The 57,671-nt window shown below is 48.7% G+C and carries 51 protein-coding genes and 3 pseudogenes (2 of these 54 running past the window's edge); 38 read left to right on the top strand and 16 right to left on the bottom strand.

Annotated elements, in window-relative coordinates:
- From MKZ24_RS21365 to MKZ24_RS21340, 6 genes are all read left to right on the top strand, one after another.
- Window positions 1-246: the 3' end of a hypothetical protein gene (locus tag MKZ24_RS21365; RefSeq protein ID WP_340786192.1), read on the top strand. The gene continues 834 nt to the left of window position 1, outside the view; 246 of the gene's 1,080 nt are visible here — the last part of the coding sequence; its start codon lies off the left edge, out of view; its stop codon occupies window positions 244-246.
- A gap of 492 nt (window positions 247-738) precedes the next feature.
- A complete protein-coding gene (locus MKZ24_RS21360) occupies window positions 739-1,083 on the top strand; it encodes a YojF family protein (protein ID WP_340786189.1) in 345 nt (114 codons plus the stop codon).
- A 38-nt stretch (window positions 1,084-1,121) separates the two neighbouring features.
- Window positions 1,122-1,829, top strand: a complete 708-nt coding sequence (bshB2, locus tag MKZ24_RS21355) for a bacillithiol biosynthesis deacetylase BshB2 (RefSeq protein WP_340790200.1) — start codon at window positions 1,122-1,124, stop codon at window positions 1,827-1,829.
- Window positions 1,830-1,938: 109 nt separating this feature from the next.
- Entirely contained in the window at window positions 1,939-2,481 is a 543-nt protein-coding gene (locus MKZ24_RS21350) for a GNAT family N-acetyltransferase (RefSeq protein WP_340786184.1), read from the top strand.
- A gap of 51 nt (window positions 2,482-2,532) precedes the next feature.
- Entirely contained in the window at window positions 2,533-2,841 is a 309-nt protein-coding gene (locus tag MKZ24_RS21345) for a hypothetical protein (protein ID WP_340786182.1), read from the top strand.
- A gap of 99 nt (window positions 2,842-2,940) precedes the next feature.
- A complete protein-coding gene (locus MKZ24_RS21340; RefSeq protein WP_340786179.1) occupies window positions 2,941-4,272 on the top strand; it encodes a serine hydrolase domain-containing protein in 1,332 nt (443 codons plus the stop codon).
- Window positions 4,273-4,353: 81 nt separating this feature from the next.
- Here the strand turns inward: MKZ24_RS21340 and MKZ24_RS21335 are convergent, their stop codons facing one another.
- Window positions 4,354-5,733, bottom strand: a complete 1,380-nt coding sequence (locus tag MKZ24_RS21335) for an MFS transporter (RefSeq protein ID WP_340786177.1) — start codon at window positions 5,731-5,733, stop codon at window positions 4,354-4,356.
- Window positions 5,734-5,846: 113 nt separating this feature from the next.
- On the opposite strand from MKZ24_RS21335, the gene MKZ24_RS21330 reads away from it, so the two are divergent.
- The 5 genes from MKZ24_RS21330 (at window position 5,847) to MKZ24_RS21310 (ending at window position 10,135) form a co-directional block, all read left to right on the top strand.
- Window positions 5,847-6,728 carry a LysR family transcriptional regulator gene (locus tag MKZ24_RS21330; RefSeq protein WP_340786174.1) on the top strand — a complete coding sequence of 294 codons (882 nt, stop codon included), beginning with the start codon at window positions 5,847-5,849 and terminating at the stop codon, window positions 6,726-6,728.
- A 15-nt stretch (window positions 6,729-6,743) separates the two neighbouring features.
- Complete coding sequence (gene bshB2, locus MKZ24_RS21325; protein WP_340786171.1) at window positions 6,744-7,415, top strand: bacillithiol biosynthesis deacetylase BshB2; 672 nt, start codon at window positions 6,744-6,746, stop codon at window positions 7,413-7,415.
- Window positions 7,416-7,468: 53 nt separating this feature from the next.
- The gene (locus MKZ24_RS21320) at window positions 7,469-7,942 is read left to right on the top strand and encodes a MarR family transcriptional regulator (RefSeq protein ID WP_039291759.1); all 474 of its coding nucleotides are present in this window, start codon (window positions 7,469-7,471) and stop codon (window positions 7,940-7,942) included.
- A 207-nt stretch (window positions 7,943-8,149) separates the two neighbouring features.
- Window positions 8,150-9,385, top strand: coding sequence for an MFS transporter (locus tag MKZ24_RS21315; protein WP_340786165.1), 1,236 nt, complete (start codon window positions 8,150-8,152; stop codon window positions 9,383-9,385).
- A 141-nt stretch (window positions 9,386-9,526) separates the two neighbouring features.
- Entirely contained in the window at window positions 9,527-10,135 is a 609-nt protein-coding gene (locus MKZ24_RS21310) for a sugar O-acetyltransferase (protein ID WP_340786163.1), read from the top strand.
- Here MKZ24_RS21310 and MKZ24_RS21305 read toward each other — a convergent pair.
- Together MKZ24_RS21305 and MKZ24_RS21300 are read right to left on the bottom strand one after the other, a co-directional pair.
- Window positions 10,132-10,218 (bottom strand): annotated as a pseudogene (locus tag MKZ24_RS21305) (LUD domain-containing protein); the annotation flags it as partial. The gene MKZ24_RS21310 and the pseudogene MKZ24_RS21305 overlap by 4 nt on opposite strands.
- Window positions 10,219-10,288: 70 nt before the next feature.
- Window positions 10,289-10,711 carry a GNAT family N-acetyltransferase gene (locus MKZ24_RS21300; protein WP_340786160.1) on the bottom strand — a complete coding sequence of 141 codons (423 nt, stop codon included), beginning with the start codon at window positions 10,709-10,711 and terminating at the stop codon, window positions 10,289-10,291.
- Window positions 10,712-10,925: 214 nt separating this feature from the next.
- On the opposite strand from MKZ24_RS21300, the gene MKZ24_RS21295 reads away from it, so the two are divergent.
- From MKZ24_RS21295 to MKZ24_RS21280, 4 genes are all read left to right on the top strand, one after another.
- Window positions 10,926-11,669 (top strand): metal ABC transporter ATP-binding protein, encoded by a 744-nt coding sequence (locus tag MKZ24_RS21295; RefSeq protein ID WP_340790199.1) that lies wholly within the window; start codon window positions 10,926-10,928, stop codon window positions 11,667-11,669.
- A complete protein-coding gene (locus tag MKZ24_RS21290) occupies window positions 11,662-12,504 on the top strand; it encodes a metal ABC transporter permease (protein ID WP_171719534.1) in 843 nt (280 codons plus the stop codon). Before MKZ24_RS21295 ends, MKZ24_RS21290 begins: the two co-directional genes overlap by 8 nt.
- Window positions 12,501-13,424 carry a metal ABC transporter substrate-binding protein gene (locus MKZ24_RS21285; RefSeq protein ID WP_340786154.1) on the top strand — a complete coding sequence of 308 codons (924 nt, stop codon included), beginning with the start codon at window positions 12,501-12,503 and terminating at the stop codon, window positions 13,422-13,424. The genes MKZ24_RS21290 and MKZ24_RS21285 overlap by 4 nt, the downstream gene beginning before the upstream one ends.
- A gap of 150 nt (window positions 13,425-13,574) precedes the next feature.
- The gene (locus tag MKZ24_RS21280) at window positions 13,575-14,306 is read left to right on the top strand and encodes an SDR family NAD(P)-dependent oxidoreductase (RefSeq protein WP_445324170.1); all 732 of its coding nucleotides are present in this window, start codon (window positions 13,575-13,577) and stop codon (window positions 14,304-14,306) included.
- 371 nt (window positions 14,307-14,677) lie between these two features.
- On the opposite strand, the pseudogene MKZ24_RS21270 reads toward MKZ24_RS21280, so the two are convergent.
- Window positions 14,678-14,824: pseudogene (locus MKZ24_RS21270) on the bottom strand (NADP-dependent oxidoreductase); the annotation flags it as partial.
- A gap of 158 nt (window positions 14,825-14,982) precedes the next feature.
- Between MKZ24_RS21270 and MKZ24_RS21265 the strand changes: the two are divergent.
- On the top strand, window positions 14,983-15,408 hold the full coding sequence (locus tag MKZ24_RS21265; RefSeq protein ID WP_340786147.1) for a MaoC family dehydratase: 426 nt from the start codon (window positions 14,983-14,985) through the stop codon (window positions 15,406-15,408).
- A gap of 6 nt (window positions 15,409-15,414) precedes the next feature.
- Here MKZ24_RS21265 and MKZ24_RS21260 read toward each other — a convergent pair whose 3' ends face one another.
- Window positions 15,415-15,687 carry an alpha/beta fold hydrolase gene (locus MKZ24_RS21260; protein ID WP_340786144.1) on the bottom strand — a complete coding sequence of 91 codons (273 nt, stop codon included), beginning with the start codon at window positions 15,685-15,687 and terminating at the stop codon, window positions 15,415-15,417.
- 76 nt (window positions 15,688-15,763) lie between these two features.
- Window positions 15,764-16,420, bottom strand: coding sequence for an epoxide hydrolase family protein (locus tag MKZ24_RS21255; protein ID WP_340786141.1), 657 nt, complete (start codon window positions 16,418-16,420; stop codon window positions 15,764-15,766).
- Window positions 16,421-16,635: 215 nt separating this feature from the next.
- Between MKZ24_RS21255 and MKZ24_RS21250 the strand changes: the two genes are divergently transcribed.
- From MKZ24_RS21250 to MKZ24_RS21210, 9 genes are all read left to right on the top strand, one after another.
- Window positions 16,636-18,891, top strand: coding sequence for an excinuclease ABC subunit UvrA (locus MKZ24_RS21250; protein WP_340786138.1), 2,256 nt, complete (start codon window positions 16,636-16,638; stop codon window positions 18,889-18,891).
- 162 nt (window positions 18,892-19,053) lie between these two features.
- Complete coding sequence (locus MKZ24_RS21245; protein ID WP_340786134.1) at window positions 19,054-19,428, top strand: BlaI/MecI/CopY family transcriptional regulator; 375 nt, start codon at window positions 19,054-19,056, stop codon at window positions 19,426-19,428.
- A 9-nt stretch (window positions 19,429-19,437) separates the two neighbouring features.
- The gene (locus tag MKZ24_RS21240; RefSeq protein WP_340786131.1) at window positions 19,438-20,835 is read left to right on the top strand and encodes a M56 family metallopeptidase; all 1,398 of its coding nucleotides are present in this window, start codon (window positions 19,438-19,440) and stop codon (window positions 20,833-20,835) included.
- Window positions 20,836-20,989: 154 nt separating this feature from the next.
- A complete protein-coding gene (locus tag MKZ24_RS21235) occupies window positions 20,990-21,370 on the top strand; it encodes a class I SAM-dependent methyltransferase (RefSeq protein ID WP_340786129.1) in 381 nt (126 codons plus the stop codon).
- 237 nt (window positions 21,371-21,607) lie between these two features.
- Window positions 21,608-22,846: an FprA family A-type flavoprotein gene (locus tag MKZ24_RS21230; RefSeq protein ID WP_340786127.1), complete on the top strand. Its 1,239-nt coding sequence runs from the start codon at window positions 21,608-21,610 to the stop codon at window positions 22,844-22,846.
- A gap of 16 nt (window positions 22,847-22,862) precedes the next feature.
- Window positions 22,863-24,077 (top strand): NAD(P)/FAD-dependent oxidoreductase, encoded by a 1,215-nt coding sequence (locus tag MKZ24_RS21225; RefSeq protein WP_340786125.1) that lies wholly within the window; start codon window positions 22,863-22,865, stop codon window positions 24,075-24,077.
- Between the two features lie 27 nt (window positions 24,078-24,104).
- Window positions 24,105-24,287: a rubredoxin gene (gene rd / locus MKZ24_RS21220; protein ID WP_340786124.1), complete on the top strand. Its 183-nt coding sequence runs from the start codon at window positions 24,105-24,107 to the stop codon at window positions 24,285-24,287.
- 40 nt (window positions 24,288-24,327) lie between these two features.
- Window positions 24,328-25,038 (top strand): Crp/Fnr family transcriptional regulator, encoded by a 711-nt coding sequence (locus MKZ24_RS21215; protein ID WP_340786121.1) that lies wholly within the window; start codon window positions 24,328-24,330, stop codon window positions 25,036-25,038.
- 221 nt (window positions 25,039-25,259) lie between these two features.
- Entirely contained in the window at window positions 25,260-26,171 is a 912-nt protein-coding gene (locus MKZ24_RS21210; RefSeq protein WP_340786118.1) for a glycerophosphodiester phosphodiesterase family protein, read from the top strand.
- A gap of 130 nt (window positions 26,172-26,301) precedes the next feature.
- Here MKZ24_RS21210 and MKZ24_RS21205 read toward each other — a convergent pair whose 3' ends face one another.
- Window positions 26,302-27,480, bottom strand: coding sequence for a serine hydrolase domain-containing protein (locus MKZ24_RS21205; protein WP_340786116.1), 1,179 nt, complete (start codon window positions 27,478-27,480; stop codon window positions 26,302-26,304).
- 147 nt (window positions 27,481-27,627) lie between these two features.
- The gene (locus tag MKZ24_RS21200) at window positions 27,628-28,590 is read right to left on the bottom strand and encodes a helix-turn-helix transcriptional regulator (protein WP_340786113.1); all 963 of its coding nucleotides are present in this window, start codon (window positions 28,588-28,590) and stop codon (window positions 27,628-27,630) included.
- Between the two features lie 100 nt (window positions 28,591-28,690).
- On the opposite strand from MKZ24_RS21200, the gene MKZ24_RS21195 reads away from it, so the two are divergent.
- From MKZ24_RS21195 to MKZ24_RS21185, 3 genes are all read left to right on the top strand, one after another.
- Window positions 28,691-29,170, top strand: coding sequence for a GyrI-like domain-containing protein (locus MKZ24_RS21195; protein ID WP_340786111.1), 480 nt, complete (start codon window positions 28,691-28,693; stop codon window positions 29,168-29,170).
- A gap of 24 nt (window positions 29,171-29,194) precedes the next feature.
- A complete protein-coding gene (locus tag MKZ24_RS21190) occupies window positions 29,195-29,659 on the top strand; it encodes a phage tail protein (RefSeq protein WP_340786109.1) in 465 nt (154 codons plus the stop codon).
- 117 nt (window positions 29,660-29,776) lie between these two features.
- Complete coding sequence (locus tag MKZ24_RS21185) at window positions 29,777-30,268, top strand: pyridoxamine 5'-phosphate oxidase family protein (protein WP_340786106.1); 492 nt, start codon at window positions 29,777-29,779, stop codon at window positions 30,266-30,268.
- 128 nt (window positions 30,269-30,396) lie between these two features.
- On the opposite strand, the gene MKZ24_RS21180 is transcribed toward MKZ24_RS21185, so the two are convergent.
- Together MKZ24_RS21180 and MKZ24_RS21175 are read right to left on the bottom strand one after the other, a co-directional pair.
- A complete protein-coding gene (locus MKZ24_RS21180) occupies window positions 30,397-30,663 on the bottom strand; it encodes a hypothetical protein (RefSeq protein ID WP_340786104.1) in 267 nt (88 codons plus the stop codon).
- 219 nt (window positions 30,664-30,882) lie between these two features.
- A complete protein-coding gene (locus MKZ24_RS21175; RefSeq protein ID WP_336100400.1) occupies window positions 30,883-31,476 on the bottom strand; it encodes a TetR/AcrR family transcriptional regulator in 594 nt (197 codons plus the stop codon).
- Between the two features lie 218 nt (window positions 31,477-31,694).
- Here MKZ24_RS21175 and MKZ24_RS21170 point away from each other — a divergent pair, with 218 nt between their 5' ends.
- On the top strand, window positions 31,695-32,804 hold the full coding sequence (locus MKZ24_RS21170; RefSeq protein WP_042236476.1) for an NADH:flavin oxidoreductase: 1,110 nt from the start codon (window positions 31,695-31,697) through the stop codon (window positions 32,802-32,804).
- A gap of 116 nt (window positions 32,805-32,920) precedes the next feature.
- Here MKZ24_RS21170 and MKZ24_RS21165 read toward each other — a convergent pair whose 3' ends face one another.
- Together MKZ24_RS21165 and MKZ24_RS21160 are read right to left on the bottom strand one after the other, a co-directional pair.
- A complete protein-coding gene (locus MKZ24_RS21165; RefSeq protein ID WP_340786093.1) occupies window positions 32,921-34,147 on the bottom strand; it encodes an MFS transporter in 1,227 nt (408 codons plus the stop codon).
- A 42-nt stretch (window positions 34,148-34,189) separates the two neighbouring features.
- Entirely contained in the window at window positions 34,190-34,984 is a 795-nt protein-coding gene (locus tag MKZ24_RS21160) for a TrmB family transcriptional regulator (protein WP_042236480.1), read from the bottom strand.
- Window positions 34,985-35,239: 255 nt separating this feature from the next.
- On the opposite strand from MKZ24_RS21160, the pseudogene MKZ24_RS21155 reads away from it, so the two are divergent.
- The 7 genes and pseudogenes from MKZ24_RS21155 to MKZ24_RS21125 all read left to right on the top strand — a co-directional run bounded on the left by MKZ24_RS21155 (window position 35,240) and on the right by MKZ24_RS21125 (window position 49,475).
- Window positions 35,240-36,044 (top strand): annotated as a pseudogene (locus tag MKZ24_RS21155) (AAA family ATPase).
- 404 nt (window positions 36,045-36,448) lie between these two features.
- Window positions 36,449-37,051 carry a lysozyme inhibitor LprI family protein gene (locus MKZ24_RS21150; protein WP_340786084.1) on the top strand — a complete coding sequence of 201 codons (603 nt, stop codon included), beginning with the start codon at window positions 36,449-36,451 and terminating at the stop codon, window positions 37,049-37,051.
- 376 nt (window positions 37,052-37,427) lie between these two features.
- Entirely contained in the window at window positions 37,428-43,823 is a 6,396-nt protein-coding gene (locus MKZ24_RS21145) for a rhamnogalacturonan lyase family protein (RefSeq protein ID WP_340786081.1), read from the top strand.
- Window positions 43,824-44,095: 272 nt separating this feature from the next.
- On the top strand, window positions 44,096-45,367 hold the full coding sequence (locus tag MKZ24_RS21140) for a BNR-4 repeat-containing protein (protein ID WP_340786078.1): 1,272 nt from the start codon (window positions 44,096-44,098) through the stop codon (window positions 45,365-45,367).
- 277 nt (window positions 45,368-45,644) lie between these two features.
- The gene (ppsA, locus tag MKZ24_RS21135; RefSeq protein ID WP_340786075.1) at window positions 45,645-48,266 is read left to right on the top strand and encodes a phosphoenolpyruvate synthase; all 2,622 of its coding nucleotides are present in this window, start codon (window positions 45,645-45,647) and stop codon (window positions 48,264-48,266) included.
- 19 nt (window positions 48,267-48,285) lie between these two features.
- Window positions 48,286-49,209 (top strand): alpha/beta hydrolase, encoded by a 924-nt coding sequence (locus MKZ24_RS21130; RefSeq protein WP_340786072.1) that lies wholly within the window; start codon window positions 48,286-48,288, stop codon window positions 49,207-49,209.
- Between the two features lie 62 nt (window positions 49,210-49,271).
- Entirely contained in the window at window positions 49,272-49,475 is a 204-nt protein-coding gene (locus MKZ24_RS21125; RefSeq protein ID WP_042236489.1) for a hypothetical protein, read from the top strand.
- Between the two features lie 182 nt (window positions 49,476-49,657).
- Here the strand turns inward: MKZ24_RS21125 and MKZ24_RS21120 are convergent, their stop codons facing one another.
- A complete protein-coding gene (locus tag MKZ24_RS21120) occupies window positions 49,658-50,956 on the bottom strand; it encodes an alpha-glucosidase/alpha-galactosidase (protein WP_042236490.1) in 1,299 nt (432 codons plus the stop codon).
- A gap of 182 nt (window positions 50,957-51,138) precedes the next feature.
- Between MKZ24_RS21120 and MKZ24_RS21115 the strand changes: the two genes are divergently transcribed.
- A complete protein-coding gene (locus tag MKZ24_RS21115; protein ID WP_340786065.1) occupies window positions 51,139-52,002 on the top strand; it encodes an AraC family transcriptional regulator in 864 nt (287 codons plus the stop codon).
- Window positions 52,003-52,106: 104 nt separating this feature from the next.
- Here the strand turns inward: MKZ24_RS21115 and MKZ24_RS21110 are convergent, their stop codons facing one another.
- Window positions 52,107-52,535 (bottom strand): hypothetical protein, encoded by a 429-nt coding sequence (locus MKZ24_RS21110; protein WP_042236492.1) that lies wholly within the window; start codon window positions 52,533-52,535, stop codon window positions 52,107-52,109.
- A gap of 225 nt (window positions 52,536-52,760) precedes the next feature.
- Here MKZ24_RS21110 and MKZ24_RS21105 point away from each other — a divergent pair, with 225 nt between their 5' ends.
- Complete coding sequence (locus MKZ24_RS21105; RefSeq protein ID WP_340786062.1) at window positions 52,761-56,681, top strand: collagen binding domain-containing protein; 3,921 nt, start codon at window positions 52,761-52,763, stop codon at window positions 56,679-56,681.
- Window positions 56,682-56,784: 103 nt separating this feature from the next.
- Here MKZ24_RS21105 and MKZ24_RS21100 read toward each other — a convergent pair whose 3' ends face one another.
- Together MKZ24_RS21100 and MKZ24_RS21095 are read right to left on the bottom strand one after the other, a co-directional pair.
- On the bottom strand, window positions 56,785-57,258 hold the full coding sequence (locus tag MKZ24_RS21100) for a hypothetical protein (RefSeq protein WP_340786059.1): 474 nt from the start codon (window positions 57,256-57,258) through the stop codon (window positions 56,785-56,787).
- A gap of 65 nt (window positions 57,259-57,323) precedes the next feature.
- On the bottom strand, window positions 57,324-57,671 hold the 3' portion of the coding sequence (locus tag MKZ24_RS21095; protein ID WP_042236498.1) for a hypothetical protein. The gene runs 414 nt beyond the window's last position; only the last 348 of its 762 coding nucleotides appear in the window; its start codon lies off the right edge, out of view; the stop codon is at window positions 57,324-57,326.

Raw genomic sequence — 57,671 nt, 5'->3', positions numbered from 1 at the left:
GTTAACCCTGTTGATTACCTTAAGGAGCTATTCTACTTTAAGAATCCTAGAACAGCTTATCCCAGCAGTGATGCCGTATGGGCTGCTATCCGCGATGAGCGGATCATTACCGACATGACGTTTGAACAGGTCTATCTGTCATGGGGAGAGCCCGACAGCTATAACGAAGATTTGGGATATATCGTATACGGCCATCAATATCTGTATTTCGTTAATAACAAGCTGAAATATTATTATGAACTGTAGATGATTGTGCCTAAGTCATTTGTAAATGGTACTTCACTGAAAAAGCCTCACCGTTGAGGCTTTTTCTTTTGGAATACAATACTAAGAATTCTGCAGGGACTGGTTAATTTTAAATTTCAACCTTTGTTCATACCCATGAATATAGTTGAGGCCTGAGTGAGTTAACTCACCTGAATTAGCATAACCGGCTTCGTGAATATGGGTCAGGGTAATATTGAAATCTCTTTCGTTCATCCCTATTTGATTGAAGCGGGGTTCCTTCTCTTCTTCAAGCAACTTCAGAATCTGATATACCGGGTCCGTACGTAGCAATTCATTCAGCTTCCTTCCTGTAAGCAATATGGCTTTAGCATATGCACAAGGAGGGATGTTGGTGACAGTGATTACAAGGACTATTTCGTTTCATGCTCAATAATTTTCTTGTATAATGAATTCACTGGCTCTGGACAAGCTATTGAAAATATTCATAATCGTACACTGTAGGAGGACAATATGCAGCTAATTCACCCCAAAGACATCCAAACTCAAATCGACCGTTTCACCGGTCAGGATCTTTATATACACCTGGAGCTCACAACAGGCGCTTACGCGAGTCACATTGACAGTTCGCGTCCGCCGGGATCGGCGTTCATCAGTAATGCACTTATCCGCTACACGCACGGTTCGATTTCGGGAACGGGTCCTTACCGGGTTGGCCTGAAGACAGAGCAGGGCTGGATTTATGCGGAAGGACTTACCCATGTGGATGAGAACGAAACCGAGCGGCTGATCCTGGCCGGACATGATAGTCAAGGCAAGCTGATTGTGGCGCTGCAGCTTAGCCGGAACCCTTTTTAATGCAAATGGAGGATCAAGCAACCGTGAATAGCAGACCTATGGACAATAAGAAGATCTTAGTTGTATTTCCCCATCCCGATGATGAGGCGTACTTTGTATCCGGAACCTTGGCTAGGTACATTGAAGAAGGTGCTGAGGTTACTTATGCTTGTCTGACACTCGGCGAGATGGGCCGCAACATGGGGGTTCCGTTAATCGCGAACCGGGTTACCCTGCCTGTGATCCGTAAGGAGGAGCTCGCTGCGTCCTGTCAGGCAATAGGTATTCAAGACTTAAGAATGCTCGGCTTCCATGATAAAATGATCGAGTTCGAAGACCCGAATCTGCTGGACAGTCAGATTATGAAGCTGATTCAGGAACTGGCTCCGTCGCTCGTCATTACCTTTTATCCGGGGTACAGCGTTCATCCTGATCATGATGCCACCGGAGCTGCTGTTATTCGCACCATTGCCCGGTTACCTCTGACAGAAAGGCCAGTTGTACATTGCTCCGCTTTCTCTAACAATCATGAGAAGATGATCGGTAAGGCAGATGTAAATATAGATGTGACCTCATTCCTCGCTGTGAAGATTAAGTCTATTCTATCGCATAGCTCCCAGTTCCAGGAGGACAAGCTTCTTGGCGGCCGTGAAATAACAGATGCTGTAATCCGCAGCAAGTTCGGCACCGAACGCTTCTGGACCTACCAGTTCGGGGATATCATTGCAGCAAAACCGAGAGGAGAAATGCTGTGTGCGCAGACATAAGTGCTAAGTACAGAGAACAATGCTCCGGTACCAAGCTGGACTATATTGCAGCTACTCTCGAAGATGCAATGAATTATGTGATGAATTTAGCTCGATAGGAGTGTTACAGATGACGGAACAACAAGTGTACGTCCGGTTCCCTGAGGATACAGATGCCGGTGAGCTTACAGCGATGTACAAGCGCAACCGGGAGTTTTTTGAGAAACATTCGCCTGATGTTCCTGATGAGTTCTATACAGAAGAATACCAGCGCGACAAGATTGCACAGTATAAGGAAGACAGGGCAGAGGACGAAAGATACGATTTCCTGGTATGTCATAAGGCAGATGACCGGATTATCGGCACCGTAGGGTTGTCTTTTGTTGTGCGGGGACCGCTGCAGAGCTGCATGATCGGGTACAGCCTGGATAAGGATTATAACGGAAAAGGCTACATGACGGAAGCTGTGAAGCAAGTAGTACACTATGCCTTCGAGGAGCTGAAGTTCCACCGGATCACAGGGGAAGCTTCCCCCGCAAATCCCGGATCAATCCGTGTCCTGGAGAATGCCGGGTTCCACAAGGAAGGAATTGCCCAGCGCAACGTGAAAATCAGGGGAGTATGGGAGGATCATCAGATTCTGGCGATTCTCAATCCGTCAGATCTTATCTAACAGAAGCAATGCAGTCATAGCATTCATATTCTTAATTTCGGAGGTTCATTAATGAGTCAGCGTTTGCGTATCACCCGTTCGATGCAGGAAGGTAATGCAGAGCAAGCCATTACTTTGGAAGAGTGCACACAGTATTTTGCAGACAAACCCGATTTCTCGTACTCACACGTCTTAACCGTAAAAGGACCCGAGAGCACGATGTCCATTGAAGGTGAATTTTTCATGTGGAGCTATGAGGGGATGGAATTCCCTTTCCGGTTGTACATGGGGGATTTGTACGTAGCCCTTTCAACAGAAGCCATCGTTCCTGTAATGCTTGAGGTTGCCACCGCCCTGCGGGCTGACGTGGTTGAAGGGTAGCTGAGGGAAAGTTCAGGTTAATCTGTTTATTACACATTAAGTAACACCTGGTGATGTTATATTTGTCCAATGAGTATGGCACATTTAGGGGGCAATGGAATGAATATCTATCGGACGATCGAAAGTGCGTTGCACGCGATGTTAAGCGATTTTGTTGAGAATGGACCGTTTACGGGATTAGCTATAGGCATTGTTAAAGATAACGAGGTTATCTTCACAGGTGAGTATGGAGCAGCCAATGTGGCGACAGGTGAGCCAGTGGATAGCAGCACTTTATTTCATCAAGCCTCCGTCTCCAAAACATTCGTAGTTACAGCGGTTATGCGACTGGTGGAACGTGGACAGGTAGAGCTGGATTCGCCCGTCAAGAACTATCTTCCTTATTTCAAAATGGAGGATGAACGTTATCTTCAGATTACTGTAGGGCAGCTGCTCAACCATACCTCCGGCATGCCGGATGAAGAGGATTATGCCTGGGACCGGCCTGAATACGATGAAGAGAGTCTCGAACGGTACGTGAAAAGCGTCAGCCGTCACAAGCTGCTGAGCGAACCCGGCACTCAATTTGCTTATAGTAATATCGCTTATGAGATTCTGGGGGATTTGATCGCCAAGGTCAGTGGGCTGAGCTTTGAGCAGTATATGTATGAGCATATTCTTGAACCGGCGGGGATGACATCCAGTTCATTTCTGAAGCAGGAGGTGGAAGCGGCTCTAGCTGCTCCTCATGTGCTGAGGAATTCAACAGGGTACGGCCCCGGCGTAAGTGAGGTGTTTCCATACAACAGGGCGCATGCTCCCAGTTCCACGCTGTATACCAACGCCCAAGATATGAGCCAATATATGCTGATGCAGCTGGGTCAGGGGAAGGCTAAGGACCGGTATAACGCTTTACAGCCCGGCAGCTATGATCAGATGTGGAATCCTACTATGGCTACAGGCTGGGACCCTGAACATGGGCATGTCGGGCTGGGCTGGTTCCTGGGTGAGTATAAGGGCTCCCGGATTCTCTCGCATTCCGGATGGGATACCGGCTTTCTGAGTGACCTGATTCTGTTCCCGGATGATCATATCGGCATCTCTATAATGACCAACTGTGACTATGTATGGCTGGGCAGCGTAACCTACCCAATCCTTGATCTGCTGCTGGGTTCAGATATTAGTCAGCTCAAGCAGTCGATGGCACATCGCGTTGCCAAGGTTGCTGTAACCAATGGAGTCGATAAGGCACTTGATGAATACCAGCGTATCAATAGTTTGGAGCAAGATAAATATTATTATGTTGATTTTGAATTTGTGCGCGTCTCCGATACTTTAAGCTGGAGGGGCCACCGTGAAGAAGCTATCCGCGTTCTTACCTGTGCCGCCGCAATCTTCCCTGATAGTGAATCTGTTTCAGGAAGACTAAAGGGGCTTATGGCAGAAGCCTAGACGTTTGCAGATACTTAATATGAACTTATCAAGGCTCCTCCGACAGTGACAAGGACTGCGGAGGAGCCTTTTTATAAGATTCTATAGTTGCTGCACTGAATCCATACGCCGCCAGCCCATGTACACCAGAGACAGAGCAACAACGGTGAGGATGATCCCCAATACCCGGAATCCTTCGAAGCTGAACTGATTACCCATCACGATGCCGATCAGCAACGAAGAGAGGATGGTCCCGAAGTATCTGGACGTACTGAATAATCCGGAGGATACGCCGATGATGTCTTTGGGAGAACTATTGAACAAGGCGGCTTGCATCGCGACATTGTTCAGTCCGTTACTGATTCCGAAGGCCGCCAGAGCCAGGCATATGCTGATCACCGGGGATGACGGATTCAACATCACGATCCATACTGACCCGACTGTCATAAGGATTGCGGATACTACCATGGCGGGCCTTGGACCGGACACATCGATCCATTTTCCTGCCAGCGGAGAGACAACCAGTGAGCATAAACCCAGACTTAACATAAGAATTCCCGTGTGGAACTCGCTGACATGACGAACCAGCTGCAGGTAGGACGGCAAGCCGAAAAAGACAGAATAAAACAGAAGATTAACCAGCATGAACTGGAGATTGACCCAAGTCAGCGCCGGATAGCTCGCGAAAGTCCGCAGCGGAATAAAGGGCGACTTGGCGCTGAGCTCATGCCGCACGAAGAATACAAGGAGAACGAGTCCGGCAAGTCCGGCTATACCATTGAATAAAGAGACATGTCCGGAGGATTTGGCAGACAGCAGTTGAGCTAGCAGGGCAACCAGACCTACAGAGAATAGCAGAATACCAGTTACATCCATACGGTTCATCCATTGGCGTACAGACAGCTTATTGGCAGCGGCCGCCAGCGGCTGGTCCTTCGGAATAGTCCTCCAGGCTAACACAAAGCTTGCCGTCACAAAGGGAACATTGATGAAGAAGATGGATGACCAGCCCCATAAGTGAATCAGTACCCCTCCGATAAAAGGTCCAATGGCTGCGGCTCCCGAGGTGAACATCGACAGAACAGACAGCGCGGTTGCTTGCTTCTCCGTAATATGCACCCGCACAATAGCCATTCCTACCGCAACCACCATACTCGTTCCAATGGATTGTACAATCCGGAATACGATCAGCCACCCGAAGCCCGGGGCCAAAGGAGCTAATATTGAAGCAACGAAGACGATAACCAGCCCGGTAAGAAAGATGGTCCTGCGTCCGAATAGATCACTGGCTTTGCCCATGACAGGTTGAGCAACCGCGCTGGCAATATAGAATGAGAAGATAATCCAGGAAACTACGGTGTAATCAAGCTGGAACTGATGCTGTAATCGTGGTATAGCCACAGAAACCATTGAAGAGTTGAGCGGGTTTAGCAGGATTCCCAGCCCGACGGATATCATTAACCACCAGCTGCGGGTATTCATTGTAATTTCCCCCTATCATTGCGTTAGGGATATCGTACTTGAAATGGGTTATTTACTCCAACGCATTTTATGTTATGATTTCATAGACTTGAGGGAATGAATGGAGGCGGGATATGGAACTTCTTCAATTGCAATATTTCATCGCAGTGGCCCGTTTAGAGCATATGACCGAGGCTGCACTTACGTTGCATGTGACTCAGTCCTCGCTCAGCAAGACCATTCAGCGCCTGGAAGAGGATCTTGGGGTTCCCTTGTTTGACCGGACCGGGAGGAAGCTGCGCTTAAATGAGTCCGGCAGCAGATTCCTTCAGCGTGCGGAGAAGGCCTTGTTTGAATTGGAGCAGGGGAGGCAGGAGCTTAGAGATCTGTCCAGCCTGGAGCCGGATACACTTGAATTAGCCGTCACCACCGCAAGCACATTGCCTAATATTCTCCGGGAATTCCGCAAAAAGCTGCCGGCTGTCCATTTTCACGTACAAATGCTGTCCATGCAGGAGATGATTACCCTTCTTCGAAGGGGAGAGGTCGATTTCTGCTTGTCTTCACCTCCGGTATGGGGAGAAGATATGGAGTGTCAAATCGTCTGCACCGACCCTATCTATGTTGCCGTTCCAGCGGGGCACCGTTTGGCAGGCCGCCAGAGCTTATCGCTAATAGAGCTCAAGGATGAATGGTTTGCCGGTGTCACAAGAGGCTACGGGATTCGTGATTTGGTGGACTCCGTATGCCAATCCGCAGGATTTACCCCACAGTATGTGTATGAAGGGGATGAACCGGCAAGGCTCGTCGCCCTGGTGGAAGCCGGAATCGGCTTAGCCTTCATACCCGGCACGGCCAAGAATGCCCAGGATAATATAGTGTTGATCCCTGTTGAGGATCAGGGACTGGTCAGGGAAATCGCCTTGTTATGGCTTAAAAGCCGCTACATTTCACAGGCTGGACGGATATTCCGTGACGTTGTTATTGAATATTTTAATGGAAACAATGAAGAATGAAGGAGGCTGTGACCCATGGATACGAATCAAAATGAGCATAAGCGCGTTCTAGTTGTATTTCCGCATCCCGATGATGAAGCCTTTGCTGCTGCAGGAACCCTGGCGAAGTACATAGACAGCGGTTCGAAGGTGACCTATGCCTGTCTGACCTTAGGAGAGATGGGACGGAACATGGGAATCCCGCCATTCGCGAATCGGGTGACTTTGCCGGAGATCCGCAAGGAAGAATTGATAGCCTCCTGCCGTGCGATTGGCATACAAGATTTAAGGATGCTTGGTTTCCACGATAAAATGATTGAATTCGAAGACCCGCAGCTGCTGGATAATACACTGCTGGCACTTCTCGAGGAATTGACCCCATCGCTCGTAATTACTTTCTATCCCGGTTATAGTGTCCATCCCGATCACGATGCCACCGGAGCCGCTGTCATCCGGGCGTTCAGCAGGCTCCCGGCTGCGCAGCGGCCAATAGTGCACTGCATTGCGTTCTCCAGCAACCATGAGCAGATGATCGGCCCGGCGGATGTGAACGTAGACGTAGCTGCATTCCTAGCGAAGAAAATGGCCTCGATTCAGTCCCACCGTTCGCAATATCAAGCGGCGGAGCTTGTGGGAAGCCGGGAGCTGACCGCGGAGGAGATTCAAATCCGCTTCGGACGGGAATCCTTTTGGACCTACCGGGTATAAGTGCTACAATAAAATTATAATGTTAATGCACTAAGGCGTCGGGAGGGCAGGCCATGAACAAAGAAGAACAGGTCCTGATGAATTTCAGGGATTTATTTAACAAGCTGAGCTGGCTGAATAAATCCAAGATGGAAGAGAGTCTTAAGGGGTACAAGCCCTCTGAGGTACATTGCATCGAATATATCGGGCAAAATGCGGATTCCAACGTGACCATACTTGCGGAGCATTTTTATATGACTAGAAGTGCCATAAGTAAAATAACCAAGAAGCTCATGGAAAAGGGCTATATCGAAAGCTACCAGAAGCCGGATAATAAGAAAGAAATCTATTTCAGGCTTACGAAGCAAGGGGAAGCGGTCAGCAAAGTCCATGAGGAGCTGCATCAGGAGTTCCGCGAGCGGGATAAAGCTGTATTCGAGCAGGTAACCGAGGAGCAATATGACAACATGCTTGGCTTCATTGAGAAGTATAGCAGGCATTTGGATACAGAAATCACAAAACTCGGTGCAGATTTGAAATCGGAATGAATTGAATACTGATAATGAAACCTCAGGCAGCCGGACTCTTTCGAGAACGGTTGTCTTTTTATTGCATAGAAAGCTGCGGGTGAAGCGGACTGAGGGGCGCCCCTGGAGATTTTGATATTGCATTTTTTGTTGACGAGGAAACAAAAATGCAGTAGGATGATTATGTTTCCTAGGAAACATAATCATGACGTTTGAAGGGAGAAGTACATGTTCAAATCCAGATCACACCCTATACAGAACACAGAACAAACCGTAGACAGACATGCTTTAATCTTCGGTCTCATCTCTGTATTTCTGTGCGGAATAGGCTTCAGCATCATCGCACCTGTCGTACCATTCTTAGTGCAGCCTTATACCAGCAGTCCGGGAGAACAAGCGATAATGGTTACACTGCTGACCTCCGTTTATGCTTTTTGCGTGTTTTTTGCGGCTCCGGTGCTTGGAGCACTAAGCGACAAATACGGCCGCCGTCCGTTGCTCTTACTATGCCTGTTAGGTTCTGCAATCGGGTACTTTATCTTTGGCTTAGGAGGAGCTCTATGGGTACTGTTCGCCGGACGGATCATAGAAGGTATAACAGGCGGGAGCATCAGCACGATTTTTGCCTATTTTGCAGACATTATTCCTCCGGAGCAGAGAACGAAGTACTTTGGCTGGGTGAGTGCGGTAGTAGGTGCAGGCACCATCATTGGCCCAAGTGTAGGCGGATTACTTGCCAAGTTTGGCTATGCTGTGCCGATGTATTTTGGAGCGGTTGTTACTTTGTTGAATGTTGTATATGGACTTGTGTTCATGCCGGAGAGCCTGGACAAGAATAACAGACTGCAAGAGATTACCTTGGTAAGACTGAATCCATTCTCACAGCTGGCCAGTCTGCTCTCCATGAAGAATCTAAACAGACTGCTTATCTCAGCGTTCCTGCTATGGATACCCAATGGATCCCTGCAGGCTGTGTTCTCACAATTTACAATGGATACCTTCAGCTGGAAGCCGGCAATCATCGGACTGATGTTCTCCATTATGGGCTTCCAGGATATCCTGTCACAGGGCTTCATTATGCCCAAGCTTCTGAAGAAATTAAATGATAAACAGATAGCCATTCTGGGAATGGTCTCGGAGATTATAGGCTATGGGTTCATTGCCGTTTCGTCTCTCTTTACGTTCTATCCGCTTTTCATTGCTGGAATGTTCATCTTCGGCTTTGGTGATTCGATCTTTGGACCTTCGTTCAACGGGATGCTCTCCAAGTCTGCCGATTCGAGCGAACAAGGGAGGATTCAAGGCGGCAGCCAATCGATTCAGGCGTTGGCCAGGATGATCGGGCCTCTCATTGGGGGGCAAATCTATGTATCGCTTGGACATGCCGCGCCCGCTGTTATGGGGATGATCCTAATCGCAGCGGCTATACCGGTTCTATACAAGAGAACGCATGTGACAGTGTAAAATGTCTTGCAGCCCCGCCGATTGGCGGGGCTGCTTGTTCTTCCCATATAATTATGGTATAACTTATTACAAGAGTTTTAATAAGATGTGATTGAGGTGCATTTTGGCTGATAACTCTACAAGAAAAGGCAGGAACAATCATTGAACCAGAAAGAAAGAATGCTTGCAGGTCTCCCATATAAAGCTTGGCTGGATGGATTAACGGAAGAAAGAACAGCAGCCAGACTGAAGGTCCATCAGTTCAATCTGCTCCGTCCCGATGAAGAAGAGGAGAGAGCAGCGCTGATCCGGAAGATTATCGGCAAGACAGGAGAGGTAGTTCATATCGAAGCGCCCTTCCACTGTGACTATGGGACAAATATCTCCGTAGGGAATAATTTCTATGCTAATTTCAACTGTACTATTCTTGATGTCGGCAGAGTCGTCATCGGTGATAATGTCATGTTTGCTCCGAATGTATCGCTCTATACCGCAGGACATCCCATCCATCCGGATTCCAGAAATTCAGGATATGAGTACGGTATTGCTATAACGATCGGCAATAATGTCTGGATAGGCGGCAATGTTATAGTGAATCCCGGTGTAACCATAGGTAACAATGTAGTGATCGGAGCTGGCAGCGTGGTGACCAAGGATATTCCCGATAACGTCATAGCAGTAGGCAGCCCATGCAGAATTATCCGTGAGATCACAGAGGAAGACCGTAAATATTATTATAAGGATAGAGAATTTGATGTTACGGATTACTAAATAAGCACATAGGTAGCTCTCAGCGGTCCATGCACACCCACTACGAGTTTCATTTCGATATCGGCGGAATTGGAGGAACGGGTAAAGAAATGAACTCATATTCTACTCAGATAAAAGAAATGCTCCCAGGCAGTGTGGGAGCATTTTTGCGTGCTATTCGAGAATTTTCTTCAAATAATATTTCGTTTGGCCTTCCTGGGGACAATCATGGATCTCACCGAAAATCTCGTACCCCTGCTTCTGATAAAAGCGCGGAGCCTGCCAGCTCATGGTGGTTAATTCACTCACTTTACAGCCGCGCAACCGGGCTCTGTCTTCCAGCTCCTTAAGCAGTCTTCCGCCTAGCCCGTTGCCTCTATAGGCGGGATCGACGGCCAGCAGATGAACATTTAGAATCTTCCAGACCATATCTCCGGTAATACCTCCAACATATGTATCTCCTTCATAAGCTGCCAGCGAGAGGATTTCGCGCTCATAGGGCGGGATAGTATCATCCATCCGCCTGCTGTGCTCCTCCAGTAATCCCGATATTTCCTGATTGTTCTGCTCCAGGTTCAAATCTGCGATTCTCAACATGCAACCACCCTTTCTGCTGAAATTGTAACACAAATTTAAATTATTATTGACAATTTGCCTGCAGTTAAATATATTGTTCATAAGAATAAATGTTTCCCTAAGGAAACTATTATGTATTCACAACTTATTGTTTCATTCAGGAAACAATAAGTATTCAGACTCATAATTTCATCAGATTTCAGACAGCTATTAGCAGATAAGGAGTTAGCATATGATCGAGATTAAAGACCTAAACGTTGATTATTTCGGCAGTTCAGCACTGGAGAATGTGAATCTCGAGATCCCTTTGGGGCATACGGTGGGTATCATCGGACCGAATGGCGCAGGGAAATCAACACTGATTAAGGCATTATTAGAAGTGATTAAGAAGAGAACTGGCTCGGTCAGGGTTGAGGGAAGGGATATTTCGGAGTACAAACGGAAGATTGCCTATGTGCCGCAAAAAAACGATATTGATCTCACGTTTCCGATCACGGTGAAGGATACAGTGTTGACTGGAACGTACCCGAACCTGAGAATCTTCCAGCGCCCCGGCAAAAAAGAACGGGAACGGGCCGAGGAATGTATGGCGATGGTGGATATAAGCGATCTTGCGAATAAACAAATCAGCAATTTATCCGGCGGACAGCTGCAAAGGGTCTTTATTGCCAGGGCACTCGCCCAGGGGGCAAACGTCTTTTTCCTGGATGAACCGTTTGTCGGGATCGACATGGTCAGTGAGAAGATTATCGTGAATCTGCTTAAGCATCTTCGCGAAGAGGGCAAAACCATTCTCGTTGTTCACCATGATCTGCATGAGGTGGAAGAGTATTTTGACAAAATTATTATCCTGAATAAAAAACTGATCGCCTTTGGAGATGTGAAAGATACCTTCACTACCGAGAATATCCGCGCGGCCTATGGTGCCTCCTTGGGCAATGTGATCATCAAAGGGGCAGGAGGGGCCGAACATGATTAATGTTATGTCAGATTTGTTCAACATCCCGGTCTACGCGCTTAACGCCGGCTTATCCGCCATCATCCTGGGCATTGTATCGGGAGCGCTGGGCAGCTTCATTGTTCTCCGGAAGATGTCGCTGATGGGCGATGCTTTATCTCATGCTGTACTGCCTGGTGTAGCGTTGTCCTACATACTGGGGATCAACATCCTGCTGGGCGCATCCCTGTTTGGCCTGTTAGCCGCCATCCTCATTCAATTCATTACAAGCCGCAGTACGATCAAAAGCGACACCTCCATCGGCATTATACTCAGTTCATTTTTCGCCCTGGGGATAGTTCTTATTACTTTTGCCAAAAGCGGTCTGGATCTGACTCATATTCTGTTCGGGAATATCCTCGCCGTTCCGCAGTCTGAGTTAACGCAATCTTTCATCATCATGCTCGTTGTGATTGCCATTATTGTATTGCTGTATAAAGAGCTGCTGATCAGTTCGTTCGATCCGGTAGTAGCCAAGGCTTATGGTTTAAAAACAGGCTTCTACCATTATCTGCTGATGATGCTGCTGTCTGTAGTTACGGTATCCTCGTTATCGCAAGTGGGGATTGTGCTGGTCATTGCAATGCTGGTAATCCCGGCAGCCACCTCCTATTTATGGACCCACACGCTGATCCACATGATTGTATTAGCCTCTGCGGTGGGTGCGGTATCGGGAATTGTAGGTGTGTATCTCAGTTTTGGCTTTAATCTCCCGACAAGTGCCACGATAGTACTGGTGGGTGTGAGCCTGTTCGCAGTCTCCTTCATACTGTCACCCAAAAATAATTTCTTAAGGAAAGGGCTGAAGCAAGGATGAAACAACTCAAATGGCTATCCTCTATCGTTCTGATCTCACTGCTCGCTGCTTGTTCTAACGCTAATGAGGGGGAAGCGGGTGAGGATAAGCTGCAGATTGTTGCCACGTACTCCATCATCGCGGATATGACCGAGAATATTGTCGGGGACAAAGCTGAAGTATACAGTATGGTTCCCATCGGAACGGACCCGCATATGTACGATCCATTACCCGCAGATACGGGCAAGGTGTCCAGCGCAGATTTGATTTTCTATAACGGCCTGAATCTGGAGACGGGAAAAGGATGGTTCCAGGACCTGCTGAAGGTCACGAACAAGAACGAGGTTGCCTTTGCTGTCTCTGATGAAGTGACCCCGATGTATCTGACTGAGAAAGGCAAGGAAACGCAAGTGGACCCCCATGCCTGGCTGGATATCCAGAATTCCATTAAGTATGTGGATGTGATCACCAAACGTGTAATTGAACAGGACCCGGACAACAAGGAGTATTATCTTAACAATCAGACAGCCTACGTGAAGGAACTGAATGAGCTGGACCAATACGCCAAAGAGGAAGTAAATAAGATCCCGCAGGAACAACGGATTCTTGTTACCAGCGAAGGGGCTTTTAAGTACTTCTCGAAGGCTTACGGCTTCGAATCGGCGTTCATCTGGGAGATTAATACGGACAGCCAAGGGACGCCGGAGCAAATGAAACGGATCATCAGTATTATTGAAGAGAATCAGGTGCCAGCGTTATTCCTGGAGACGAGCGTGAATCCCAAGACGATGGAAACCATCTCTAATGAGACAGGAGTTCCTATACATTCTAAGATCTTCACTGATTCTTTAGCTAAAAAAGGGGAAGACGGCGACACCTACATTAAGATGATTCAATGGAATATTGACAAGGTCATCGAAGGACTGTCACCTGATAAATGAAGGTAAATGTACATGAAGAGTGTCCAAAAGGCGAAATCCGCTTCTTGGAACACTCTTTTTTTGTTTTTATGGATATGCCACGCCTAGTCTCGTATAATCAACGGGTGTACAGCATTTCACTTAAGAGAAATTGGACAGGAGGTGAGCCTGTTGGAGAATCGATGGGCTATAGTTACGGGGGCCGACCGGGGCGTTGGACTGAGTCTGGTTAAGGCACTACTGGAGCAGGGGTATCATGTGTTTGCCGGGCAGTATCTGCAGGAGACCAATGAAGCTTTGGAACAGCTGAAGGCAAGCTATGAAGAGCAGCTGCAGGTGCTGAACCTGGATATAAGCAACGCAAAAAGTGTACAACAAGCGGTCGAGGCTATTGCAGCTTGCACGGACCGGGTGGATATACTGATTAACAACGGGGCGATCCTGGGAGATATGAGCAAGACGATTCAGGATACGCTGGATTTTGGTGAAATGGAGCAGGTCTTCCGGGTGAACACGCTAGGCTCGCTGCGGATGTCGAATAGCTTAATTGATTCTATTCTCCGGAGTGACAGCAAGCTGATCGTCAACATTTCATCAGAAGCTGGCAGTATTGGAACCTGCTGGCGCACCAGCTGGTACGCTTACTGCATGTCCAAGGCGGCGCTTAATATGCAGTCTCAGTTAATTCAGAATCAGATAGCGGCGCAGGGCGGCAAGGTAATGGTTGTCCATCCCGGGCATGTCCAGACTTATATGCAAGGGAAGCTGGATACAACCGGGAGCCTCACCGCTGATGAATCAGCCGGGTCTATTCTGCAACGAATGGAGAATCGCCTGAAGCCGGATTACGGGCAGCAAGAGCTCACTCTGATTGACTATGCGGGTACTACGCTGCCTTGGTAAGGGGTGATTGTTGTATGAAATGCAGCAATTCTCCAATGCACCCTGCTATCAGCCAATCAAAGTTGTGATCCGTACAACTTTGATTGGCTGATTCAGTCTAAAGTGCGGTTTATTATAGAAGAAACTTGCCTGAAGTTTCTAAAGCCATTTGCCGTAAGCTTGGCTTCACATTTATGGGCGAATGTGATTTTGAATATCCTTTAGGTACGATGATCCGGTGTAACGACTGGAGATTAGCCCGGACCAGGAAGTTAATTTTCAATAGAATTTTCGTTGAAATAGCATGGAGAGATGATTATTTCTGTTTTCTCCCCAGCATAGCTGTATCCAGAACCCTATCTACAGGTGCGGATATTCTTGTCACGTAGTCCGGTTGCTGTCGTAATTACATAAGCGCCAGAATGCTTGGCTAATTGAATGGCTTCATGTCCAACACCACCAGCACCTCCATGAATGAGAACACGCTGACCTGGCTGAAGCTTGCCGTGCTCAAAAAGTGCCTGCCAGGCCGTCAAGGCTACCGTAAGCGCAGCAGCGGCTTCAGTGATGGCCGAACAGATATGGGCATTATTAGACCGGACGATGATTAGTTTGCCCCTGTCTAACCAAAATTCCGGATCTGTGATATAATCCTACTCTAAAATAACTGAGCAAAATTACTTCAAGAGGTGCAATCATGCGGTTTCATGAATTTTATATCGGACAAGTGTTTAGAACCCAATCTCAGCGCATAACCAAGGAGGATATCATCAGATTTGCCGGCGAATTTGATCCGCAATATATGCATCTGGATGAAGAGAAGGCAGCACAAGGCCGATTCAACGGAATCATTGCTTCAGGAATACAGACCTTGGCTGTGTCGTTTAAGCTGTGGGTGGAGACAGGCAGCTATGGGGATGAGGTTATTGCCGGAACTGCGATGAACAACATTAAATTCATACGCCCCGTCTATCCGGGTGATGAATTGTATACCATGGTTGAAGTGACCGGGGTAGAAGAGAAGCGGAATGGAACAGGCCTGGTTACGGTGTTATTATCAACGTTCACCAGCTCAGACGATCAGGTTTTTGAGGGCGAGCTGTCTGTGCTGGTGAAGCAGTGAAATCTTTTATCCTCTTAATGCTCTGAAGAATTCACGGATGTCTTCCGCCAGAGGCGCGGGATCTTCCATAGCTGTGAAATGTCCGCCGCTGGGCATGGTTGTCCAGCGGGTAATATTCAGATTGCGGTCAGCCCATTCCCGGGGAGGCAAGGCGATATCTCCCGGGAAAATAGCTATTCCGGTGGGCACCTCAATACGCCCGAGAGGCGGCAGTGAATGCGTGTTCTCGTAATAGATATCCGCAGTTGAACCTGCTGTATTGGTAACCCAATAGATCATAATATTCGTAAGCAGTTCATCCTCGCTAAAGCTGTTCCTTAGGTCACCCTTGCAATCACTCCATGCATGGAATTTCTCAATAAGCTGCCAATCCCACAGGTGAGTCGTTCAGTCCGTAAGCAAGCGTCTGTGATTTCATCGATTGAATCGACATGTACCCGCCCTCATCAGCTATCCATTGCGAAGTATTCTTGATATACAGGAGCTCTACTTCAGTAAGCCCTGACTTATCCTGCACAGCCAGGAGATTCCGGATGATACCGATATCGGTAAGATGTATGCCGTTCAGAAGCTCAGGATGGTTGAATGCCAGATACCGTGTAACACCAGAGCCGACATCCCCGCCTGCCGCAGCGAATTTCGCGTAGCCCAGCTGTTCAGTCATTAGTCTGGCCCACAGCTCAGCAACATAGGCATTATTTACACCAGCGCGTTTCAGGCCATTTGAGAAGCCGAAGCCGGGTACGGAAGGGACAATGACATCGAAGGAATCCTCGGGATTCCCTCCATAACGGGCAGGGTCCGAAAGCATAGGGATAATTTTCTCGTATCGCACAAAGCTGTCCGGCCATCCGTGTGTAAGAATAATCGGCTGCGGGTTAGGACCTTTGCCCCGCTCGTGCACGAAATGCACATCCATTCCATCGATGGTACAGCGAAAATGTGACAAGCGGTTCACCTCGGCTTCTCTGGCGCGCCAATCAAACTGCTCCCGCCAATACGCAATGAGCAACCACAAATAACCCTGATCCGAACCCCGTTCCCAGTCAGAACCCTCATTTTATACCGTTCAATAGATATCAGACTCTCTCTCCTTTAGTGTAACAGCTACAGCAACAATATAACTATCATATATCTTCTTAAAATCATGGGGCAAAGATGTAAACAAAAGCTAAAGACAATAGAAACAAAACAAACAAAACGATCTCGTCTGGAGGAATACTAAGCATGAACGAAATGAATCAGGAGTATATCGTGATATCTGGTGCAAGGGAGAACAACCTTAAGAACGTGTCCTTGCGGATCCCGAAACGGAAAATCACCATCTTCACCGGAGTATCCGGCTCAGGCAAGTCATCTATCGTCTTCGATACGATCGCTGCTGAATCGACGCGGCTGCTCAATGAGAACTTCAGCATGTTCGTGCGAACCTTCCTTCCGCGTTATCCGCAGCCGGATACAGACGGGATCGAGAACCTGAGCATGGCTGTTATCGTAGATCAGAAGCGGCTGGGCGGCGGTTCTCATTCCACGATGGGCACAATCACTGACATCTCGCCAATTCTCCGTCTGCTGTACTCCAGAGTGGGTCAGCCTCATGTAGGCGGAGTGAACATGTTCTCGTTCAACGATCCGCAGGGGATGTGTCCCGAATGTAACGGGATCGGCCGCAAGCTCGGTGTCGATATGAGCCGGGCAGTAGACATGTCGAAATCGTTGAATGATGGAGCCCTTATGCTGCCGGACTATTCGGTCGGCGGCTGGGATTGGAACATGATTGTGCAGGCCGGTGACTTCGATCTGGACAAGAAGCTGAGCGAATATTCAGAGGCGGAGCTGGAACAGCTGCTGCACGGCAAGGCCAGGAAAGTGAAGATGGATTTTGCCGGGAAGGCAACCAACATTACGGTAGAAGGTGTTATAGAGAAGTTTACGGGCAAGTACATCAAGCAGGATGTGAAGACCAAATCTGAGCGTACGCAAAAAATGGTTGCCCCGTTCATCACCGAAGGCACCTGCTCCAGCTGCCACGGGGCAAGACTTAGCCAGGCTGCGCTCAGCTGCCGGATCAATGGAAGGAACATTGCGGAGCTGTCCGCTATGGAAGTCGGTCAGCTCATCCGCACCATCCGGGAGATAGAGGAACCTGCCGCAGCTCCGGTCGTCAAGTCGCTGGCGGAGCGGCTGCAGCATCTGGTCGATATCGGGCTGGATTACCTGACGCTGGACCGTGAGACCGATACGCTGTCCGGCGGAGAATCACAGCGCGTCAAGATGGTGAAGCATCTAAGCGGCAGCCTGGTGGATGTGACCTACATCTTCGATGAGCCCAGCGTCGGGCTGCACCCGCGGGATGTCCACCGGCTAAATGAGCTGCTGGAGAAGCTCCGCGACAAAGGGAATACCGTTATTGTCGTTGAACATGATCCCGATGTCATCAAGCTTGCGGATCATATTGTCGATGTCGGGCCTCACGCCGGCAGCCGGGGCGGTAACATTGTCTATGAAGGATGCTTCCAGGGCTTGCTGGAGTCAGGTACACTGACAGGCACCCATATGAAGCGGCCGCTTCAGCTGAAGCAGGATTGCAGACCGTCTTCCGGCAGGCTGTCCATCCAGAATGCCTCTCTGCACAACCTGCAGAATGTAAGTGTGGATATTCCCACCGGAGTACTTACAGTGGTAACAGGTGTCGCAGGTTCTGGCAAAAGCACGCTGATTAATGACGTCTTTCTTAATCAGCATCCGGATACGATCGTTATTGACCAATCGGCGATTGGCGTCTCAACACGCTCCAATCCCGCTACCTACACGGGGATTATGGATGATGTCCGCAAGGCTTTTGCTGCGGCCAATAAGGTGAATCAAGGGCTGTTCAGCTTCAACTCCAAGGGGGCCTGCGAGAATTGCCAGGGACTTGGTGTCGTGTACACAGACCTTGGTTTCCTCGACAGCGTGAAGCTGCCCTGTGAAGTATGCGGAGGCAGACGGTTCAAGGAGGAAGTGCTTGCCTACAAGCTGAACGGCAAATCCATTGCCGAGGTGCTGGAGATGACTGTTGAACAAGCTCTTGAGTTCTTCCAGCTCAAAGAGGTGGTGCGCAAGCTTCAGGCTATGAGTGATGTGGGGCTGAACTATATTACACTTGGCCAGCCGCTCAGCACACTCTCGGGCGGAGAATGCCAGCGCATTAAGCTGGCCAGCGAGCTGCATAAGAAGGGCAGCATCTATGTGATGGATGAGCCGACGACTGGCCTGCATATGTCCGACATCGGGCACCTCCTGGAGATCATGAACCGGCTGGTGGATGCCGGCAATACGGTGATCGTCATCGAGCATAATCTCGATGTGATTAGCCAGGCAGACTGGATCATTGATATGGGACCGGACGGAGGCAGCAAAGGCGGTGAGGTCGTATTCGAGGGCACACCTTCGCAGATTGTTCTTGCGGAGCATTCAATTACGGGAAGATATTTGGCGTAATCGTCGTTTGAAATGCTGGAATCCGCATCTAATGCGGGTTCTTTTTTTTATAAAAGCAGAGCGTACATTTGACTATCCACTACAATATGTAGTAGATTAAAACTACTACGTAGTGTAGTAATAAACGTTATGGACGCATAACGAAGCTAAGAGGTGTTCACATTGAACAAAGTTTCAAAGTTATCGGATACGGAATTAGAGCTAATGGAAGCCATTTGGGCAGGTACACCCCCTGTAACATCGACTGAGCTGCTGAACAGGTTTGCGCAAAAGGGGAAGGACTGGAAAGCGCAGACCATATCCACCTTTCTGTCGCGGTTAGTGGATAAAGGGTTTCTGATTGCCACCAGGCACGGCCGGTTAAACAAATATGTTCCCGGGATTTCGCCTGAGCAGTATAAGCTGGTCGAAGCGCAGCATGTTCTGGACGGGTTGTATCAGGGCTCCGTTAAGAACCTGATCTCCGCTATGTATGACGGCGACAAGCTCTCGGACCAGGATATTGATGAGCTGAAGCAATGGTTCTCGGAAAAGTAGGTGATGATAATGAACACCATACTTGAAATTCTGTTCTCCCTGACTGTTGCCGGAAGTATAGTTTCTGCCAGTATTCATGCTTTGGGCTGGTTATCTACCGAGCTTTTTCCTGCAAAATGGCGTTACGGACTCATTAAGCTGGCAGTGGCATTGTATTTGTTCCCTATAGCCCTTATATTTCCGTGGTTATCACAGCTAAGCGCATCACGCATAGCAACAAGTGTACAGGATTCACAGCCGGCCAAGTTTGCCGGGTTCTTATCTGAGCCGTTCCGGCCTGCTGTGATCCTCTCAGCCCCTGCTGCCTATATAATCTTGGGCATTTGGGCAGCAGGGGGGATCAGTTATGCCGCCTGGCAATTATACGGTTACCGCAGATTTATGATAAAACTCGAACGTACGCGTACCCTTGCACCGGCGGATAGTGAGACTGCTATCCTGCTGAGGAGCATCAAGGAGAAGCTTGGCCTGAAAAGTAACGTTGGGCTTGTGTACAGTCCCATAGCACGCAGTCCCTTTCTTACCGGTCTATGGAAACCCTATATTTATCTGCCGGCAGAGAATGGTGCAAGCCTGGACATGGACATGGTGCTCCGCCATGAATTGATTCATCTGAAGCGGAGGGACCTGTGGATCAAGGCCTTAATGCTGGGAGTCAGTGCTCTGCACTGGTTCAATCCGCTGGTTCACTCGGTTCGTAAAGAGCTTCATACCTGGAGCGAGCTGACCTGTGATCAAGAGGTTGTAGAGGAGATGTCCCATGCCGAGCGGAAGCGCTATGGCGTGACCCTTTTGAACGTAATGGCCGGCTCAAAAGGTCTACCCGAACAGTTCTATGCCCCGTTGTCCGGTGACGGCAAACAATTAAAAAGGAGATTAACTCATATGCTTAATGCGAAGAAGCTGAAAAAGCAAACTATTTTCTTATCCGTAACAGCAGTATTATTAATCGCAGGAATCAGTACCTCAGCTGCAGCATGGGCTTCGAAGATCACGCCGCAGGTAGTAGCCGGTTCAGAGCATTATCCTTCTGAAGCCGAGGAATTTGCGGGAGCTGGCGGAAGCTTAATCCAACCGGATACAGCATCCAGCACAGTGGCTTCCGAAAGTGCCTCGGCAGCGGCCCAGGAAGAGGGAACCTCACAGCCTGCCCCGGAAGCAGTTACTGTCCCCGCTGAAAGCTACACCGTAGCCGCGCAGGAAGAACCAGTAGCACAGCCTGCCCCGGAACTTGTTCCTGTTCCCGCTGAAAGTGTCACCGCGCCAGCTCAGGAAGGGTCAGTTCCACAGCCGGTTCCGGAAGTTGTGCCAGGTCCCGCTGACAATGTCCTCGCGCCAGCTCAGGAAGGGTCAGTTCCACAGCCGGTTCCGGCGGAATTGGCAGCTGTTACTGCGGCACAGAAATAGCCTGATAGAAGATCGTTATATTTAACTGCCCTACGGCAGTGTACGGCCTGTTGAGAACTCTCAACAGGCTCTTTTTATAACATACTATTTCTGCGATAACTATTATAATGTAATTTCGTAAGAGCACAATCTGAGAGAAACTTGAGGTGAACCAATGGACAGAATAGCCAATATCAGATCCGAAGAAAAGAAATATCATGATGACTGTTACGATACATACGACTTATTCAAGCCAGGGTCCTGGCTTCACAGGCCCGTTAAGACGGTGATCAGCCTTTTAGAGGAATATAAGGAGCGGGAATACTTAAGTGTACTGGATTTAGGATCAGGGATTGGCCGTAACAGCATGCCTATCGCTGAATCTTTGAAATATAGGGATGGTACGGCAAGAATGTTCGAGCTGCTGGACCAGCAGTATGCCGGCTGGAAAGTTGAGCAACGCTTCGTAAAACTGCTGGAATATGAAATCAGCAGAAAGGGTGAACCTGTCAGGCTGACTTCGGATTGTATAACGTTTGTTGCTAAGAAGAGCTGATCTCATGGGGATCGGCTTTTTATTTTGACCGCTGACAGACAAGAGTAATTTCATTATTTCTGTCCAACTGTGACCCTACGCACCATCCTTTCTGTTCATTCGGCTAAATTAAAAGTATACCGTTAAGCTGTTTCATAAACTTCCGGAATTTGATTTGAATCCTCCTTTTTGTGTGGCAGCCGTAATAGAATGAGGTTGCTGATAAGGATTATCAATCAAACATTGGAGGTTCACAATATGAGTACACAATTCAAACAAATCGCCGGGGATACTTACTGGGTAGGCAAAATAGATAACCGTCAGGTTCCGTTCCACCGCCTGATTCTGGCTAAAGGAACAACCTATAATTCCTATCTGTTAAAAACGGGCAAGCCGACCGTGATTGATACAGTAGATATGGAGTTCGGCCGTGAATATGCCGAGTGTCTCGCCGGAATGATTGACCTCATGGATATTCATTACATCGTAATTAACCATACGGAGCCCGACCATTCCGGCGGCTTGGCAGCCCTTGCATCCCAGGCTCTAAACGCCACGATCGTGTGCACCGAAATCGCTGTGCCGGAACTGCAGGAAATGTATAAGCTGCACAGCCGGAACTTCCTGGTCGTTAAAGATGGCGATACGCTGGATATCGGCGGGAAAACCCTGCTGTTCAAAGAAACGCCGTACCTTCATACTGCCGAGACGATGATCACGTATTGTATCGAGGATCAGATCCTGTTCCCCTGCGATATCTTCAGTACACATGTAGCTGTGGAGAATCTGTTCAGTGATGAAGCTGGATTTGATATCACCGAAGATTACAAGGGGTATTATGCCGCCATTATTCATCCGCACAGAAGATATGTAAGAACACTGCTGGAAGCGGTCAAGGATCTGGATATCCGCATGATTGCCCCATCCCATGGATTCCTGATCCGGGAGGATATTCGTAAATTCATTGATCTGTACGCCACGATGAGCCGCGAAACGACTCAGGGTAAAAAAGCAGTCATCGTATATACCACCATCAAGAACAGCACGAAGAAAATGGCCAAAATCATCCAGGATTGCCTGCAGGAGAATAATATCGGAACAGAAGTCTGGGATGCGGATAAAAGCAGCACTGCGGATATTCTGAATAGCATTGCTTCTGCAGACGCGGTCTTTATCGGCAGCTCTACTAAATATGCGGACATGATCGGGAACCTGGAGGATGTGCTGAAGGAGCTGCAGCATATGAATCTGGAAGGCAAGCTTGCGGCATCCTTTGGCTCGTACGGCTGGAGCGGAGAAGCCATCGAGGTCATACAGGACTATTTGAACGGAACGAATATGACCGTGCAAAGCACTTCGGAGGTCATCAAAACCACCGGCATGACACATGTTGAGTTCCCAGTAAGAGTAAGATTCTCCCCTAAAGAGCCAGAGAAGGTCCAGAAAATTAAAAATGCGGCTGAATTTGTATCGGATCTGCTGCTGAGCTCAATCTAGGGAGGAGGAACAACTCATGACAAAGCATTATGTAATCGTCGGCGGCGGCGTCTCCGCCGTCCATGCGGCCAAAGCAATACGCGATCAGGACGCGGAAGCGGAAATTTCGATTCTCGGAGAGGAAAGCGGGCTTCCGTATAACCGGATTAAGCTGACCAAAGGCCTGTTCACCGACCTGCACAGCGAGAAAGTACTGATCAAGAAAGAGAAATGGTATCGTGATAACCGTATAAACGTCAAGACCTCAACCCGGATCACCTCGATCCAGCCGGATTGCCGGATGGTAGAGACAGAGGACGGTCAGCGTGTGGAATATTACAAGCTGCTGTTGTGTATGGGCGCGAGGAACCGTGCACTCTCTATTGAAGGTGCCGGACTTCAGAATGTCCATACTATCAGAGACATGCACGACGCGGACCGGTTAAAAGATAGTCTGCAGAATGGCAGCCGCATAGCGGTAATTGGCGGAGGCGTGCAGGGCATCGAGACGGCTTGGGCCTTGTTCGAAGGAGGTTACGAGGTAACCGTGATCGAAGCAGCCCCGTCCCTGATGGGCAGACAGCTGGACGGGCACTCCTCCAGCCTGCTTAAGGAGACTCTGGAACAATCCGGAGTGAAGGTGATCTTGCAAGCAGGGGTAAACTCTATTACGGGTACAGACTATGTTACCGGGATTACGCTGGAAGATGGTTCTAACTTCCCGTGTGACCATGTTGTATACTCTATCGGAATTGTCCCTAACACGGCGATTGTAAGCGGGTCGGCTATTCAAGTCCGGAACGGCATTATTGTAAACGAACAATTGCAAACCAGTGATCCGAACATCTTTGCTGCCGGTGATGTTGCTGAAATTAACGGGCATGTTGAAGGACTATGGGGCGGCGCAATAGAACAGGGAAGGATTGCCGGCAGCAACATGGCTGACAGTCTGACCGTTTACCGCAGGGCGGTTCCGGTTACTTTGTTTAATGCTTTTGGGATCTCTCTGTTCTCTATTGGCAACACAGATGAACGGCAATGCGATGTGGCGGTCAGCGGAGAAGAGAATGGCGCCTATACGCGGATCTATGTGAAAGATAATACAATTACCGGTGCGTTATCCTGGCAAGGAGCCGCTGCCTCCCTGACCTATAAGTCGGCTGTTGAACAGGGGATCAGCCTGACCGGAATTCATCTTGCCGGCAATAACATAGAAGCCATTATGGCTGAAGTACAATCCCGATTGAACTAAAAAACAACCTATTAGGAGCTGAGAAGAATGAAGAAATACATCTGTACACCCTGCGGCTATATCTATGACCCGGCAATAGGCGATCCTGATGAGGACGTAACCGCCGGCACCGCGTTTGAAGATTTGCCTGAAGACTGGGTATGTCCGGTCTGCGGAGAGGATACAAGTCATTTCGTAGCGGTTGAAGATAAGAAATCTGTTACTCATTAGAGTAAGCAGCTTCTAAATACTACATTTCAGGGGGAAAGGTATGAAAGAGCACTCCTGCCAGCACGCCGCAGAACCTTGTACACGCAAGGTGCCGATTTTTGCTGCATTGACGGACGATGATCTCACCAGAATTAGCGCTATGATTAAGCACCGCAAATATACTAAAGGCCAGCCGTTAATTCTCGAGGGGGCGCCGTCAGATACGCTGTACATTATTCAACAGGGGCATGTGAAGCTATCCAAGATGACTCCTGAAGGCAAGGAACAAATCCTGCACATACTGACGAATGGGGATTTCTTCGGGGAGCTCAGTATTTTTAACAGTGATGAGCTTAGCAATTTTAACGCATATGCCTTGAAAGACACTAATATTTGTATGCTTACCCGGAAGGATATGGAGCAGTTAATGACAGAGAATCCGGATATCTCTCTACGGCTGCTGAAGAGTGTAACCAAAAGACTCGCCCACACGGAGAATCTGGCGCAGAGCCTGGCGACCAAAGATCCGGAGATCCGGATTGCCTGCATGATCATGGAACTCAGTGACAAATACGGCAAGCGGCAAGGTAGCCGCATTCATATTGATCTTCCGCTGTCCCGCGAAGAGCTGGCTAGTTATGTCGGGGTGACCCGCGAGACCATTAGCAGGAAGTTCTCCAGGTTTGAAGATTCGGGTCTAATCAAGCTGATTGGTAACAAGCAGCTGGTGCTCATGGATCCGGCCGGTGTGGAGAAGTATATGGGAAGTTGAATCATACTAAAAGCGGCATTTCTACCATTAGATAATGGGGAGATGCCGCTTTTGAATACCCGGTATCAGTTAGAGTTAATTCAAGAGCGCCCGGCCTGGTAGGAACATATTATAGAAGCATCCGGAGAAGCGTTAATTAAAAATGTGGATTTCAATCACCCTAACTGTTAATATAATAATATTTGCAAAAGTAAAGGTTACAGGAAAATGAGGACGACGGAATGAAGAAGATTGTCAGCCATAAAGCTTATTTTATCGGAATGCATGTACTAATATGTATACTCTTATTTACAACACTGTACGCTTCCTTCCCGACCATCCGGGTTAAAGTGAAAGAAATCATTGATCCGGCGGAAAAAGTATATACGATCGCCCACCGTGGTGCGTCCGGATATGCTCCGGAGAACACGATACCGGCCTTCGAGCTGGCGCGTGAAATGGATTCCGACTCGATTGAGCTGGATATCCACCTGACCAAGGATCAGATACCTGTTGTTATCCACGATGATACAGTCAACCGCACGACCAATAGCAAAGGGTATGTAAGGAACATGACGTTGGAGCAGATCAAACAGCTGGATGCCGGGTCGTGGTTCAATAAGGCGTATCCGATGTTTGCCAGAGAAATATATGTAGGGACCACCATCCCCACACTTGATGAGGTATTCGAAACCTTTGGCAAAGAGATCAGCTATGTCCTTGAAATCAAGGAATCAACGCCGAAGATTAATATTGAAGTCCTCTTGAATGAATACATTAAGAAATATGATCTGGAAAAAGTAGTGGCCATACACTCCTTCAGCGCAGCCAGTCTGCGGAAGTTCCATTCCATCAACCCGGATATCCCGTTGTACCAGCTTGTATGGAATGATTATTCCTCGGTAAGACTTACCGAAGCTTATCTGGCGGATGTGAAGTCCTATGCTGTTGGTATCAGCCCGAATTTCCAGGGGACCAGCGCGTCCTATGTGGCGCAGATAAAGCGGGCGGGACTTAAGGTCATGCCTTATACCATTAATTATCAGCTCAATATGGATAAAGCCTATTCCTGGGGTGTGGATGGAGTCTATACGAATTTTCCTGACCGTTTCCATGAAGTCATTGAGACGAACAGGAAAAACGCAAACTGGTAACTTAGCAGAGCGTTTGGAGAAAGCGTAGAGAAAATGCGGATTTATTTCATAGCACAGGGTCCAATTCTAGTTCTTTACGAAGGACAAGAGTTGGACCCTGTATGTATATTCGACAAGAAGAGCAGGTTACTTACAACGAACTAAACACAATATTACGCAGCTTGCGAGTAACTGGCAGTGTGCCGGCATCTTTTTTCTGGATCATGAACAGGAAGGTCAGGCCGTCCTGCGGACTGTTGGTGAAATAAGCTCCCAGCCAGCCATCCCAGCCATATTCACCCTGGCCGCCGATCACTCCGGCTTTTCCGGTGTCTTTCAGGATACGCATCTGGTTGCCATAGCTATACCCCTGCAGGGAATGCCAGGTATCGAAGCCTTTTTGCTGCCAATCGCTTAGAACAGCTGTAGTCATATATTGAACGGTTCTAGGCTTGAGCAGCTGAACGCCGTTCAAGCTGCCCTGGTTCATCAGCATGGTGGTGAACTTGGCGGCATCGTCAATCGTAGAGACTAGGCCCGCTCCGCCTGACTCGTAGGCCGGTTCCCGATCCATGTGATGATAGATACCCAGATGGCTCTCCGCATACAGCTTCAAGCCGCCTTCGCCGTCCTCCTGGTAGACTCTGGCCAGGCGGTTTCTTTTGTCTTCAGGCAGCCAGAAGCCGGTATCCTGCATTTGCAGCGGGCTGAATATTTCCTTCTGCAAAAATTCGCCGTACCGCATCCCGCTAACCGCTTCCACAATGGCTCCCAGAACATCCGCCGATGTCCCGTACTGCCAGAACGATCCCGGTTCGAACGAAAGCGGGCCTTCACCCAGACGGGTGGCGAATTCCATGGTGCTCATCCGGTTATCGCCGTGCAAGCGGCTGTCCAGCTCCTGGAATAAAGCCTCCGTATGCAGAGCGGCTTGGTCTGATCCGCCTCCGTATACCAGACCCGAGGTCATATTCAGCAGATCATGAATGACAACCTCCCGGCTGACAGGCACCAGTTCTCCGTTCTTTTCGACCAGCTGGTTCTTGAACCCTGGAATATAACGGCTTACCGGATCGAACAAATCGATCTCTCCGCGCTCTAGCAGCAGCATGATAGCGGCGGATGTAACCGGTTTCGTCATGGAGTATAAACGGAAGATCGAATCCCGGGCGATAGGACGTCCCGCTTCGACATCGGCTAAGCCGTCTTCGTGATAGAACACCTCGCGGCCGTCCTTGATGACCATCAGGTTCGCACCTGCGATTTCCTGGTTACCGATACTGGCTCGCAATGTTTTTTTCAATAGGCTGGTTGTGTTTGAATTTAGCATGATTTCTAAAGTCTCCTTTACCGGATAAGTTCCCTGCTGCCAAATCAGATATTGTCATTACACTACTTGAAAATATTAAACTCTTTTGGACAGGTTGTATAGAGTCCATAGTAATCTGAATATCCGGTACACTTAGTGGCACACTGATTATAGGCATAATAAACGCAGTCTCTCTTTTAACCCTTCCCAGATTTCCTCCGGCGCTTCCTTAAGTCTGATATCCCCGCCCAGGAAAAGCAGCCAGTTTATGATTTCCGCCAGTTCGTCGGGCATATCCGCATGGATATACGTCTTGAGAATGGCTGTGCTCTGGTAAGGATTCGTATAGGAGAGCGATACCTTCAGTGGATGATATTTTTTGAATTGGGCAATCGCCTTGGGGCCGAGTTCAAGAACGAGGTTGACTTCTTCTTCCTGACTGCTCAGTTTTTCCAGAATCTTTTTCCTGCTTAATCTTTTTTTATCCGGATTTAGGACAACATCGGTGACTTGGTCAACAGGAATAATCCGCTTCCTTTCATCGTTTAAGTCGAAGGCCTCAATCAGCCAAAAGCTTTTCTCACGATAGAGGCGTAAGAGATAAACGGGATAAACCTGGAGGAGCTTCGCTTCTTCGCTGGTAATCAGCAAATAGCGGTCAACCAGGAGGATCTGGATCAGCTTCTCAAGCATGGGGTGGGGGAGATCAGACAGATCAAGCAGGTCAGGATTGTTCGGGTTGGTCCCTTCAAACAGCAGGATTTGATTCAGAAGAAACAGGTCCTCCTGCTGGTTCTCCGAGACGAGTCCGAGTAATTTTTCCGTTAGAGACTGACGGCTCTTGAGATAAGGGAGCTGCCCGTTTCTTGTGGCCATGAAGGCAATGAACAGGGCTTTGAGCTCATTATCTGTAAATCGGACCACGGGAAGGACAGAATTGCGCATCACAGAATACCCGCCATCCCGTCCAACTTCAGCGACAAGCGGCATCCCTAGCGCCTCGATTTCCCGGATATCCCGAATCGCAGTCGAACGGGAGATGTTAAATTCCTGCATGATTTCAGTAATGGTAAAGTGGGCACGGTTGTTGATATATCGCATGATGACATTAACCCGTTCAACTTTTTTCATCGCGACTCCTAAACAGTTTCATTTTATGACATGATTTAAGGCTATCATATACATATCAAGACAGGAAGACAAATTTCAACTACAAAGGATGGTTGCGATCATGGCAAATTACACGTTAGAAGAAAAAGACAGCTTCATCGTCATAGGTCTGGGCACGGAGCTTAAGAGCGATTACACGGACTATGCCGGTATTAACAAAGAAAAGTCAGACTTCTGGCAGGCCGTCAGTGTAGATGGAAGGCTCGATAAGTTGAAGGCGATGGCCGTGAACGAATATATTTTTGCCGTGAGTGAAGCGGTGAACAACAAAATGATGTATTATGCGGGTGTCATGACCGAATCAGCTGCGCCGGAAGAGGCCAGAGTTATCCAGTTTCCTAAGGGTAAATACCTGGTGGTTAGAGGGGAAGCGGCAACGGCTGAAGAACTGAATAATAAGCTCGCCGGAGTTGCTTTTGGTCAAGCTCTGCCGGAAGCGAAGGATGTCGCCTATGTGGGCGGGCCCAATACATCGGTTGAGATGGGGCAGCAGGACGGACAGGTTGTAGGTGAAATGTGGATTCCTGTTGTAAGTAAATAACGGGTTAGCCGAGGAGGAAGTGCAATGTCTTATATCGTTAATTTCAAAGAGGTGTCTACGGCTGGTTTGGAGTCGTCACCTGTAGTGGATGCCCTTGCAGGATTGCGTGCGAATGAAGCGCGTTACTTCATGAATAAATACAAGCATGAGTTCACGGTTGTTCCGGCCAGCGAAAGCCAGGAGACTCTGGATTATGTGAATGGAATTCTGAAAAAAGAACGTGATCTTGAATTTTCGGCCAAGCCTTTGGAGACCTCGCGGTTTCAGGTAGAGAATATCCGGTTTGCTTACGTCTTTTATGAGGACGGACTGGCGCTTAACGTGATGTATACCGTGGATGATCCCAAGAAGCGGGCTGTCGGATTCAAGCTCTCTGAGGGCATGGAGATTCCCAAAGAGCTGGAGACAAAGTTCAAATTCGCCAGACAGAAGTCTAAGCTGGCCGGAACGATCAGGGGCTCGTTCTTCGTCATCAAAGGCGAATACTGAACCTGGTGGTGAAGCTGTGACTGAACCGTTAGAGATAGGTTTCCGCCTAATCGGGTTAATAATAGATACGCATTTGGATATCCTATTCCATAACCCGGAAGAAACGAGGCGATAAGCATGTCGACATTGGATAAAAATCATCAGGAGGCTGTCGAGACGGTCAGAGACCTTATCAAAGGTATAGATACAGCGATGTTCACGACGATCTCACCCGAAGGCCTGGTATCCCGTCCCATGAAAACGCAGGAGGTTGAGTTTGACGGAGACCTGTGGTTCCTGACGAAGAAGGATACCAGCAAGTTCGATGAGATCCTGCATGATTCGAGGGTTAACGTTGTGTACGCAGACAAATCCTATGTCTCCATCCGCGGAACCGCGAAGATCGTGGAGGACCTGGAGAAGAAGAAGGAATTCTGGAGTGCAGGCTATAACACGTTCCTGAAGACCACCTATGATGACCCGAACGTGATCCTGATTCAGGTTCATGCCGAAGCTGCTGAATACTGGAAGAGCGGTAATCTGGCGGAGATGGCGACTTATATGTTCAAACGAATCACCAATCAGGATACAGAGAAGTCGGATCTGAACAAGACGGTTGAATTAGAATAGTTGTTTTGATAAAAGATGCCCCGCGGCGCTGGAGGATTCCGGCGCGCGGGGCATCTTTTTGCTGATCCATTATAATGTGAGGTCGGGGGGGAGGCTTCGGTTGCTCAAACCAATCGTTTGAATCGCTCTCACTGAGCGCCTTTTGTCAGAACAATGACAATTTCATCTTCTCCATCTGCATCTAAATCAATGACCGATATTTGAGGATAGAAGGAGGGGTTCGTTACATTGATCCAATTGAATGTTTTCGTTTCTCCATTTATTACAACATCTAATGACGAAAATATGTCTTTTTGTGCTTTTTCGTGAACACCATAAAATAGCAATTTTCTTATCTGAAGTCTCGGATAGTAGTGTATTGGGAATTGGTGTAGCTGGTGTTGACGCATTTCCATCAATCTTTTCCGGACTTGAAGACTGATTATTTGCCCCACATCCGGATAACAAACGTAAATCAAGATGATCTATCTACCGTGTGCGCGACAACCTTCACCATTCAGCGCTTATGTATCTCGATATTGTCCCACAACGTTGGCTCAATATAAACAGCGGCAGCCCTGGACACGATTTTCACGTCCGAGGCTACCGCTGATTTTACACCTGGGCAAGTCTGATTAGGAAACTTGCGGATTGAACATGGGGAATCCGCCCGTGATCAGCGGCATGACCCGCTCCGCAAGTTCGGAGGGAGACTCCGCTCTTCCTTCCACATTCCATCGGTAGGTTACGCCGTATAAGGACCAGCTTAGCAGGGTGGCCGCAGTGGCAAGCGGCTTCGAATCTGCAGCTGAGTCTGATTCGCTAATAAGCTGCAGGATAAGCTTCTCAAGATGCAGCTTGATATTCTCCTCAAGCAGGAGAGCGACAGAATCATATCTTTTGAAGCAGCGGTGGCTGGTTTCATGATAGTTACATAAGGCTACGATTAGCTCCTGAAGGGTCTTTTCGGTCAACGGTCCCGTTGCATCGACTTTATGGAGGACCATATTCGTAAAGGCGTCTAACAAAAAGGCTTCGAACAGCGCATATTTATCCTGGAAATGTGCATAAAAGGTGGTCCGGTTAATAGTGGCAGCTTTGGTAATATCGCCGACGGTAATCGAGTTGAAGTCCATGATATTCAATTGTCGGATGAAGGCATCCAGAATTAATTGACGGGTCCGAATCACCCGCGGGTCGTTAGGATTGGGGGGGAGTATGCCAGCCATCCAAGGAACACCCCTTTCAGTAGTGAGTAGAATCCCTTTATTATAATCACCTTATTGACAGACAACAAATAGGATCTGCCAATACGACAGTTTTTCCGGCTTCTAGCTTAAGCAACAACTTGGGCAGATTGTTGGTTGATGGGGGGGCTGGAGCTTGTTACTATTGCATTCATACCCCGCTTTGAGAATAATCATATAGTCTAGAGGAGGCGTTAACCATGGCTAAACAGCAGGAGCAAATTCATTCACTGGAGACCTTATTTGAACCTTATACGGTTCAACAATTAAATATACCCAACCGGATCGTAATGTCACCAATGGCGCGTGCTTTTGCACCTGAGGGTATTCCAGGGGAGGATATGGCAGCGTATTACCGCCGCCGCGCTGAGAATGGGGTGGGGCTGATCATCACCGTTGGTATGATTGACCATCCGGCGGCGAGCAGTGATCCGGGACTCGCTAATCTGTTTGGCGAAGCCGCTCTGAGCGGCTGGCGTGAAGTCGTCAGACAGGTTCATGAGGCCGGCGGGATTATTTTTCCCCAATTGTCACATATGGGAATGATTCGTCCAATGGGTTCCCAGCCTTACCCGGATGCACCATCGATCGGGCCATCAGGTCTCGATATGCAAGGAAACAAGATTAGCGAGCCGATGACAGAAGAAGAGATTTCCGGCGTCATTCAGGCTTATGCCGATGCAGCAGTGAATGCGCAGCAGGCTGGCTTCGACGGGATAGAGCTTTCCGGCGGTCACGGCTTATTGATTGACCAATTCTTCTGGGAACAAACCAATCAGCGGACGGACCGCTATGGCGGCGATTTCCTGAAGCGCACCACATTCGCAGCCGAAGTTGTCGCTGCCGTCCGCGCTGCAGTCGGACCGGATTATCCGATTTCCATCCGGTTATCCCAGTGGAAAATGACTGATTACACGGCGAAGCTAGTAGATACACCGGAGCAGCTGAAGCAATTCCTGGATGTGCTGGTACAGACCGGCGTAGATATTTTCCATATCTCGACCCGCCGGTTCTGGGACCCTGAATTCGCGGGCTCGGAGCTGGGTCTCGCCGGATGGGTGAAGAAGCTCACCGGGAAGACAACGATTGCTGTTGGTTCCGTAGGCATGGACAATGATCCCGCTGAAGGCGGGGAAGCGGATCATCAAGGGATGGATGAACTGCTGAAGCGGCTGGACAATCAGGAGTTCGATCTGGTAGCCGTAGGACGCGCGCTGCTGGGTGATCCGGCATGGGCAAAGAAAATCCGCGAGGGCAGGGTGGAGGAGATTCAAGCCTTTACTCCTGAGGCGGCTGCCCAACTGTATTGAAGCATAGAGAGTGTTTATAGGTACACAAATAAGGCTGCCCATTGGCAGCCTTAACTTTTTTATTTAGACCATTATTTTTATCTACAGGGTGAATAATTTCCAAGAACCGTTCTCTATTAACCTTTCTCCGCCATATAGGTCTTCTGCGTCCGGAGGACCGGGAAGAGCCAATACATCCACATCACGGTAATGACGAGTGTACCAAGCCCGCCAATAACTGTCGCTGGTACGGCACCGACCAGACCGGCCATCGTACCGGACTCGAATTCGCCCAGCTGGTTCGAGGTGCCGATGAACAGGGAGTTGACGGCGTTGACCCGGCCCTGCATCTCTTGCGGTGTGTTGACCTGAACCAGCGTGGAACGGATTACAACGCTTACGACGTCGGAGGCTCCGATGAGGAACAGCGCGAAGAGCGAGAGCCAGAAGCTGCGGGACATCCCGAACAGAATCGTCGCCAAGGCGAATACAACGAGGGAGGCGAACAATGTCTTGCCGATTGCTTTCTCCACCGAATATCGGGTTAGAATCAGCGAGACAAGGATCGCCCCGACCGCTGGTGCAGAACGCAGCAGACCAAGACCGAGTGAGCCGGTCTTCAGGATATCCTCGGCGAAGATCGGAAGCAAGGCAGTCGCACCGCCAAGCAGCACAGCGAACAGGTCTAGCGAGATAGTGCCAAGAATGATTTTGCGGGCAAAGACAAACTTCAGGCCGCTAAGGAACGTGTCCATATTGACGGCGTCCAGCTTCTTCACGAAGTGAACGGTCTTGACGAAGAAGATGAGCACGGTCGAGATCAGCAGCGCTGCAAGTGAGGCGATGTAGGCAGCGGCAGTCCCCCAAACGACAAGCACTCCTCCAAGTGACGGGCCGACGATCATCGCGGTCTGCATTGCGGAGGCAGACCAGGCTGCGGCCTTCGGCAGCTGTTCCCGGTCCACGATGTCCGGCACAAGCGCAGCAGAGGCTGGGCCTTCGAAGGTACGGCAGGCGCCGAGAATGGCGGCGGCGACCAGCAGATGAAGCGAGCCCAGCCAGCCCTGCACACTGCCGAGAACAAGCAGCAGGACAACTACGCTCTCCATCAGCTGGCAGAGATAGACGATGGTCCGGCGGTCGTACCGGTCAGCGGTCTGTCCGGCCGGCAGTGTCAGCAGGAGCATCGGCAGGAATTGCGCCAGGCCGACAAGACCCAGCTGGAAGGCGCTGTCAGTCAGCGCGTACATCTGCCAGCCAATAGCGACAGACAGCATCTGAAAAGCGCTGGTCGAGAATATCCGTGCGATCCACAGGCGCAGGTACGAGCGGTTATGTAGTACGGACGAGCCTTTTGAATTCAAAACATGTCATCCTTTCTAATTCACAGGTATACATTAAACTCATTACATGCCGGAGTTCTTCGCATGCATCTCGGGATGCTCCCGCCGGATCAGTGCATAATCCTTCCCGTACCGGTCCTCCAGCTCCCCGGCAAAATCTTTCTCGATCCGCATCATCACAACATCGTGGAAGTACGAGGTCTGCAGTACATTCAGCACCGCCGGGTGGTTGCTCTCCAGCGCCGATACCGGCGCGTGCCGGCTGAAGCTGCCGAGCAGCGCCGTTTCCTTATCCAGCAGCATGGAGAAATTGCGTGACCGATGCGGTCCCCCCGGCGGCACACTATGTACGATGACATGTTCAAGCTCCGTCGGCATTTCACCGATAACCATCAGATGAACGGCGGTACCCCGGTGCTCGGCTGAGAGCAGCGATTCCTCGACCCAGTGCAGATCCTCTGCCCAAAGATCGACCAGAATCTCCTCCCTGGCATTGGCGGCGAGGCGGCGGATCGCCAGATCTACCTGCTGATCTCCTTTCCAGTTACTGAAGAAGGGCGGCGTATCCGGCAGGGTAGTCAGCTCACTCTCCAGTAGGCGTGCAGTTCGTTCGAACTCCGATTGCAGCAGCTTAACAACCTGTCCGATTGGAATCGCCGCGAAGGTAATCGGATCACCTTCCTCAGCACGACAGACACCTTTCTCTACAAGGCCGCGCAGCGCAGCATAGACATTCGAACGTGAAACTGACACCTGCTTAGAGACTTCGTAGCCGGAAGAAGGGGGCTGACCGTGCAGCGCCAGATAACAGCGGGCTTCGAGATCGGACAATCCGAGTTTCCGTAGAGCATCAATCATAGGGGGCCTCCTTTGGATTCAATGATTTTCCAGGAACATTAGAAGTATTCCAAAATACTACTCCTGACTTGAGTAGCTGTCAAGACTCCCGCAGCATAATTTTTCCCGCTCAATTCATCCTGAAGCTCCATTTAGGAGGATTAGACGCTCTGAGTGCCCCCGGTTGACAATACGGGGAGTAAGCAGGTATATTGATTTAAACGTAAAAATTACGAATAAATACTCATAATCCAGTTAAGGAGCTTCAACACAATAATGAATAAAAACAGCAGTAATCAGCGTCTTCCTAGAGCGAAGGGTATAGATATGGGGACGTATTTCACACCAAAAGAATGTGCCAGAAAAGTAAAGCAACTTGTACTGCCCCAGATGAACCGGAAGATTGTTGAGGAGTTCATTACTATACTCGGGATGAGGGCAACTTTCGAAGAACACAACGTACCCATTCCCAATAAAGTGGTCATGTATGGTCCGCCAGGTACGGGGAAAACATTGACCGCATTCTATTTGGCCCAGATGTTAGAGCTTCCGCTTATTCTGGTTCGGCTGGACGCGGTTATTCACAGTCATTTGGGGGAAACCGGCAGTAATATCCGCAAAATATTCGAATATGCCAAAGCAACACCTTGCGTCCTTTTCCTCGATGAATTTGATGCGATTGCCAGAACACGGGAGAGCAATGATGAGGTCAAAGAGATGGCACGCGCAGTAAATACCCTGCTGCAATGTCTGGATGACTTCGGCGATAGCAGTATTTTTGTAGCGGCAACGAATTTGGAGAATGAACTGGACCGGGCGATCTGGAGAAGATTTGATACGAAAATGACCTATTCCCTGCCGGATGAATCCAGCAGACGTCAATATATTGAACAATTGATTAACGGATTTGATGGTGAAGCAGGGTTGACTGAAGAGGTATGTGGGCGCCTTGCCGGATGCAGCTTTGCAGATATTGAACAGATTGTGCTGAAAGCCAAAACGGAAGGCAATTATAGAGCATAGCCCCTTAACACGAGAGCACATTGTGCTGTCCTATGAGGAATACAGTCCGTCCTTATAAAAAGATAGCGTGTAATTTGAACGTCCCGGATGATGCTTGTGCAGATCATCGGGACGTTTTGATTTGTGAGCGAGAAGGTTGAATGATGGTGCCCGGATTAACCGGAGCAGCAGTGATTGTAGATTCTGACGGTACAATATTATTAGTGAAGCATAGCTTCGGCAAAAACAACGGGGAAATCTGTGAATTTATTCAGAATGTAGATTGCAGGACCCGTACATAATTAGATTTGAATGAAGAGGATCCTGATAGGCGTTAAGCCTTTTGGGCTCTTCTTTTTATTATCCCAGGGTCGGTAATGATTAGTAAGCGGCAGTTACAGGTAATAAGTCTAGAGGCTGTTGATTCCAGCCGGATCTGTGAAGTATGCTAACTACTATACCAAACCGACAGGATGAGGACTTATGAAAAAAGCAATAATAACCACACTTTTGATCTCCAGTCTGCTGATAGGCGGCTGCGGCAATAATGAGGCCGGCAACGGCAATGCAGCGGCTCCTGAGCAGACCGGGGTGGAAACTTCTGCAGCACCGGAGATAACACCAGCAGCGACAGCCGTTGCCACTGTGCAGCCCGCTCCCGAAGCCACAACGACGGCAGCTCCCTCGCCGGAGACAACCGCTGAATCTACCCCGGAGCCGGAGGAGTCCACGCGTCAGGCCTATTTTGACAAACTGGATAAGATTGAAGAGGGGTTGTCAGACCTGAAGGCTCTGTCGGATGAAGGTACAACGCTTGCAATGACAGCAGCGGCCGTTCAGGAGAACGAACGGTGGGACAAAGCACTGAATGAGATTTATCAGGTGCTCAAGCAGCAGCTCCCCCAAGCAGAAATGTCTAAGCTGAAAGAGGAACAGCGTAACTGGATTACACTCCGCGATGAGACAGCGGCCAAAGCCGCAGCCAAATACGAAGGCGGGACAGCGGAGGGGCTGGAGTATGCCGCCACGCTGGCCGGGGTTACCCGGGACCGGTGCTATAAGCTGGTCGAGTTGTATATGAAGTAAGAACAGCAGGAGTATAGTAAGCGTACAGGTATAATTCCACTGGAAATCCTGACAGGTAGTTTGCCTCTCAGGATTTCTTTTTTTTGTGCCTGTAAGAATGATTTATAACGTGAACTATATAAATCCTTATATTTTAAAATAGTCGATTCTGGGTTGAAAGTGCGTTTTTTTGAGCAGAATTGAATCCCATTATTTGATACACTTGTGCATATTTGGTGGGACATAATGAAAGGGGATGATAACCTCTGGCTGAGCGGGTATAGCATATTTAAGTTAAGAGGACTGCAGCAGGTATGTTAAATGACAACTATGATGTGAACGTACAAGTTTCCCCCGATTTCTAAATGAGTTTAGAATAATAGGAGGAGTTAAGTACATGGGCAAAAAAATAATTTTCGTCAAAAAATCACTGTTCGCATTCTTATTATCATTACTACTGGTTATCCCGCTTGCCATTCCGGCATCTCCGGTACATGCAGAATCAACGGGCAGTCTTCCCGCACGTCAGGCTGAATATCTGAACCGGGGATTAGTAGCGGTCCTGGTTGATAACGGTGTCTACTTAAGCTGGAGGTACTTGAATACGGATTCAGATGAAATCGCTTTCAATATATATAAAAACGGCTATAAAGTAAACTCAGCTCCGATCAGCGGCTCCACCAATTACGTGGACGCGACAGGCGCAGACAGTTCCCAGTATCAGATTTCCACCGTCATTGCTGGTAAGGAAGAGATGCAGGCGGAGACCGTATCTGTGCTGCACAACGGCTATATGCCCATTCCGCTGGATAAACCGGCTGACGGCCGCACCAAAGACGGCGGCACGTATTCCTACTACGCCGGAGATGCTTCTGTAGGAGATTTGGATGGCGACGGTGATTATGAAATCGTTTACTTGTGGAGTCCGAGCAATTCCAAGGACAATTCACAGGCCGGGTATACCGGCAACGTCTATATCGATGCCATTGAAATGGATGGCACGAAGTTATGGCGAATAGACCTGGGTGTTAACATCCGCGCCGGAGCCCATTATACACAACTGATGGTGTATGATCTGGACGGCAACGGCAAAGCTGAAGTCGTCGTCAAAACAGCGGACGGCACGAAGGACGGCCAAGGCACAGTTATCGGTGACGGTACGAAGGATTACCGCAATGAGAGCGGATATATCCTCTCCGGAGCAGAATATCTGACGCTGTTTGACGGTCAGACCGGAGCAGCCGTATCCACCGTGAATTACGACCCCCCAAGAGGGGATGTAAGTGCGTGGGGGGACGGATACGGCAACCGCGTAGACCGCTTCCTGGCGGGGATTGCCTATCTGGATGGCGTGAAGCCAAGCGTAGTCATGGCCCGCGGCTACTATACACGCACCACGCTTACCGCATATGACTATATTGGCGGTCAACTGGTAAAGCGCTGGAACTTTGATACCAATGAAGCCGGATCGCAGTATGAAGGACAAGGAAATCACAATCTAAGCGTGCTTGATGTTGACAGTGACGGTAAAGACGAAATCATGTACGGATCCCTGGCGATTGATGATGATGGAACCCTGATCTACAGTACCGGACTCGGCCATGGCGATGCGATGCATGCCGGCAAGCTCGATCCGGGCCGGGAAGGTTACCAGATCGTGAGTGTGCATGAGCATACGAACGCTGAATACGGGCTGGAGATGCGTGATGCTGCAACGGGTGAGATTATCTGGGGCCAGTATACCGGTAAGGATACCGGACGCGGAATGTCCGCGGATATTGATCCGAACTACCCGGGATATGAATCATGGGCAGCCACGATTGTTGAGGGTCAGATGGACCCTTTATCCCGCGGATATGCGGCTAATGGAGAGGTTATTTATGAACAGAATGAAGTGCCGCGAAGCGCCAACTTTGCGGTCTGGTGGGACGGGGATCTTCAGCGGGAGCTGTTCGACCATGAATGGAATAACACTACAGCGAAAGGCATTCCGCTCGTTTACAAGTGGGATTATGAGAATAAGCAGCTGAAGGAGATTTTTCGGGCAACCGGTACCTTGACCAATAATCATACCAAAGGAAACCCTGCCCTTCAGGCGGATATCCTGGGTGATTGGCGTGAGGAGCTGCTGCTGCGCAGCGAAGACAGCTCGGAGTATAGACTCTATACGACAACCATTCCTACGAATTACAGGATTCCTGCGCTGATGCAAGATCCCGTATACCGTTTAGGGATAGCCTGGCAGAATGTCGCCTATAACCAGCCGCCGCACACCGGATTTTATCTCGGAACGGAAGCGACCGAATTCCCTAAAGCGAATGTCACTCTAACCGGAGCACAAGGAACACCTCAGCAGGTCTATCACTTTGACTTCGGTACGGACCCGGCTGCCGGAGCAACAGCAGTTCAGGATACACCTTACACAGAGGCAACCGGATACGGCTTTGAGAGTACAAGCGGAATTACACTGCGCGCAAATCATGTTTCGCTTCCGGACAACACGAAGTTTGCTGTTGACCTGCCGAGTGCCAATTACAAGGTAACACTGAAGCTTGGTGCTGATGCCCGGGATTCCAATATCGGCGTCAAATCTGAATTTGTTCAAAAGCTGGCCGTCACTGGTGTAAGCGCGGGAGCACCTCTGGTCTACTCGTATGATATTGCGGTGGTAGACGGTCAGCTGGAGCTCATTTTCACTGGCACAGCCATCGACGTGCAGGAAATCATCATCGAGAGGTACCCGGAGAAGACGCCGGGAGCTGCAAAGACGATCTATATGGCCGGCGATTCCACGATGCAGTCTTATAGCAGTGCGCAGGCTCCTCAGGAAGGGTGGGGCCAGCAATTCGGACGATATTTTGCGAATGGTGCGGTGGTCCAGAACGATTCGATCGGCGGCAGAAGCAGCAAATCATTCATGGTTGACGGCCGTCTCGATACGATATTGCAGCGGATCAAACCGGGAGATTTCTTCTTCATTTCCTTCGGCCATAACGATGCCAGCATAGGAATTCCTGACCGCTATGCGTCCCCGGCGGATTATAAAACTTACCTGACCCGTTACGTGAACGGAGCCAAGCAGCGCGGTGCAACCCCTGTCCTGCTTACGCCGGTAGGACGAAGAGACTTCAATACAGTCACTCAGGAATTTAACGTAAGCTTCCCCGAATATGTGAAGGCGGCCAAAGAAGTAGCGGCTGAACTGAATGTACCGCTGATCGATTTGAGCCAGTTAAGCATTGCGGATTACAATCGTATCGGCCTGGCGGCTACGGAGAAAATCTTCCTGTACGCTAATCCCGGCGAATATCCGAAGTACCCGAACGGCGTAGGGGATAATACGCATTTCAGCAGCTACGGTGCGCAGGTTATTGCCGGTCTGGTAGCCGGTGCGGTGAAAGACATGGGATTAACCATATCACCGTTAGTAATCGATCCGGACATTACGGAACCGGAGCCAGAACCGGAGGTTCAGGTCTATGAGGAGAACTTTGAGGGTGATCCGGCTGCCGCTCAATATTCAATGGTGAATGCCACGGGTATAGCCGGGACAATGACAGGCACGGTCACCGAGCTAAGCGGAAACAAGGTAATGTCAGTCACCGGTTCCGGTTCCGGGAATCGCGCGAAAGTGTTCCGGTTGTTCGATGCGGTGAACGGGGACATCGTTAATGTTAATTTCAACTGGCATTCCGGCAACGTAGGTGCTACCCCGTCAGAGGGACATCTGACCTTGCAGGATGCAAACGAGAATATCCTTCTCACACTGTTAACAAAAACAGGAACAACCAGTCCTGGTACAAAAATTCATTATTTTGTAGGCCCATACACACCTGACTACGGAACGGGCACCACAGCTGTTCCAGATGGCGGAATTGCAACGGACATTCTGAAGAACCAGTGGGTCAATGCCAATGTGAAGATTAATTTTGCCGAGAAGAAGATTGATCTGACATTGACGAGTCTGGCTGAGCCCACTGTCACTCAGACGATCAAGGATATCCCGATGAGCCCCGGCGTTTATGCCAATAACGTAAGGGGATTCCGGTTCCTGGGAACGAGAAAGGGAGGCGGCGGCACGCTGAGCTGGACCACGCAGATCGATAATGTGAAGCTCGAAGGCAAGATGCTTCCACCGGTTGCAGGCGATCAGGCGGCATTGATTACGCTGCATCAAGAAGTGAAAGCTTTGGATCTGTCAACCTATACGGACACATCCATAGCTGTGCTGAATAAAGCTTTGGCAGTTGTGGAAGCAGTGCTGGGTACAGCTGCTACACAGGCTCAAGTCGACCATGCAGTGAACCTGCTGACAGTCGCTAGGGAATCACTGACCAGTAGCCCGGCTGGTGATATCAGCGTATACAAATTTGATTTCGGCTCCGGAAGCGCTGCCCAAGGATACACCAGAGTAGATTCCAAAAGGGCTTATATTGAAGGGAATGGCTATGGCTTTACGGATACCGCGCTGGTACAGGATGAGAACCGCGAAACCGGAAATGCGCTGACAGAGGATTTCATCCGCATGAACGGCAGCAGCCTCCTGGTTGAAATGAAGCCGGCTAATTACCGTGTAACCATGACCATTGGCGATGCACAGGAAGCGACTAACGCTGCTGTGGTTGTCGAACAGATGACCAAGGTGCCGGTTACATCCGTGCCGAAGGGTGAATTCAAGGAATTTACGTATGACATTGCCCTGATTGACGGAGTCTTTGACTTTACGTTCTCCGGCAATTCGCCGAAGATCAATGCGCTGAAGATTGAGCGGCTGCCGGAGACCGGTGCGGCTGACCAGCCGACTCTCTATCTGGCAAGCGATTCCACGGTCGCCAATTATGCCGAAAGCTATCGCCCGCAGGCTGGATGGGGTGAGACGCTAGGCGGTTATTTCGATCTGGAACAGATTCGTATTGATAACCGTGCTGTCAGCGGTTTAAGCAGTAAGACCTTCCTGGTTGGCGGATATCTTAACGATATTCTGTTGGGTATTCATGAAGGTGACTATCTGTTCATGCAGTGGTCGCATAATGATTCCACACCGTCCCGGCCGGAACGTTATCTTACACCGGAGCAGTTCAAGGTGTATCTGAAAGATTACATTAACGGTACTGTGCAGAGAGGCGCAATTCCGGTGCTGGTCACACCGGTGAACCGGCGCGATTTCACCGGAGAAGTATTGAACAAGAGCTTCCCGGAATATGTGCAGGCGATGAAAGAAACGGCACAGGAGACTGGAGCCCTTCTGATCGATCTGAATCAAGCCAGCTGGGAATCTTTCCAGGAGCTTGGGCCGGAAGGTACCAAATCCATATTTATGTGGGTAGGTACAACCGAGGACAACACACATCTTCAGATGAACGGTGCGGTAAAGGTATCCGGGATGGTCGCAAAGCTTGTGCAAAAGCTGGACATTCCGCTCTCTAGTATGGTTACCCTTGAAGAAGAGCCTTCGGATCAGACAGCGCCGCAGACTACAGCGGCTATGGCAGGAGAATTGCAGAACGGGTGGTATACTTCAGCGGTAGAAGTAACGTTTACCGCAACGGATGAAGATTCTGGAGTCGATTCGACTTACTATCAAATCGACGGCGGGGAGATCCAGACCGGCACGAAACTGACGATAAGTGATGAGGGCAAGCACACCGTCACTTACTGGAGCGTTGACCTGGACGGCAATAAGGAGGCTGAACAGACACTTGCAGTACCTGTGGATCTCGCCCCTCCGGACATCGATATTCAGGGACAGCCGGAATACACGATTGACCAGCAGGTAGAGATTATTTATACAGCTTCCGATACCGTGTCCGGTGTGGCAGAACCAAGCGGTGTGCTGTTGAACGCTCCTGGTTATACGCTGGAGCCTGGCTTGCATGAGGTAACAGCTACGGTCTTTGACTTGGCGGGCCGGGAAACGAGTGTGGATTTCAGTTTCGGTATTTCGGCTACCTTTGCAAGTTTGGCTGAACTGACACGTACCTTCGCAGCTGCTTCGGATGATCCGGATGCAGGGGCACTTGCCGAAGAGCTTAGCGGCAAGCTGCAGCAGGCAGAACTTGCAGCGGGTGCACATGAAGGTGCGAGAGCACGCCACCTGCTAGCAGCCTATGGCAATGATGTCAATACCGGCAGAAATACGGTATTTACAGCGGAACAGGCAGATGTACTGAGTAAGTGGGCAGCATGGATCAGCCAGGGAACGCCACTAGCGGACAGTGCTCCCGGTACTCCTGTATTGTCTGACAACAACGGCCATGATACAGGGCTGAGAGACGGAGATTACGCCATCACCATGAATCTCTGGTGGGGTAACAACGGCGCAAAGTTCAAGCTGTATGAGAACGGTGAGTTGATCCATGAAGTATCTCTGGCAGACCAGTCACCTGCCGCCCAGTCTGTACAGATCGATATTGCCGGCAAACGGAATGGTACGTATGTCTATACAGGCGAACTGAGCAATTCACTCGGTACAACGAAGAGCGCCCCGCTGAGTGTAACAGTCTCGGATGCCTCTCCAGGGCAAGCCGTATTGTCTAACGACAACTGGGACGGGGACGGCAGCTATAATGTAAGTATGAATCTGTGGTGGGGGACGAATGCTACCGGATATGATCTCTATGAGAATGGAATTCTGGTAGATACCCAAACCCTGCGGGCACAGACACCAGGTGCACAATCGGCAGTCACTGCAATTTCCGGCAAAGCACCCGGGACCTATGAATACGAGGTGGTGTTACGCAACCCGGCGGGTGAAACCAGAACGCCGAAGATGATCGTCACGGTACGGAAATAGACTGGTCAGGCTGATAGACTGGCAGATGTTTAAGCTTCAAATTCAGGAAAGTCTGCGACCCGGACTTTCCTTTTTTATTTAGATTTGCAATCCCTCTATACAGTAATCTTGCAAAAGTACAGTAACATTTCCCGCTTCCGCGTGCTATTCTTGGGCCAGAAATACTTGAAAAAGCCTAAGGAAGGAGGTACGTCCGACAAAATTGAATACGTTTACATGGATAGTTAATATTGCGCTTTGTAAGAAGCATTTATCTGAGGGAGGCGGAAGGGTTGAAGAAAATAAAACAATGGAAGCTCGGACTCATGATGACGGTGCTGATGCTGCTGATACCGGCGGGAACCGGAAGCGCAGCCACTGTGCTGGAAGAGGTGCCTTTTCCGATGGATTCCAGCAATCAGGCTGGATGGTGGTCTCCCCTTGCCACGTATGGACTGGGTTATGAGTATGCGTACATGGCCTATAATGCACCGGGAACTATTGCCGGTAAACATACCGTAGCCATTGCCAGACGGGATAACGATGGGATTTGGAGCAAGCTGCCGCTCATGAATGGTGCCGTGCCTGCAGAATATACGGATGATCTGGGGCATAATCAGCCGTCCATGGCCAGAGACGGGAGCGGCCGGTTCCACGTATTCGCCTCCATGCACAGTAATCCGTGGCAGTACTTCCGCTCGGATACGGTAGGAGGGATTCCGCAGAATCACTCCGATGAGCTGCCTCAAGGCATGACGGTAACCTATCCGGTATTGGCGACGGCTCCGAACGGTGATTTGTATTTAATGGTGCGTGTTGATAAAGATCCGGCAGGCAAAAGAGAGGCTGTTCTGTTCCGCTGGAATAATGCCGAATCTGTGTGGAGCCAGGTCAAGGTGATTGCTGCGCACCTTAACCGGTCTGTCTACCCTGACGAACTGGTCTTTGATGCGAGCGGAGATCTTCATATCTTGTTCGAGTGGGCGTATTTCGCAGCCAGTCCTCTGCGCCACCAGCTGTCTTATCTGAAATATAGTCCTTCCACGGGGGTATTCTCCAAAGCAGACGGAACGCCTGTGTCAGCTCCGGTCTCACTGACTACCGCGGATATTGTGCAGCCTATGGCTCCTGCTGAAGCCTATGTACAGAGTGGCAGCGATCCCGGCGGACCGGGCGTTCAGAGCGCAAAGATGACGCTTGATACTCTTGGCCGCCCGGTTATCGCCTACCGCTATCGTGAAGAAGGAGCCACGAGCTTCTCGGTTAAGCAGGCAACGTATGGCACAGGAGGCTGGGCGCTGCAGACGGTCTATAATGCAGCTCCGACTACAGCCGCGATTGATGTGACCTGGGCAGGCAATGCCGCAAGAATCTATTACGTGAAAAGCAGCGGCAGCGATCGTGCATTGATGGCCGTAAATACGGGCACAGGCTGGACCGAAACATCGCTTGCGCCGGGTATCCCGGTCGAGCGGCTGGCGGTAGAACGCAGTCCCAAGGGTATCGATGTCCTATATCTGGTGGATGTGACGAACCTCAAGCTCTATTACGGGCGTAACGAATAGACGAATAGAGGAGGACTCAGATTCCTTTATTTGTGTTAATCAGGCGTTATTCGCAGATCCTCAGTCCGCTTCAATATAACTTGCCATTCGTCAAAAAAAGAACCTGAGCTGCAGCTCAGGTTCTTCATATTGCATATATACATACACGATGATATAATCATTTCACAACTATACTAGTTTCTGTAAACGTAGTTAATGCATCTTATATATTAAATATAACATGCCGGAAATTTCTTGTCAAATATTTTTTCAAGTCAATAGTTAGGGGAGATACGGAATGGATGCATTGGTTCTGGGTTTTGAGGAAACGGATAGTACGCAGCTGCTGCTGGTTGGCGGAAAGGGGTTAAATCTGGGGATGCTATCAGGAATAGATGGCATCCAAGTCCCCGAAGGCTTCTGTGTTACAACCGCCGCTTATCAGGAGGCAATCTTGCATAACGAAACCTATCATGTTTTACTGAACCGGCTAACCACGCTGCGGGCGGACAACCGGGAGCAGATTAGTGAAATCAGCAGGGAGATCCGCCGGATTATTACGGAAGCAGAAATTCCGTCCGGGGTTGTAACAGCAGTTACACAGGTTCTCTCCCGGCTGGGTAGTGAACAGGCTTACGCGGTACGTTCCAGCGCGACTGCTGAGGATCTGCCGTATGCCTCTTTTGCCGGCCAGCAAGACACCTATTTGAATATTATCGGCGTTGATGCCATCCTACAGCATATCAGCAAATGCTGGACATCGCTGTTCACGGAGCGCGCGGTAATCTACCGGATGCAGAATGGTTTTGACCACAGTCAGGTCTATTTATCGGTTATCGTTCAAAGGATGGTCTTCCCGCAGGCTTCAGGCATTCTGTTTACCGCCGATCCGGTTACGAATAACCGCAAGCTGCTGTCCATTGACGCCAGCTTTGGACTTGGAGAAGCATTGGTCTCAGGCCTGGTGTCTCCCGATTGCTATAAGGTGAAGGAAGGCGAGATCACCGATAAGCGGATTGCAGCCAAAAAATTGGCTATCTACGGACTGCCGGAAGGGGGGACCGAAACCCGGCAGCTTGATTCCGGACAGCAACAGGCGCAGACGCTTACGGAACAGCAAATTCTACAGCTGGAACGTATTGGAAGACAAATCGAGGCTTATTTGGGCTCACCCCAGGATATTGAATGGTGTCTGGCTGATGATACCTTCTATATTGTGCAGAGCCGGCCCATCACCACGTTATTCCCGATCCCTGAAGCCATTGATCAAGAGAACCGCGCTTATGTATCTGTAGGTCATGGGCAAATGATGACAGATGCTATGAAGCCGCTGGGACTGTCTTTTCACCTGTTAATTACTCCTGCTCCCATGCGTATAGCCGGCGGAAGACTGTTTGTCGATGTCACCTCCTATTTGGCTTCGCCCGCCAGAATGATGATCATTGATACCTTGGGGAAATCTGATCCGCTCGTCAAAGACGCGCTTATGACGATCGTGGAGCGGGGAGATTTCATACAAATCTCACCGCAAGTTGAAGCGGCGGCGCAGTCCGGAAAAAGCAATCCGGGTAAGCTGCCGGCAGGCGATCAAACACCTGCCGGCAGCGATCCGGCCATCGTTGCGGAGCTGATCAAGAGTAATGAAGCATCGGTAGAAGAGCTGAAACACAACATCAAGACGAAATCAGGCTCGGCTCTATTCGAGTTCATCCTTGAAGATATCGAGGAACTGAAGAGGGTTCTATTCAACCCGCAAAGTACGGCAGTGTTCATGGCCGCAATGGATGCTTCCGCATGGATTAACGAAAAAATGAACGAGTGGTTAGGTGAAATTAACGCGGCTGATACCCTTTCACAATCGGTGCAGAACAATATTACTTCGGAAATGGGTCTGGAACTGATGGACGTCGCAGATAAGATTCGTCCTTACCCGCAGGTCATTGATTATTTACAGAGTACACAAGAGGAGGACTTCCTGGAGGGACTGAATAGCTTACAGGGCGGGCAAGAAACATATGACGCACTAAATAATTATCTCAGCAAATACGGAATGCGGTGTACCGGAGAAATAGATATTACCAGAACCCGTTGGAGCGAGAAACCGGCGATACTGATCCCCATGATTCTTAGCAACATCAGGAACTTCGCACCGGGTGCAAGCAGACAGAAATTTGAGCAGGGACGGCAGGAAGCTTGGGATAAAGAACAGGAGCTGTTAGACCGCTTGAAGCAGTTACCGGATGGAGTACACAAAGCCGAAGAAGCCAAAGTGAAGATTGACCTGGTCCGGAATTTCATCGGTTACCGGGAATATCCTAAATACGGCATGGTTAGCCGTTACCTGGTTTATAAGCAGGCGTTACTGAAGGAAGCCGGACGGCTCGTTCAAGCAGGCGTTATCCGCGATACAGAAGATATCTACTACCTCAGCTTTGAAGAGCTTCACGAAGTCGTCCGCACGAATACAACCGATTATCAGCTCATCAATAAACGTAAAGATGATTATAATTTATATGTCAAGCTCACTCCCCCGCGTGTGATTACCTCTGATGGAGAAATCCTGTCAGGCCAGTACAAACGGGATCAACTCCCGGCTGGCGCTATGGCAGGTCTGCCTGTTTCCTCGGGAGTGGTTGAAGGCAGGGCACGTGTGATCCTCAACATGGAAGAGGCTAATTTGGAGGAGGGTGATATCTTGGTCACCTTGTTTACCGACCCCAGCTGGACCCCGTTGTTTGTCTCCATCAAAGGCCTAATTACTGAAGTCGGCGGACTAATGACCCATGGTGCAGTAATCGCACGGGAATACGGTTTACCGGCAGTTGTCGGAGTGGAGAATGCCACCAGACTCATCCAGGACGGGCAACGCATCCGCGTGCATGGAACCGAAGGGTATGTTGAAATATTATATATACAGTAATCATGCAGGAGGGGTAAGGATGAGTATACAAGTTTATACCAAAAGACGTTCAACAAAGAGTTTTCTATTTGAGAAGTATTTAGCTTTACGAAATACTAAAAAAGGCTTTTCCAGTATTGAAAATACGACACAGTTTGTAAAACGGGCAGGCCTAGAAAACAGTAAGCCCTATAGGATGGGTGTTGTTAAATTCATCAGCAGAATTAAGGAGGAAGCGTTTGAGGGGATTAAGGTTTTTACAATAAATGACCAACAATCCATGACGCAAAAAGTAATTCTCTATATCCATGGCGGCGCTTGGGTTAACCAGCCTTTAAGCTTCCACTGGACGTTCATGGATAGAATGGCACAGTCGCTTAATGCGAAAATAATAGCCCCTATTTATCTTAAAATTCCTAACTATAATTATAAAAACACCTATCCGAAGCTCCTAAACCTGTATAAAGATATTCTGGGAACCGTTAAAAGTTCTGAACAATTGACGATTATGGGCGATTCTGCAGGCGGAAACCTATCTCTAGGCCTGGCCCATCTGCTCAAGATGAATGAGATTCCCCAGCCCAAGGACATCATTCTATTCTCTGCCTGTGTGGATATGGCCCTTACGAACCCGCTTATTCCTGAATATGAAAAGAAGGACCCGATGCTGTCGGTGGGTGGAATGGAAGTCATTACAAGGATCTGGGCGGATGATAAAAGCTTAAACGACCCTATAATCAGTCCCATCTACGGTGACTTTGAAGACCTCGGAAGAATCACTCACTTCATCGGAACGCACGAAGGTCTATATCCCGATGCCATGAAGCTCGATGATATGCTGACCGGACAAGGAATTGAAATCAATACCTTTGTATACCCCAAAATGAATCATGTGTTTGTGATCATGCCTATCCCCGAAGCATTAGACGCCCAGCGGAAGATTATTGAGATTATTAATAACTAGGAGACTCTTATTGCAGACTTAGTGTCGACTTCTATATTATGATATTTTGGAGAGCGTAATATATGAGACTAGCTAAATATTTGAAGTTATCAATAATAATATTATTCGTTCTTGTGATTGGTTCTGCATGCCAAAACAACCAGGAGGGAGGGCCAGACAGCTATATTTCAATGAATGAATTAAGGGGTTTATCGGAAAAGGGCGCCACACTCGATTGGAGTGATTTGAACAAATATTCTTTTGAGGATACCGGTTCAGGATTATAGTTCAGGAATTATCCCATTGAAGGAGGGAACCAGCTTGTACTTACGGGTAAAAGCCTGGAAAGTCCGCCGGAGAGAGAGTATATAGTATGAGTGAATGGAGCCATTGAACTAAAATTTATACTAAGCAAAGAAGCCTCCTATAGGAGGCTTCTTTGCTTATGGCGATAAAACAACTTTCATCTTTATTGATAGTCAGGCAGCCAGTCACCGTGGGCATCGATCAGGTCGTCACACATATTAATGATATCATCCATCGATAGCTCTGCTGCTGTATGCGGGTCCAGCATAGCTGCGTGGTAGATATGCTCTTTCTTGCGTGTCATGGCGGCTTCAATCGTAAGCAGTTGTGTATTGATATTCGTACGGTTCAGTGCGGCACATTGCGGAGGCAGATCGCCTACGTAGGTCGGAGTTACTCCACTGCGGTCAACCAGACAAGGGACCTCGACACAGGCTTCTTTGGGCAGATTAGGAATCAGTCCTGTGTTCATAACGTTGCCTCCGATCTTAAACGGCACATTGGTCTCCATCGCTTCCAGTATATAAGAGGCGTATTCATGTGAACGTTCATGCGTAAGCTCCTGATTATTCACCAGCTCATCACGCATCTGTTCCCAGCGTCCAATCTGTTCTACGCAACGGCGCGGATATTCGTCAAGAGGGATCTGGAACCGCTCGATCAGCTCAGGATAATTTCTTTTGATGAAATACGGATGGTATTCCGCATTATGCTCGGAGGATTCTGTAATATAATAGCCGAATTTCAGCATCATCTCATAGCGGACCATATCACCGTGAGGCTCAAGCTGCTTCTCTGCAGCGAGGCGTTTGATCTCCGGATACAAATCCTTGCCGTCCTTGGTAACCTTAAGCAGCCAAGCCATATGGTTGATACCGGCAATCGTCGCCTGTACACCTTCCTGTTCTATCCCGAGGTGACTGAATAATCCGGGGATACATTGCTGCACGCTGTGGCATAATCCCACCGTATTCACGCCGCCGTAAGTGTTCATCACATTCGTTAGAACGGCCATCGGATTCGTGTAATTCAGGAACAGCGCATCCGGACAGACCTCACGAATATCCGCTGCGAAATCAAGCATGACCGGAATCGTGCGTAAATTACGGAATAATCCGCCAATGCCTACAGTGTCCGCAATGGTCTGACGCAAGCCGTACTTCTTCGGAATTTCAAAATCTGTAATGGTGCATGGATCATAACCACCGACCTGAATGGCATTGATTACATATTTGGCGCCGCGCAGCGCTTCTTTGCGGTCGGTATAGGCGATGATGGTACATGTGCTGCCGCCACTGTTCTTCAGGTTCGTAAGCATATTCTCGGAGTCTTTGAGCCGCTGAAGATCAATATCATATAGAGCAATCTCAAACCCCTGAAGTGCAGCTGTCGCCATGATATCCCCTAGGACGTTCTTGGCGAAAACCGTGCTACCTGCACCGATAAATGTAACTTTTGACATTATACATTAGCCTCCTGTAATTTGCGGAATACGCTTCAGTCATTTGGAAATATGAATATTAATCCGAATGAGAATCGTTGTTCTAGAAGCTTTTTCCGCTCTTATATTCTATAATCACTATAGAATAGAACAGAAGGAACCACTATGGAGAAAGACAAGATAAATATGGAGGAATGTTGTATATGAATCTGGACCATTATGACTTCACTTTAGGGATTAATCTAACACCGGAGGAGCAGGATCTGTCTGTCCTGTTCAGCGGGGAGGCAAGACCTTTTCCTGGCCATAAAATCGGACCTTCCGTTCACGATTTTTATTTGATACATACTGTTCTGGAAGGCGGGGGGCTGTTTCAGAGCGGTATGTTCTCTGCCGAGTGCAGGAGTGGAGACACCTTCGTTATTTTCCCCGGCGCGCTCTTCAGCTATCAGGCAGATCAGGATGTCCCTTGGCATTATGCCTGGGTAGCCATGCAGGGGATTGGCGTTCAAGGACTTCTCTCCGCTGTCGGCATTACAAGAGAACAACCCTTCATGCATTCCGGTAATGTCACAGAGCTTCATAGCTTGTACGAACGAATTCGGCATGCCTTCACGCAGTCTGCTTACCCGCGGCTGGAGAGTCTGGAGGCTTCAGGCTGGGCGCGGCTGCTGCTTCATCAATTCGGGCTGGGTAATTTAAGTGCGCTGCCCCTGCATCCTGCCGAAATGCCCGAGATTATTGACCGGCAGATTGACCAGGCCATCCGCTGGATTTCGCTGCAGTTCCACCAACAGATCAGTATTGATCAACTGGCGTCCTCACTCGGCTACCACCGGGTGCATCTGTCCAAAGCTTTCAAGCAGCGAACCGGCTTGTCACCCAAACAGTTTTTGCTCAAAATGCGGATGGACAAAGCCAGACAATTGCTCGGGGCTCCGCTGACCATTGAGCAGGTAGCTTCGTCCGTGGGCTTCAATGATGCGCTGTATTTCTCGAAGCAATTCCGCAAGCACACGGGCATGCCGCCGAGCGAGTACCGGGCGGGTCTGAGGAACGGGGAATAGGGGAACATTCAGCCTATAGCTGACTGATTCCGATAATCCATACGGGTTCCAATGGTAGTCCTAATGAAGAAAACCAGCCTCTCACGCGGCTGGTTTTCTCATGGTTATGATTTCACTTTTTCAAGCTTAAACACAAATTCCCAAGTTGCGGTATTCCCTGAATATCGTCCTCGATTCTCGACAACTTTTACGGACAGTGATTTATTCTGTGTTGCCTTCAAGGTCGACACTTTAATGGAAGCGGTTGCTGACCCTTCCTCAGGAATTTTATCCTGTTCCTGTGCTTCGGCAAGCAGCTTGATAGTTCCTGTTGAACTAGCATTTATTGTGACGGATTCACCTTCTGCAAGTTCTTCTCCATCTACGTACCCGCCTGACCACCACTCATTACCCACATGATTGTTCTCTACTAAGCTCGCGCTCACAAATGTAACTTTGACTTTCTGAGTCTTAGCGGCTGCTGATAAGGGTTGGGCGCTTATAACGAGAGCGAATACCATCACAGAAACAAGCTTAATCCATTTCCATTTCATGACTTACACCTCTCTCTTAATCTATTATTTACCAATTATAGCAGGTCAATAGGCGTAGTTCTAGAGACTCATATGTTCGTTTTCCCGAAGCTGTTCAGAAATTGTTCATATGTCAGGTTTACAGTAACTTAAACTGCTGTCAGCGCAGGGATGATACAGGTTACGCAGACAATGGGCAGTAGACTTCAAACCAATCGATGACGAAAAAGGAGGAAGTATTCATCAATGAAAATGAAAAAGATTAGCATTTGGCTCGTACTTATTCTATTGGTTACCCAATGGACAACAAGCTTTGGCTCTTTCACTGAACGTGCTCATGCAGAACCCAGTAACATTACGGAAAATCTGATCACCAGCGTTTCTCTGGCCGTGTATACGGATGAGCACTACTCAGAGACAGTCACCGGCAATGTATATCAGCTTGATTCCTATTCTGAGCTGAACTACACGTGGGCATTAGCAGATGGGCATGGTTATGAAGCAGGCTCCACTTTTGAATTTAATATTCCCGATCAGTTTGAGCTTTATAATGATTTGGATGGGGATCTTCTATTTGGTGGGGATACAGTAGGTACCTATCATGTCGATAAAGGTAATAATCATGTTGTCTTTACGTTTAATGAATTTATTGAACAATATGATCATGTGCAGGGGACCTTTACTGTCAGTTCACTGCTTAGTTCTAAAAAAATAAAAGGGTCGACCACACAGCTTGTGGAGTTCCCGATCAATGGCGGCACCCAGGTAATTAAACTTCATTTCAAGCCTAACGTCAGTTCAACTGTAGAGAAGAAAGGTACTCCATTGCCTCAATTCTACAATCCAACGCAAATCGGCTGGACCGTCGATGTCAACAAGGTCTTGGAAAGTGTGGGCAACGCTGTCGTTACCGATGAGATTCCGGACGGGTTGACGCTTGACACAAGCACCATTGTTGTCCGTGAACTTGAGGTAAAGCTGGACGGTACAGTTATAGCAGGTGACATTGTTCCGGGTAGCAGTTATGATGCCACCGGGTCCACCCCGGCGAAGCTGGATTTAAAATTTAAACAGAGCCCAATCACCAAGGCGTATCGTGTAGAATTCACCACCGATATTACAGCCAGCGGTGAGGATGCAGTCAGCTATGAGAATACAGCTATTTTTACAGGAGACAACGGTTTATCAAAAGAATCGAAGACTACCGTAACCGTAGGACGGGGCAAGCCGCTTAACAAGGTAGTCGTTCATCATGATGATGCAAGCCAGACTACGACTTGGGCGATTGAATTCAATTACAATGAAAAAAACATCTCTGCAAACGACGCGATCCTGAAGGATACAATTGACCTCAATCATAAGCTCATCGAAGGTTCACTGAACGTATACCCAGTGACTATTAAGGCCGATGGTACAGGGGTTAAGGATACTGAGCCACTTCCGGAGAGTAAATACACGATCACAAAATCAGTGGTAGATGGTAAAAATCAATTTGAACTCAAATTCAAAGATGCTATTGATTCGGCATACCGCATCGAATACAAAACTAAAGCGCCGGAACGTGTTTTTGAAAATGGCAAGGTCACTAATACAGTGACTTACGGTGAACATTCGGACTCAGCTTCCCAGAATATCACCCAACAAATATTGGTCAAGGGTAACAGCGAAAAAGATTATCTGAACAAGACAGTACGTTGGACAATTACGATCAACAAAGATTCAAAGACGATGGAAAATCTGAAAGTAACGGATAACTTCGTTAACGCTGGACTCAAGCTGGTACCGGGAAGCCTTACCATTAAACCGGTCGCTGGAGGTCCCGCTGTCGTTACTGAGGTTGTTTATACCGAACATGATCCTGTAGAGGCTAACGATGGGTTCACGATTACTTTTAAAGCTCCAATCTCTGAACCGTATACCATAACATACCTCACTAAGTTTAACTTTGATTGGTTGGCAGGGGGGAAAAACCAGTTTGTCAATCAGGCATTGCTGGAATGGGTGGAGAATGGAGAGTCTAAGACCATTACAAGAACATCGACATTCGATCCAAGAGCAGAAGTGAAGAATAACGGTCTCAAGAACGGTTCGTACAATGCCTTCACCAAACAGATTTCCTGGAATGTTGGGGCCAACTATAATATGAAAACCCTGACTAATGCTAAATTGGTGGACACGATCAGCAGCGGTCAAGTTGTGGTTCCGGATTCCGTTAAGGTATTCAAATGGATCTACGGTGCCAATGGAGACCCTTCGGTGGACGTAAACGTCGATGAAGATGATTACAAGGTAACTCTGAACGACGGGAAGCTTGAGGTAAGCTTTAACAAAACGATCAATTATGCCTTTTACGTTACCTTTAAGACTACTTTCGCGGATAAGGTTATTGACGTAAAGACTGTCGATAATACTGCATTGCTGTATGACGGCACAACCAAGGAATCCGCTGACCTGAATGCTTCGGTGAACATTCCTAACGGAGGCGAATATATCGCCAAGACAGGCGCACAAAACAACAATAAGATTGACTGGACGGTCTATATCAACCGTAATCAATCTGTTGTGAAGGACGCTCTGGTAACAGATACTCCGAGTGAGAATCAAATTCTGCTTACTAACACTTATCACCTCTATAAGACAAATGTTGCAGAAAACGGGACAATAACACCCGCAAGCGAGGAATTGATACGCGGCACAGATTATACACTGAACTTCTTGAAAGACAGTGAAGGCAAAGAAAGCTTCGAACTGAAGTTTACCAAAGAAATCTCGGAAGCTTACATTCTTCAATACCAATCTGTAATCACTGCACAAAATAATGAAACAGTCAGCAACGAGGTAGGTCTCACAGGTACGAATGTGAAAGAGGTTATCAAAGATACCAATTCTGAAGTCACGGTTAAGCTCTCCAGCGGTTCAGGCACAGGCAGTGGTGTAAGAGGTACGCTCAGCATTGAAAAGATTGATGCGGACAATCACAGCAATACTCTCAAAGGAGCATCCTTTGACTTATTCCGCGTCATCGGCAATGAGCAGATTTGGATTAATGAGGGAGTAACCGATGACGCAGGCAAGCTTGAATTCACCAAGCTTCTGGGTGGAGATTATGCAATAGTTGAAAAAACTGCACCTGCAGGTTATCTGTTGGATACGACACCTCATGCAGTTAAAATTAATTCAAATACAGGTATTGAGCTGAAAATCACAAACAAAACATCAGCGACGCCAACACCTTCGCCGACGGCAACGCCAGCTCCGACAGCAACACCAACAGTAGCGCCGACGCAATCGCCGACTGTAGCACCGACACCATCGCCGACAGTGAAACCAACGGCAACACCATCGCCGACGGTGAAACCAACGGCAACACCAACAGTTGCACCAACACCAGTACCAACGGCAACACCGACTGTTGTGCCAACACCAGTACCAACAGCAACACCAACAGTAGCGCCAACACCAGTACCAACAGCAACACCGACTGTTGCGCCAACACCAGTACCAACGGCAACACCAACAGTTGCACCAACAGCAACGCCAGCTCCGACGGAACCAACGGCGCCAACAGCAACACCATATGTGCCGTCAACACCGTCATCAACGCCAACAACTCCTTCAATACCAGGAGTCATCGTCACACCGGGTCCAACTGTAGTTCCCACGGTGACACCATCAGTTTCACCATCGGCTTCACCAGAAACTACAAGTGAACCGACAAATGCACCGACATCAACACCTGTAATTAGCAGTCCGCCTAGTCCTCAACCAACAGCTGTCAACACAATTGAGGATATTCCGGTCGAGGGTGAAATTCCGCTTGGAGGAATACCTAGCCTGGGTGAAGATCCTGAGCATGGAACCGTCGTGATTACACCAGACGGGAAATGGAAGTATACACCTGACCCTGGCTACACCGGAAAAGACAAGTTCACTATTATCGTTAGCGATAATGGAGAGGACCAGGAGATTGAGATCGAAGTAGTGGTAGATGAAGTGCCTAAAGGAACAATTGATGAACCTTCACAAAATGAACCAACGAATCAAAGCGGTCTGCCGGGTAAGCTGCCTCAGACCGGTGAAGAAAGTCCGATAGGCATGTACCTAGCCGGAATGGGTCTGATCATCCTTGGTTTCGTGCTCTCGAAGAGATTTAAGACACGCAAGTAGAAACGGCTTTGCAGTCCTTTTTAAAGAACAGTTTTCAAAAAAAAAATGATAAACAAAAGACCGCCGCTTACAATTGAAGCGGCGGTCTTTCAGATCTTTCAGCTCACTCCGTTCGCTTACCGTACGTTTTCTTCCAATAGTCCAGCCATTGCGGATAATCGGTTCCTTTTATCTCGTTCAGTGTTTTTCCATCTATTGAATACTCTCCGCCCGCCATGATTAGGTTTTTGATTTTACTTCTTGGACCGGAGGTTCCGCCTATAACATCACCGTCTACAAGCATGACAGCCACAGAAATAAAGTAATCTTCCGGGCTAAACAACTTTTCCAGCGGATGATTCTTTACAAGAAAATCATAAGAGACGATTTCTTTCCCGAAATAGGCAGAAGGTTCTTTCTCCTGAACTGCCCAGAGCAGCATATAATCCAAGTTTTCAAGCATATTCTGCTCCAAGGTATATTTTGCGACCTCTCCTTCATCCGCAACAATTGTATAACCAAGAGCTTGAAGATAATCGGCGGCGATTTGTTCGTCGGTCTTTCCCGCCGCGGAATCTTCATTGTTGCATCCTATCATTGTTATCAGCACAAGGCATAAGAGGGAATACCCATCCTTTTCGTCTCATTATATTCGGACCATTCTCATTCCAATGTGCCTGAGGCTCTTCTTCTTTGAGTCGCTATGGCTATTAGTGGAACAGCAAAGGCAAGAGATAATCCGAATAAAATAATTGGCAGAAGCAAAGAGGTCTGATTGTCAGAAGGAGAGACATTGGGGCCGCCACCGACTAAAATCACTCCGTCATTTGAATTTCGATTCAAATTATTAAGAGAATCCACAGACTCGCTGATAACATTCAGGATCTCTGCAGGACTTATACTCTCATCATTTGTTAAATTGATATATTCCTCATTAATCGTACTATTAGTATAGACATAATTTAGGTTATAACGTTTATCATCAATAAGCTCGAATTTACCGTTTCCAGC

This window comes from Paenibacillus sp. FSL R7-0297, assembly GCF_038009025.1.
Classification (GTDB): Bacteria; Bacillota; Bacilli; order Paenibacillales; family Paenibacillaceae; genus Paenibacillus_AQ.
The sequence above is the reverse complement of the archived record's forward strand: the minus strand, read 5'-3'. Positions and strand labels throughout refer to the sequence as shown.

What these genes read in the sequence shown, in the direction of transcription:
- MKZ24_RS21360 (WP_340786189.1), top strand. Translation starts at nt 739, where the DNA reads ATGCAGCTAATTCACCCCAAAGACATCCAAACTCAAATCGACCGTTTC.
- bshB2 (WP_340790200.1), top strand. Translation starts at nt 1,122, where the DNA reads ATGGACAATAAGAAGATCTTAGTTGTATTTCCCCATCCCGATGATGAG.
- MKZ24_RS21350 (WP_340786184.1), top strand. Translation starts at nt 1,939, where the DNA reads ATGACGGAACAACAAGTGTACGTCCGGTTCCCTGAGGATACAGATGCC.
- MKZ24_RS21345 (WP_340786182.1), top strand. Translation starts at nt 2,533, where the DNA reads ATGAGTCAGCGTTTGCGTATCACCCGTTCGATGCAGGAAGGTAATGCA.
- MKZ24_RS21340 (WP_340786179.1), top strand. Translation starts at nt 2,941, where the DNA reads ATGAATATCTATCGGACGATCGAAAGTGCGTTGCACGCGATGTTAAGC.
- MKZ24_RS21335 (WP_340786177.1), bottom strand. Translation starts at nt 5,733, where the DNA reads ATGAATACCCGCAGCTGGTGGTTAATGATATCCGTCGGGCTGGGAATC.
- MKZ24_RS21330 (WP_340786174.1), top strand. Translation starts at nt 5,847, where the DNA reads ATGGAACTTCTTCAATTGCAATATTTCATCGCAGTGGCCCGTTTAGAG.
- bshB2 (WP_340786171.1), top strand. Translation starts at nt 6,744, where the DNA reads ATGGATACGAATCAAAATGAGCATAAGCGCGTTCTAGTTGTATTTCCG.
- MKZ24_RS21320 (WP_039291759.1), top strand. Translation starts at nt 7,469, where the DNA reads ATGAACAAAGAAGAACAGGTCCTGATGAATTTCAGGGATTTATTTAAC.
- MKZ24_RS21315 (WP_340786165.1), top strand. Translation starts at nt 8,150, where the DNA reads ATGTTCAAATCCAGATCACACCCTATACAGAACACAGAACAAACCGTA.
- MKZ24_RS21300 (WP_340786160.1), bottom strand. Translation starts at nt 10,711, where the DNA reads ATGTTGAGAATCGCAGATTTGAACCTGGAGCAGAACAATCAGGAAATA.
- MKZ24_RS21290 (WP_171719534.1), top strand. Translation starts at nt 11,662, where the DNA reads ATGATTAATGTTATGTCAGATTTGTTCAACATCCCGGTCTACGCGCTT.
- MKZ24_RS21285 (WP_340786154.1), top strand. Translation starts at nt 12,501, where the DNA reads ATGAAACAACTCAAATGGCTATCCTCTATCGTTCTGATCTCACTGCTC.
- MKZ24_RS21265 (WP_340786147.1), top strand. Translation starts at nt 14,983, where the DNA reads ATGCGGTTTCATGAATTTTATATCGGACAAGTGTTTAGAACCCAATCT.
- MKZ24_RS21260 (WP_340786144.1), bottom strand. Translation starts at nt 15,687, where the DNA reads ATGATCTATTGGGTTACCAATACAGCAGGTTCAACTGCGGATATCTAT.
- MKZ24_RS21250 (WP_340786138.1), top strand. Translation starts at nt 16,636, where the DNA reads ATGAACGAAATGAATCAGGAGTATATCGTGATATCTGGTGCAAGGGAG.
- MKZ24_RS21240 (WP_340786131.1), top strand. Translation starts at nt 19,438, where the DNA reads ATGAACACCATACTTGAAATTCTGTTCTCCCTGACTGTTGCCGGAAGT.
- MKZ24_RS21235 (WP_340786129.1), top strand. Translation starts at nt 20,990, where the DNA reads ATGGACAGAATAGCCAATATCAGATCCGAAGAAAAGAAATATCATGAT.
- MKZ24_RS21230 (WP_340786127.1), top strand. Translation starts at nt 21,608, where the DNA reads ATGAGTACACAATTCAAACAAATCGCCGGGGATACTTACTGGGTAGGC.
- MKZ24_RS21225 (WP_340786125.1), top strand. Translation starts at nt 22,863, where the DNA reads ATGACAAAGCATTATGTAATCGTCGGCGGCGGCGTCTCCGCCGTCCAT.
- rd (WP_340786124.1), top strand. Translation starts at nt 24,105, where the DNA reads ATGAAGAAATACATCTGTACACCCTGCGGCTATATCTATGACCCGGCA.
- MKZ24_RS21215 (WP_340786121.1), top strand. Translation starts at nt 24,328, where the DNA reads ATGAAAGAGCACTCCTGCCAGCACGCCGCAGAACCTTGTACACGCAAG.
- MKZ24_RS21210 (WP_340786118.1), top strand. Translation starts at nt 25,260, where the DNA reads ATGAAGAAGATTGTCAGCCATAAAGCTTATTTTATCGGAATGCATGTA.
- MKZ24_RS21205 (WP_340786116.1), bottom strand. Translation starts at nt 27,480, where the DNA reads ATGCTAAATTCAAACACAACCAGCCTATTGAAAAAAACATTGCGAGCC.
- MKZ24_RS21200 (WP_340786113.1), bottom strand. Translation starts at nt 28,590, where the DNA reads ATGAAAAAAGTTGAACGGGTTAATGTCATCATGCGATATATCAACAAC.
- MKZ24_RS21195 (WP_340786111.1), top strand. Translation starts at nt 28,691, where the DNA reads ATGGCAAATTACACGTTAGAAGAAAAAGACAGCTTCATCGTCATAGGT.
- MKZ24_RS21190 (WP_340786109.1), top strand. Translation starts at nt 29,195, where the DNA reads ATGTCTTATATCGTTAATTTCAAAGAGGTGTCTACGGCTGGTTTGGAG.
- MKZ24_RS21185 (WP_340786106.1), top strand. Translation starts at nt 29,777, where the DNA reads ATGTCGACATTGGATAAAAATCATCAGGAGGCTGTCGAGACGGTCAGA.
- MKZ24_RS21180 (WP_340786104.1), bottom strand. Translation starts at nt 30,663, where the DNA reads ATGGAAATGCGTCAACACCAGCTACACCAATTCCCAATACACTACTAT.
- MKZ24_RS21175 (WP_336100400.1), bottom strand. Translation starts at nt 31,476, where the DNA reads ATGGCTGGCATACTCCCCCCCAATCCTAACGACCCGCGGGTGATTCGG.
- MKZ24_RS21170 (WP_042236476.1), top strand. Translation starts at nt 31,695, where the DNA reads ATGGCTAAACAGCAGGAGCAAATTCATTCACTGGAGACCTTATTTGAA.
- MKZ24_RS21160 (WP_042236480.1), bottom strand. Translation starts at nt 34,984, where the DNA reads ATGATTGATGCTCTACGGAAACTCGGATTGTCCGATCTCGAAGCCCGC.
- MKZ24_RS21150 (WP_340786084.1), top strand. Translation starts at nt 36,449, where the DNA reads ATGAAAAAAGCAATAATAACCACACTTTTGATCTCCAGTCTGCTGATA.
- MKZ24_RS21145 (WP_340786081.1), top strand. Translation starts at nt 37,428, where the DNA reads ATGGGCAAAAAAATAATTTTCGTCAAAAAATCACTGTTCGCATTCTTA.
- ppsA (WP_340786075.1), top strand. Translation starts at nt 45,645, where the DNA reads ATGGATGCATTGGTTCTGGGTTTTGAGGAAACGGATAGTACGCAGCTG.
- MKZ24_RS21130 (WP_340786072.1), top strand. Translation starts at nt 48,286, where the DNA reads ATGAGTATACAAGTTTATACCAAAAGACGTTCAACAAAGAGTTTTCTA.
- MKZ24_RS21125 (WP_042236489.1), top strand. Translation starts at nt 49,272, where the DNA reads ATGAGACTAGCTAAATATTTGAAGTTATCAATAATAATATTATTCGTT.
- MKZ24_RS21120 (WP_042236490.1), bottom strand. Translation starts at nt 50,956, where the DNA reads ATGTCAAAAGTTACATTTATCGGTGCAGGTAGCACGGTTTTCGCCAAG.
- MKZ24_RS21115 (WP_340786065.1), top strand. Translation starts at nt 51,139, where the DNA reads ATGAATCTGGACCATTATGACTTCACTTTAGGGATTAATCTAACACCG.
- MKZ24_RS21110 (WP_042236492.1), bottom strand. Translation starts at nt 52,535, where the DNA reads ATGAAATGGAAATGGATTAAGCTTGTTTCTGTGATGGTATTCGCTCTC.
- MKZ24_RS21105 (WP_340786062.1), top strand. Translation starts at nt 52,761, where the DNA reads ATGAAAATGAAAAAGATTAGCATTTGGCTCGTACTTATTCTATTGGTT.
- MKZ24_RS21100 (WP_340786059.1), bottom strand. Translation starts at nt 57,258, where the DNA reads ATGATAGGATGCAACAATGAAGATTCCGCGGCGGGAAAGACCGACGAA.